Below are 57671 nucleotides of genomic sequence, written 5' to 3'. Positions count from 1 at the left end.
GACCCCGATGCCAAAAAAGCGCAGCCACAGTTCTTTTCGCGCTTTCTGATGGACCCCACCACCGGCATCGCCTACGATGACCCGGCGCCCAACACGTTCAGCTTCAACTCGCCCTACGGTGCTTGCCCCACCTGCAACGGCTTGGGCGAGGTGCAGGAAATTACGGAGGAAAGTGTACTGCCCGACCGCAAGCTGAGCATCGCGCGCGGCGGTATTGCACCCCTGGGCGACTACCGCGACATCTGGATTTTCCAGCAGCTGCAGGTCATCCTCAAAAAGCACAAGGCCACGCTGAACACGCCCATCGACAAGCTGCCGGAGGACCTGCTCAAGCGCCTGCTCCACGGCATTTCGGAGGACGAGGCCGACGATAGCAAAAGCCAGTATACGGAAGCGTTTGAGGGAATAATCCCCTTCCTGAGCCGGCAGATGGACTCTGAGTCGGATAACATCCGCGAGTGGATAGCCCAATATGCGCAGGCCCAAGCCTGCCCGGAGTGCGAAGGCTACCGCCTCAAAAAGGAAAGCCTGCACTTCAAGATGGACGGCAAAAACATCGGTGAGCTGTCGGTGATGGATTTGAACGAGCTGGCCGCTTGGTTCGAGGGCCTGGAAAGCCGCCTCACGGACCGCCAGAACGTCATTGCCCGCGAACTGCTCAAGGAAATTCGCAAGCGTATCGGCTTCCTGCTCGAAGTAGGCCTGGATTACTTGAACTTGCACCGGCCCGTGCGTACGCTGAGCGGCGGCGAAAGCCAGCGCATTCGCCTCGCCACCCAGATTGGCACCCAGCTTGTAGGCGTGCTCTACATCATGGACGAGCCGAGCATTGGCCTGCACCAGCGCGACAACGAGCGGCTCATCAAGGCGCTGCAGCACCTGCGCGACATCGGCAACTCGGTGATTGTGGTGGAGCACGACAAGGACATGATTCTGCATGCCGACCACGTGTTGGATATTGGCCCCGGCGCCGGCATTCACGGCGGCCACATCGTGGCTTCGGGCACGCCGCAGGAAATTCTGAACTCTGGCTCGCTCACCTCCCAGTACCTGAGCGGGCAGAAGCACATCGAAATGCGCAAAAAGAAGCGCAAGGGCGAAGGCGCCGAACTGGTGCTGAAAGGCGCCAAGGGCAACAATCTCAAAAATGTGACCCTAAAAGTGCCGCTCGGCAAGCTGGTGGCTGTCACCGGCGTATCCGGCTCCGGCAAATCCACGCTCATCCACGACACCCTATATCCGATTCTCAACCAACACTTCTTCAACTCCAAGAAGGAGCCGCTGGCTTACAGTGCGATTGAGGGTTTGGATTTGGTGGACAAGGTGATTGAAGTGGACCAGTCGCCCATTGGCCGCACGCCGCGCTCGAACCCGGCTACTTACACGGGCGTGTTCACCGAAATCCGCCAATTATTTGGCGAGATGGCGGAGGCGAAAATCCGCGGCTATGGCCCGGGCCGCTTCTCTTTCAATGTGAAGGGCGGGCGCTGCGAAACCTGCGAAGGTGCCGGTATTCGCACCATCGAGATGAACTTCTTGCCCGACGTGCACGTGCCCTGCGAAACCTGCAAAGGCCGCCGCTACAACCGCGAAACGCTGGAAGTGCGCTTCAAAGGCAAGTCCATCACCGACATCCTGGACATGACCGTGGAAAAGGCCGTGGAGTTCTTTGAATTCCAGCCCCGCATCCTGCGCAAAATCAAGACGCTGAACGAAGTCGGTCTGGGCTACCTCACCTTGGGCCAACAAGCCACCACGCTCTCGGGCGGCGAGGCCCAGCGCGTGAAGCTGGCCACCGAGCTCAGCAAAAAAGACACCGGCAAAACGTTCTATATCCTCGACGAGCCGACTACTGGCCTGCACTTCGAGGATATCAACCACCTCGCCGACGTGCTCCAGAAGCTGGCCGACAAGGGCAATACCGTTCTCATCATCGAGCATAACCTCGACCTGATTAAAGTAGCCGACCACGTCATCGACATTGGCCCCGAAGGCGGTGCGGGCGGCGGCACCATCGTCGCCCAAGGCACTCCAGAGCAGGTAGCCAAGTCAGATAAAGGGCACACGGCGCGTTTCCTGGCCGAAGAACTTAAAGTCAGCAAGTACAGCGAAGCCAAAGTCGAGAAAGTTTAAATACTTGGGATAGTCAATTTGTTGATTGTTAATCTGCACCGCCCGGAATCCAGCTATCAGTGGGTTTCGGGCGGTGTTTTTGTTGGTGGGAGGTTAGAATACTGCTAGCTTCGCCGCTCTTTTTCCCACCTTTCTTTTATGCTCAAATCCATACTCTTCTCCTCTTTGCTCATCGGTGCCATCGCTACGGCTCCTCCCAAGAGCACTCGCTGGACGGGCACCGTCAGCAACGGCATGAAGGGCGACAAAATCACTTTTGTGGTGTCGCCCGATGGTAAAACCCTTTCTGAGCTAACCTTTGATGGTTATTGGAGGTGCAGTGGCCGACTTGAGCGGCAGGTAGTGGGCCCGAAAGACAAGTTCAACATCGTAAAAGGCAAAGTGAGTGGCGTGGTACTTGACCCACCCACAGGCGGCTCGTGGCGCTTTGAGTTGCAGGGCAACTTTACTGGTAAAACCGCTGCGGCGGGTACTTTTCGCATGAACATCACCGGTTTGGGCTGCGATACTTACAAGCTTAAGTGGACTGCTGCGCCCATTGCCAAGTAAGACGCCGAATCCAATAATTGTATTAGTGCCACACCAAAAAAGCCTCTGCAATTAGTTGCAGAGGCTTTTTTGGTGTGGCACTTCCGGCACGGCGGCGTGGCTGCTAATGAGCAGCCAGTCCGACTACATTTTCATGTTGTTGTTTTGCTGGGCCATGCTCAGGTGTTGCTCTACTACCGGCACCGTTTTGCTGATGAAAGCTTTAAGGTCGGCGTCTTTGGTCATTTGCTCGTGGGCGCGCATGGTGTTGGCCGTCTTTTGGTGGTCGGCCAGCATCTGGGCCATGTATTTCTGCTCGAACTCTTTGCCCGAAAGCTTTTGCATGGCAGGGGCCATGGCCTTGTGCTCGGCGTCCATGTCGGTGGGCAGGGTTACGCCTTTTTTGGCGGCAATGACCTTCAACTCCGCGGTCGATTTGGTGTGGTCAGCAATCATTTTGTTGGCCATGTCGCGCGCCATGCCGGTCACTCCTTTGGCCAAGGCCATTTTGCTTTGCTGAATCTCGTTTTGGTCGCTATGCGCCGCCGATTTCATGAACTCCGCGTCGTCTTTGTGGGGCGCGGTCGGACCATTAGGGTCGCCTTTGGCCATGCCGGCGATTCCTTTGGCAGAACCAGCGTTTTGCGGTTGATTCTCGGGGTTTTCAGCGCCTGCGGGCATGGTTGTCGACACCGTATCGCCGCCGGTGGCCGAACTTGTCATGGTGTTGTCGCTGGCGTTGCCGCCCTCGGCAGAAGTAGATTTATTGGCGTCGCCGCAGGAGGCCAGAGCCAGCAGGCCAGTTGCCACCAAGGGAAAGAAAGCACGTTTCATAAAGGAATGAGTTTGTGGGAAAGGATTGAAAAAACCATCACCACACACCGGCTTTGCCACAGGCCAAGCCGCTGGTAGTACCAATACTACGGCCAGGCAAGGGCAAGATGTTACGTACTTTGCTGTATTTTATTATTCAAAAATGTATAAGCGGAACGGTTGATTACCAACATGGTTAGCAGTTAGTGGCAACCCAGGTAATAGCCGAAATACAGCTTTTGAGTTGGTGGCTGCAAGGTGCGTCACTACGCATATGCTGGGACTCAACAAGCCGCAGACTTTTCTCCAGCGGCAATGCCACGACAACACCAGCAAGGATGCCCGCTGCGCTACGGCAGGTCTTCGATGGCATCGGCTACTTCTTCGGCGCCGGCTAGCTCCTCCTGCACGGGAGGGTGGTATTTGGCCGCAAATCCCCGAATGTCGCCATCGTACGCATCGTCTTTCATGTCGTCGAAGGCGTCCTCATCCTGCCCCTGAACTTTGACGATGAGCTTCATCAGGCTCTTGTCTAACTGCGAGCCGGTGGCGGTGCTCACCTCGTGGTAGGCCGCCTGCTCGTCGCCGCCGAGGGCCGGGGGGATGGTTAGCTGCTTGGCGGCGGCCAACGTGCGCAGGGCACTGAGCAGCCCCAGCCGGTGCTGCACTAAGCGGGTGCCGTAGGCGCGCACGGTGGGAGTGGTGGCTCGGGCCTGTGCCAGCTTGCCCAATTCCACGGCCAGCAGGGCGTTGCTGGTGGCTTTCACCAGGAAGTCAGCATCGTCCTCCTGCTTTTCGGTAACATCGGCCGCACTGATTTTATCCCGATTTTCCGCGTTGGCCGCGTCCACGGCATCGTTACCACTGCCGCCCGATGAACACGCCGAGAGCAGCGGCAGCGCCACGGCTAACCGAAAAATTAACGGGCGCACAGCGACGGAAGGCAACTGGAAAAGGAACATAAAAAATGGATTGGTGAAAGGGCTGAGGTATAGTTGTCACGCTATACGACGGGGCCGGAGCCGGGTTCCTGACGGGCTGGTTGAATATTTTTGGCAGGTGCTTTAAACCCATACGGTTTGCTCGCTTCCAACCGGCCACAAACACTGTTCATTTCACCCTTTTTTCACCGTTCATTATGCGTACTATTTCTCTTCGCGTCCTCGCTTTTGCCAGCCTCGCCAGCGGGTTGCTGCTCACCAGCAGTTGCCAACGTGACGCCGACCAAGTTGCGCCCGATGATGTCGTTTCGGCCGAAGACCACGGCAGCGGCGACGAAGAAACCGCGCTAAGCAGCGACCTGCTCACGGCTGCCGCCCCCCAAGACGAAGCCGTGACCGGCAGCCCCGCTGTGGCCGGCTCCGCCGAACTGGGCCGCCTGCTGGGCACTTGCGCCACGCGCACCTACACCGCCGAAACCCGCACTCTAGTCATCGACTTTGGCCCCACCAATTGCCTGTGCCCCGACGGGCGCTACCGCCGTGGCAAAATCGTGGTCGTTTTCACCGGCCCGAACCTGCGTCGGCATTCCGAGGCCATCGTCACCCGCGTTGAGTATTTTGTGAACGACAACCAGCACACTGCCACCCGCATTTTTACGGACCTGGGCAGTGGCTCCTTTAGTGTAAATGTGCCCAGTGCCAGCATCATTCTGGCCAATAACGGCGGCACGCATTCTTGGACGGCCAACCGAGTATTTACCCGCACGGCGGGTTTCGGCACGCCCCAGTTGGCCGACGACGAATACAGCATCACCGGTGCCACCAGCGGCACCAACCGCCGGGGCGTGGAATACACGGCCACCATTGGCCAGCCGCTTATCAAGCGCTTCACTGTGGGCTGCTTCCGGCATTTCGTGGCGGGCACCGTCAAAATCGAAAACTCTAAGGGCAACAGCCTGCTGCTGAACTACGACCCCACGGGCGCCGGCGTGTGCGATAATATTGCTTCGGTCACCATCAATGGCAAACGCACGCGCACCATCACCCTGCGCTAGTTTGCCTCTGCTGCAGAAAAGAAAGGCCCTCTCGTTTACGAGAGGGCCTTTCTTTTCTATGGTAATACCGCTGCGTTGAAAGCACTGCTTAAGCAGCGTAGCAAAATGTGGTAGCGAATGCTAAGCACCTTTGAAAACAGGCTTGCGCTTCTCGCTGAATGCTTTCACTCCTTCCGCATAATCCTCGGTTTCCCCGGCAATTTGCTGGCAGTGGGCTTCGTAGTCCAACATCTCGTCGAGCGTGGCCGCGCCGGCTTTGTTCAGCATTTGCTTAAGCAGGCCAATGGATTTGGTGGGCGAGGCCGCGTAGCGGGCAGCCAGGGCATAAGTGGCTTCGTCCAATTGCTCTGGGGCCACTACCTGATTCACCAAGCCGAGGCGCAACGCTTCTTCGGCGGGTACTTTGGAGCCGAGGCTGCACAGTTCGAAGGCTTTGAGCGTGCCCACCAACCGAGGCAAGAACCACGAAGACCCCGAATCCGGCACCAAGCCAATGTTGATGAATACCTCAATCAAAGAAGCTTCGGTGCTGGCCACCAGCGCATCGCAGGCCAGCGCCAGCGAGCAGCCCGCGCCCGCCGCCACGCCGTTGATGCGGCCAATAATAGGCTTAGGCAGCGCCCGCATGGCCCGAATGATGGGGTTGTAGCGCTTGTGCAGCGAATCGTAGAAAGAGCGTTTCTCAGCGCCCTGCGCCGCCTTCAAGTCCTGACCGGAGCAGAAAGCCCGGCCCGCGCCGGTGAGCACCACCACGCGCACCGCGGCATCGCGCGCCACTTGCTTCAGGGCGTCCTGTAGCTCGTAGCTCAGCGGGTCGTTGAAGGCATTGAAGACATCCGGACGATTCAGGGTGATGGTGGCCACGCCATCGGGGCGCACGTCGTAGAGCAGGCTGGTATATTCCATGAGGGGGGAAGCACGGGTTGGAGCCCGTGTCGGGTGTGGTAAAACAGAAGTGAAAGGAGTTTCACAAAGAACGCACAAGCTCACGCATGCGCTACTGCGCCAGCAGAGCTTCCGCCACCATCAGGTCTTCCGGGGTAGTGATTTTTATGTTTCGGTAGTCGCCGTCCACCAACTGCACCCGGCACAAATCGTCCACCACCGTGGCGTCGTCGGTGAAGGAGGCCAGCTCGGGCATAGCGTAGGCGCGGCGCAGCAAGTCAATTTCAAAAGTCTGAGGCGTTTGCATGAGGCGCAGGCGGCTCCGGTTCTGCGCCGAAGAGCCGTGCTGCGACACCAGCCGCACCGAGTCTTTGGGCATAACGGCCGCTGCCGCCGCCGCGTGCGTGGCTGCCGCCACGTAAGTGCGCTCCACCACTAGGCGCGACACCAGCGGCCGCACGCCGTCGTGCACGGCCACCAGGCCTTCCTGGTGGTTGTTCAACGCCGCCAAGCCGGCTTTCACCGAAGCCCAGCGGCTGGCGCCGCCCGCCACCAGCGTGTGCGGAATGCTCACGTGGTGCTGTTCGCACAGGGCTGCCCAGGTGCCTAATTGGTCGGCGGGCAGTACCACCACTATTTCCGCCACGTTCAGCGCGGGTTCGGCAAAGCGGCGCAGCGTGTGGAGCAGCACGGGTTCGCCGCGCAACAGCAGGAACTGTTTGGGACGGTCGGCCGCCATGCGGCTGCCATTGCCGCCTGCCACCAGCACCGCGAAGCGCTGGGGATGATGGGACGATGGCGCTACGGAACGATTCTGAGAAGACAACATGGTATAAAAGTATCAGGCTCCCATCGAAGCAAGCGCGACGAACCAGCCCAAAAAGCACGAAAGCCCGGCTGCCGCATTGGCAACCGGGCTTTCGTGCTTTGTCAATTCTTAGAGAATCAGCATGGCATCGCCGTAGCTGAAAAACTTATATTTCTCTTTGATGGCTTCCTTGTACGCCTCCATCAGCAGGGGGTAGCCGGCAAAAGCGGCGGCCAACATAATGAGCGTGCTCTCCGGCATGTGGAAGTTGGTGAGCAAGCAGTTGGCGATTTTGAAATCGTGGGGCGGGAAGATAAACCGGTCAATCCAGCCCTGGGTGGGCTTCATGCGGGCATTGGCCGACACCGACGCCTCCATGGCGCGGATGGTGGTGGTGCCCACGGCGCACACTTTTTTCTTGGCGTCGAGGGCCTTGTTCACGATTTCGCAGGCCGGGGCCGTCACGATAAAGTTCTCCGAGTCCATCTTGTGCTTGGTCAGGTCTTCCACGTCCACGGTGCGGAAGGTGCCCAAGCCCACGTGCAGGGTCACAAAAGCCGGCTCTACGCCTTTGATTTCCATGCGCTTCATCACCTCGCGGGTGAAGTGCAGGCCGGCCGAGGGAGCGGCCACAGCGCCGATGTTCTCGGCGTAGATGGTCTGGTACCGCTCTTTGTCGGCGGGCTCGGTTTCGCGGTTCAGGACTTCTTTGGGAATGGGGGTTTCGCCCAGCTCGTACAGCGCCTTGCGGAATTCCTCGTCGGTGCCATCAAACAAAAACTTGATGGTGCGGCCGCGCGAGGTGGTGTTGTCGATGACCTCGGCCACCATATCGGATTCGCCGAAATACAGCTTGTTGCCCACCCGAATTTTGCGAGCGGGGTCCACCAGCACGTCCCACAGGCGGAGTTCCTTGTTGAGTTCGCGCAGCAGGAAAACTTCGATTTTGGCGCCGGTTTTCTCTTTGTTGCCGTACAGGCGGGCCGGAAATACCTTGGTGTCATTCAGCACCATGACGTCGCCTTCGACGAAATAATCCAGAATATCCTTGAAGGTGCGGTGCTCAATTTGGCCGGTTGCGCGGTGCAGCACCATCAGGCGGCTTTCGTCGCGGTTGCGGGCCGGATGCAGAGCCACCAGTTCTTCGGGGAGTTCGAACTTGAACTCATGCAATTTCATCGCCATGGGGCAGTATTTGGGGGAATATACGGAAATTTGGGGAGGCAAAAGTACGGCTTTTTCTTAGAATATCCGTTTTCGCGCCCGGCGATGTGCGGCGTGCAAGTTTAGACCTCAGCAACTTCCCGCCGGTTTTACGTCTTTTGACTCCGGATACTGAACATTACGTGTGCCCCCTGCCTCATGCTAGCCCTCCGCCTCACCTTTGAAAGTTTCCGGTTTGCCTGGGACGCCCTCAAATCCAACTTATTACGCACCATTCTGTCGCTGCTGGGCGTCACGGTCGGTATTTTTTCCATCATCGCCGTTTTCACCATCGTCGATTCGCTGGAAGCCAATATTCGCAGCAGCATGAATTTTGTGGGCGACAAAGTGATTTACGTCGAGAAATGGCCGTGGACGTTTGGGCCTGATTATCCCTGGTGGAAATATTTCAACCGGCCCGTGCCCTCGGTGCGCGAGTTTCAGGAGTTGCGCCAGCAGCTCAGCGGTAACAACAACGGCATTGCCATTTTTGCGGCCAAAAACGGCAACACGCTCAAAGCGGGCTCCAATTCCATGTCGGACTGCGCGGTTCTGGGCGTGAGCTACGACTACCGCGTGGTTAGCAGCGTGCCGCTGGCCACGGGCCGCTACTTCACCAACCAGGAAATGGAGTCAACCCGGCCGGTGGCCATCATCGGCGCCACGGTTGCCGAGAATTTGTTTCCGCAGGGCGAACCGCTGGGCCGCGAGTTCAAGCTGCGCGGGCTGAGCTTTGTCATCATTGGCGTGATGGAGAAGGAGGGGAAAAAACTGCTGGATACGCCCAGCAACGACACCAACGTGCTGGTACCCTTCGGCGCGTTCGTCAAATTATACGGGCTAAGCACCACCGGCCTGGGCGACGGCCCTTCGCCTCGCATCGGCGTGAAGGGCCGCAACGAGGACGCGGGCCTGCTGGACCTTGAGTACGAAATGCGCGGTGTCATGCGCAACATTCGGGGCCTCAAGCCCCGGCAGGAGGACAACTTTGCCCTGAACCGGCCCGAAATGATAGCCGGCCAAATCTCGAAGTTATTCGCGGTAATCGGCATTGTGGGGGGGATTATCGGCTCCTTTGCCATTTTGGTGGGCGGTTTCGGCATTGCCAACATCATGTTCGTGTCGGTGCGCGAACGAACGAATATCATCGGCATCCAGAAATCCTTGGGGGCGAAGAATTTCTTCATTCTGTTTCAATTTTTGTTCGAAGCCATCTGCCTGTGCCTCATCGGCGGGCTGGCGGGCATCATGCTGGTATGGCTCGTGACCCTGATTCCGCAGGATGCCCTGCCGCTGGCCATGTCGGCTTCGCGCATCATTCTGGGCCTGCTGATTTCGGTGGGCATCGGGGTGATTGCCGGCATCGTGCCCGCCGTGCTGGCGGCCAACCTGGACCCGGTAATTGCCATCCGCGCCAAGTAGCGCTGCCGCGCAGCGGGCTGCACCGGTAGCGCTATGCGCTGTATTTTCTTACTCTTTCCCCCTCTACCAAGTCGCAGCTTGGTGTTCTGGTATGACCCTTCCTTCCTTTTTTTACTACGAATTCCAGGGCAACACGGTGGGCCAGTACGTGGGAGCCGTACTCATCCTGCTCGTGGGCAGTGCATTTCGCCGGATTTTTTCGCGGCTGCTTAGCAAGCTGCTCTTTTCGCTCACCAAGCGCTACACGGGCGGCGTGAGCGAGGAAGAACTGCACGGCTTGCTCATTCAGCCGCTTTCCCTGCTACTGCTGGTGATAACGCTGCAACTGGCCGGGGCCACCCTCACGTACCCGCACGGCCCCAACGCCTCGCCCACGGCGCTGCCCTGGCACGAGGTGCTGTTGCTACGCCTGCTCAGCCTGGCCTTCATCGTGGCCGCGGTGCGGGTGGTGCTGCGCCTCATCGACTTTGCGTTGCTGGTCACCTCACGTCGGGCGGCGCTGCGCGATGCCACCGGCATCACCCGGCTCGACAACCAGTTTTTGCCCTTTGCCAAGGATTTGCTGAAGGTGTTTTTTATCCTGATTGCCGTGTTGGTGGCTTTGGGCCACGTATTCGGCGTCAACGTCACGGCCCTGGTGGGCGGCCTAGGCATTGGCGGTTTGGCCGTGGCTTTTGCCGCCAAGGAGAGCCTCGAAAACCTCATTGCTTCCTTCACGATTTTCCTCGACCAACCCTTCGGCGTTGGCGATTTGGTGAAAGCCGGCGAAGTGAACGGCACCGTGGAGAAAATTGGCTTCCGCAGCACCCGCCTGCGCACCGCCGAGAAAAGCTACCTCACTGTGCCCAACAAAAGCATGATTGACAAGCCTCTCGACAACCTCTCGCTGCGCACCTCGCGCCGCGTGGGCTTCACGCTCACCTTCGACCAGAAAACCACCAGCGCGCAACTGCACGCCATTATCGCCGAATCCATCCAGGCCATGCAGGACCACCCGCTGGTGACGCAGGAAGTGCAGATGAAATTCAACGCCCTGACCCCTGCGGGCAAGGAAGTGACAGTGCAGTATTTTGTGGATACCACCAGCTACGACGACTACCTCAACGTGAAAGAAGACCTCAACTACCGGCTGGTAGAAGTAGTGGAGCAGCACGGCGGCTCCTTCGCCGGCGCTCCCGCTGTCGCCACGCCCCAGGTTTAAAAGTTGGTGCTTTCGGGGGCGCTAAAAGCTCCGTGGGCGGAGTTTCATAATAGCCAAAACGCGAAAGAGGCAACCTGAATAGGTTGCCTCTTTGCATAAAAAGCTATTCAGTCAATAACAGGCGAGTCAGGGTTGCCGGTTAGCGGCCGCCGAACAAGCCGCCGAGCAACGAGCCCATGCCGCCACCGCCGCCAAGCAGGCTGCCTAGCCCACCGCCACCGGCGCTGGCCGGTTGCGTGTTGGGCCGCCCGCCCAGGCCACCGAGAATGGACATCATCGAGCCCAGGCCGCCCTGGCCGATGCCCGAACCGCTCTGGGGCAAGCCTGCCGACGAGTTGCCACCGCCCATTAGGCCGCCCAGCATGCCGCCGCCGAGCAGGCCGCCCAGCATACCGCCCAAGCCACTTTGCGCAGCGCCCCCAAGCAGGCCGCCCAGGCTACCGCTGCCCATATTGCCCATCATGCCGCCACCCATGCCTTGGCTCCGACTGCCGCCCATTACCCGGGAAATAACCATCGGGGCCACCACGCCCAGCAAACCCGCCATCAGAGCCTGCTTGGGAATGCCGGCACTGGACAGTTTGTCGCCGATGCTGCTGAAGAAGCCCTGTTTGGCGGGGTCCTGGGGGTTGTGGGCCACGGTTTCGGCTTGGTCCACCACGGTTTCCAGAGTGTGTTGCTGTTGCGAGTTGATGCCGAGGTATTGCGACATCTTGGTAATCATTGCTTCCTCGTCGTTGGCATACGAGCCGTCGGCGCGGGCAAAGCTGATGAGGTCGGTAACGAGCGAGAAGCGCAGGTCACTGTTTTTGAGGACATCAAGGCTTTGCTGAATGCTTTGATTGGTGGCATCTTGGGCAGCCGCCAGCACTTGCTGAGTCGAGCCACCCGACAGTCCGGCTTGTTGGGCCAGGGCCTGCAAAAACTCAATTTCGGCACCCGAGGCTTGGCGGTCGGCACTGGCTAGGCTGGCAATTGCGCTCAGGTAAGCCGTTTTTTCGGCTTCAGAATAGTTTTGAAGGAGGGTGGTTTCCATGAGAAAGAAAGGAAATGAGAAAGAAAGGGACCTGCCGTGCTTAACGCAGGCCATAGAAATACGTTGCTTGTGGTCCTGTACACCCTGGTTTGCATTTTTTTTGCAGTCAGTCAAGATGATTTCTCTCCCTGAAAATGAAATTGTTGCTGCGAAATCAGGCGCCTCCGCCCATTATTCGCGTCGATAAAAACAGAAAATTATTTGGCGCTTCCGAAAACACCTCCCATCTTTGCAATCCCAAACGGAAACACCCACGGGGGATTAGCTCAGCTGGTTCAGAGCATCTGCCTTACAAGCAGAGGGTCGTAGGTTCGAACCCTACATCCCCCACATTGATTGACAGCCACTTAGCCGGCAGGCCGAGTGGCTGTTTATTTTCCGGTTCACACAGGTACGTTAGGTGCCTATGTTCATACCCTTGGGAGGTTAGCTCAGTTGGTTTAGAGCGCTTGCTTCACACGCAAGAGGTCGAAGGTTCGAATCCTTTACTTCCCACACAAAACAACAGCCATCTAGCACCATAGCTGGGGGGCAGCTTTGTTTCTGCTCCAACTCCTTAATACGGCCGCAAAAAAGGCACTCTGCACTGCACTGTGGGCTTTTTTTATGCTTGGGGCATAACCTGGGTACAATACCGGAATTGAGGTTGTCTAGGTAAGCCGGACAGGAGGAGAACGTATATCTCTTCTGCCATGGTAACCAAAATCAGCGGGTCGTCGCCCGACCAACGGCGTAAATACGACGAGGCCTTCAAGGCCGAAGTCCTGCGCTTGGCCTACTCTTGGTCTGCGAAAGCAACAGCACGCAGGCCGCAGCGCGGCAACTAGGCATCAACCCCAAACTGCTCGACCGCGGGCAGCAAGCGCAGGTGGTGGCCGAAGTGGGCAGCGAAGAGCTGGCACTTGACCCAGAAATACGCGCCCTGTACGCCGCGAATAAGTGGCTGGCGCAGGAGTTCGATGTCTTAAAAACAGCCTTGGTCTTTTTTGGCCAGCTGACCCGGTGAGCGTGTGCCAGCACATTGTCTGGCAGCAGGCCTAAGTACCAGTGCGCCAACTCTACTAAGTCCTGCAGGTGGTGACTAGTGCGTTCCATGCTTGGCGGCGGCAGAGGGACCGGGTAGTGCCCGAGCCCGCTTGGCAAGTGGTCGTGCGCGAAGCTCTTAGTCGCTGCATAGTCAGAGCAATGGTACGCGCCGGTTACGGGCCGAAGTGTAGGCCAAAGGTCATCAGGTGGATTGTTGGTGCATCCACCGCAGGCTAGAGCGCACGACTTGGGGGGCCAGCCGCCGCGCTCGGTGCCCCACACCACCGAATCCGACCCCGCCGTGCGCGCGGCCCCAACCGCCTGCTCTGTCAACGGGCCCCCACCGCCCCCAACCGAGTGTGGGTCGGCGACGTCACATAACCTGCCCCGCCAGGGGGGACTGGCTCTACCTGGTCGGGTGGCTCGACAGCTGTTCGCGCAAAACCGTCGGCCGGGGCGTGCGTGACACCGTGTTCAAAGAACTCGTGAGCAAGGCTTTGTGTTGCATTCTGGTCGTGCGCCGGCCCTCGGCCGGGCTCCGCGTGCACTCTGACCGGGGCCGCCAGTTCACGGCCACCCGCTTCAAAGAATTACTTACAAAACACGGCGCACCGCAAAGCATGAGCCGACGCGGCAACTGCTCCGACGCCGCCGAATCGTTTTGGAGCCGCTTTAAAGCCGAACTGCTCGGCTACTACTTCCCGGGCTTAGCCCAAGCCCGGCTCGAAATCAGCCACGACGTCGCCTGTTACAATGCCAAACGCCGGCCCTGGGCCCTCGGCTACCACGCCCCTAACAACTTCAAAACCCATTTTCAAACCACGTCCCAACGCTGTAAGGATTACCTAGACCACCTCAATTAAGAAGAGTGGAGTAATAGGAGAGGGCATCGCGCAAGTTAAAAACAGCGAAGTTCACGGAAAGGGTCGTAGCAGCGCCTGTTGGTTTTCAGCCACACGGACCGCTCGTAACTAGGCCACAGCATCTTACTGCTAGCCAAAAAAAACCTCGGCAGTAAGACCGAGGGTTTTTTGTTTGTAAAATGACTTACTGTTAACTGGTTGTGGTCTTAATGAGCTACCGTCAGGCGCAAGGTCTTGGTACCCACGCGCACGACGTACACACCCGCCGGTAGTCCGTCCGGCATGGTGAGCGCCGCGGTGCCCGAAGCATCGGCTTTAGCGGCCAGCACCTGCCGGCCCAGCGCGTCATACATCGCTACCACAGCACCGGGCCGCGCGCCTGTGAGGGTAGCCGCCCCGGTCGTCGGGTTCGGGTACAGGGCCAGAGTGGGCTGGCTGCCCACTAGCCCCGCGCCCACTTTCACCGTGCGCACAGGCGAGTAGCTGAAGGTGCCGTCGCGGTCTACCTGCCGCAGGCGGTAGTAGATAAGGCCTTGGGAGCTTGCAGTTTTAGGTGCTTGGCTATCCTCAAAGCCATAGCTCTGGATGCTGCTGCTACTGCCGACGGCGGCCACCTGGCCGATACGTTCGAATGCGTGGCCGTCGCGGCTGCGCTCCACTTCGAACCGGTCGCTGTTTTTCTCCGAAGCCGTGGCCCAGGCCAGGGCTACCGTGGTGCCGCGCTGCTCGGCCGTGAAGCTGAGCAACTCTACGGGCAGCGGGGTGTCGCTGCCAGTAAGGTAGAACTCGGAGAAATGGTCGGTCACGTCCAGTTCGGCCCTAAAGTAGACCGTACCGGCCGGTGAGCTGGCCGGGGCGGCCAGGGTGCGGTGCTCGGCACTGGCCACGTTGTTGGCCAGCTGGCAGTCCTCGTTGGGGCCGCTGTACTGGGTGGCTTTCAGGTTGGCCAGCGTGGCGGTAGGGTCGGCCACTTGCAGGCGGGCCTGCTCGCTGTTGAGCCCGTAGAGGCGCAGGCCCACGGTGCGGCCGTCGAAGCGCCCGCCGCTGGCTCTGAGGTGCCAGTTGCGGCCCAGGTAATGGTGCTGGCGCGGGTCTTGGCGCACGGGCTGGGCGGGGTCGGCGCGTAGCACGTCCACGGCCAGGTTGCCCAGCGAGGCACCTGTGTAGTTATAAGCGGCTACCACTTGGCCGTTTCCGGCCAGCAGGTAGTGCCAGGACCCGTCGTTCAGGCTGGCTGTGGGCGGCACGGCGGCGGTGCAGGCATCTAGGGTACCGCCATCATACACGGCCAGCACCGTAAATAGTGGGCTGCTGATGCTGCTGCCAGTGGCGTTGGTGACCACCACGGCGTTGCTGCCGGTACCGGCACCGGCCGGCACTACCACCGTGAGGGAGGTGGGTGAAACGTAGGTGACGCTGCCAGAAGCTACCCCACCAAAGCTGACCGTGGTGCCCACTGTGAAGCCCGTGCCCGTAAGGGTAATGGGCATGCCCGGCAGCTCGGCCGGAGCACTCAGAACCGTGACGGTGGGCAGCGGCGCGGCGCACGCCGTGAGGGTGACGGTGTTCGACGCAGCCGAGGTTTCGCCATTCAGGTTGGCCACCACCGAATAGGCGCCGGGCGTGGTGGTTACAAGTGGGTTGGTAGTCGTATTGCCCGGCGAGAAGGTGAACGTGGCCCCGCTCACCGACGTGGGCGCCGTGTTCGGGCTGCCATCGGGCAGGAGGCGGATGAGGTGGCCCGCCGCCACGCCCCGGTACAGGGTGTAGATGCCGCCCACTACCGCGCTGCCGTCAGGCTGGACCACTAGGCGGCGCACGCCCGCCTCGAAGCCCGAGCCGATATTGAACGTGGCGTCGAGGGTGCCGTCGGTAGTAAGCCGGGCCAGTCGGCTTTGAGGCTGGCCTTTGTAATTGACGAACTGCCCACCAACCAGTATGTTGCCATCGGGGTGCAGGGTCACCACGTTTACCTGCGCGTTGCCGCCGCTGATGTTCGTGAAGCCGATACCGGTCGCAAAGCCAGTGTCGCGGGTACCGTCGGCGGCGTTTAGGCGGATAATTCCGCCCAGGCCCGTAGCGCCGTTGTAGCTGTTGAATGCCCCGCCCACCAGCACTTTGCCATCGGCCTGCACGGCCAGGGTGGACACGCTGGAACTGAAGCCCGAGCCCGTCGCGAAGGAGGCGTCGCGGGTGCCGTTGGTGGTGAGGCGGACAAGGTAATTGACATTAGAAGTGCCGTTGAAGCTCAAGAACGCCCCGCCCACCAGCACTTTGCCATCGGCCTGCACGGCCAGGGTGGACACGCTGGAACTAAAGCCCGAACCCGTCGCGAAGGAGGCGTCTCGGGTGCCGTCGGGGTTAAGGCGAATAATTCCGCCCAGGCCCGTAGCGCCGTTGTAGCTGCTGAATCCCCCGCCCACAAGTAGCTGGCCATCGGCCTGCAGGGCCAGAATGCCCACGCTACCAACGAAGCCCGAACCCGTCGCGAAGGAGGCGTCTCGGGTGCCGTCGGGGTTGAGGCGGATAATTCCGCCCAGGCCCGTAGCGCCTTTGTACGTCGTGAAGTCACCGACTACCACCACCTTGCCATCGGCCTGCAGGGCCACGCTCTGTACGATGTTATCGAAGCCCGTGCCGGTGCTGAAGGTAGCATCGAGCGAGCCGTCCGGGTTGAGCTGCACGATGCGGCTTGCCGGGGTCTCATCGTAGCTGACAAAGGCCCCGCCCAGCAGCAGCTTGCCATTAGGGCGCAGGATAACGCCGTTCACATTGGTAGTAGTCAGGTTCGGCAGGCTACTCAGGCCCGTGCCGGTTGTGAAAGCCGGATTGGTGGCCGTGGCCGTGAGCGTGAGCGGGGCGCAAATCTCCAGCGGCCCGGCCGGGCTAAGCGTGGCCAGCAGCCCGGCTTGGCGCGGCGTGTAGGTGAAGGCCGTAGCCGTGGTGAGTACCACGCCCTTCGAGGTGGTAAGGGTGAGGGGCCCGGTGGCCGCGCCCACCGGCACCAGCACCGTGAGGCTCGTATGCGACTGCGCCGTGATGGGGGCCAGCTCGCTGCTGCCGCCGAAGCGCACGCCGCGCACCGTGGTCAGGTTGGTACCCGTGATGGTAACGAGCGTACCCGCCGGCCCGCTCTGGGGCGAGAAGCCCGCGAGGGTGGGTGGCAGGGCCGTATTGAAGCGGATAAATAACTGGGAGTAGTTATAAGTCATGTCGCCAAGGCTACCACCACCAGAGCCGTTGGAGTTACCCTCGTGAGAGGTGAGCAGGTCCAGCGTGCCGTCGCCGTCCATATCGCCCAGCGCCACGAACGGCTTACTTCCCCCGGTGCCTACGTTGGAGCCGCCATTGAACGCACCGCTGCCGTTGTTAAGCCGCACCACCGCCTGACCTACGGCGGCACCACTCAGGCTCGGGTTGTCGCCGGCCGTCACCAGGTCCAGGTCGCCGTCGCCGTCCACGTCGCCCAGGGCCAGGGTTTTCGGGGCGAAAGCCAGGGTGTAGTCGGCGCCGCCACCGAAGGTGCCGTTGCCGTAGTTGAGCCGCACACTCACCGTGCTGGTAATGGAGCTGCTCGTGGCCAGGTCCAGGTCGCCGTCGCCGTCCACGTCGCCCACCACCAGCTTGGTCATAGCCCTGCCCATCGGCACATCGTAAATGCCGCTAAACGTACCGAGGCCGTTATTGAGCCGCACGCTAACGATGCTGCCGTTGGCTATTAACGCATCCAGGTCGCCGTCCCCGTCCACGTCGCCTAGGGCCACATCCACCGCAACAGGTACAGGAAAGCCCGTGGTCGTGCGGATGTAATTGGCGTTTTGGGAGAAGGTGCCATTGGCATAGAAGCTCAACGTTGCCTGGTCGGCAGCCGTGAGCATGTCCAGGTCGCCGTCGCCGTCCAGGTCGCCCAGCACCGTATGGGTAGGGCGGGTGTTGACTTGCGTAGCCTGGGAATTCCCAAAGCTACCGCTGCCGTTGTTCAGCCGCCTGTACACCTGATTCTGCACTGTACCGTTGGAGTTCGTTGCCCCGCTCGTCACCAGGTCCAGGTCGCCGTCGCCGTCCACGTCGGCCAGGGTAATGGCCGTGGGGTAGGTGGCATTATATTCGATGGAGGGACCCAGTTGGCCGTTACCCAAGCCGAACCGCACCACCGTCGAGCCAAATGCAGGGTCATTGGTGCCTCCGTAATAATCGCCCGTCACCACGTCCAGCACGCCGTCGCCGTTCAGGTCGCCCACCGCCACGCTCCGCGACTGCGCCTGCATGGCGTAGGACGTGGCGGGGTCCAGGAACGTGGCGGGAGCCGGGGCCGTCTCCGCCGTAAATTCATGCACCCGGGCGACGGTGCTGTAGCCGTCTGTGCTCTGCACCGTGGCCGGCACTGTCACCATCACCCGTTCGCCAGGCGCAAACGGGCGGGCCGGGTCTACGGTGATGGTGTTGCCGCTGGCCGTGGCATTGCCGCCGCCCACCAGCTGCCCGCCGCGTTGCGAGCCAAACACGCGCACGTTGCCCGCCGTGCTGGCGGCTATTGGCTGCGAGAAGGTGAGCACCACGTTGGCGCCCAGCGAAGCCGTGGGCAGGTTGCGCGCCGGCGACACCGACGTGAGCAAGGGGGCCTGGCTCTCGCCGGTGACGAAATTGCTGGCGCTGGTGCCCGTGCCGACGCCGTTGGTGACGGTGATGAAGCCGCTGATGGTGCCAGCCGACACGCTGGCCGTAATCTGGGTATCAGAGTCGACCACGAAACTGGCCGCCGCCGTGCCGTTGAAAGCCACGGCCATGATGCCGGTGAAATTGGCGCCCGTAATCACCACACTCGTGCCACCCGTGCCGCTGCTAGGCGTGAAGCTGCTGATGGTGGGCGCCAGCACCGTAAAGCTGCTGGCGCTGGTGCCCGTGCCGACGCCGTTGGTGACGGCGATGGGGCCGCTAATAGCGCCAGTCGACACGATGGCCGTAATCTGGGTATCAGAGTCGACCACGAAGCCCGGGGCCAGTGCACCGTTGAAGGCCACGGCCGTGGTGCCGGTGAAGTTGGTGCCTGTAATCGTAACCGATACACCCTGCCCCCCGCTGGTGGGCGTGAAGCTGCTGATGGCGGGCGCCAGCACCGCAAAGCTGGTGGCGCTGGTGCCCGTGCCGATGCCGTTGGTGACGGCGATGGGGCCGCTGGTGGCCCCGGCCGGTACCGGCACCGTAATCTGGGTATCAGAATCAACCACGAAGCCCGACGCTAGGGCACCATTAAAGCGCACCGCTGTAGTGCCGGTGAAGTTGGTGCCCGTAATCGTAACTGACACGCTCTGCCCCCCGCTGGTGGGCGTGAAGCTGCTGATGATGGGCACCCCAACTACGCAGGAAATAGTGGCGGCAAAGCCGGGCTGGCCAGCGGTGGGGTTACCCGACACGAGGCGTAGCGTAAGCTGGCCGGTGGCGTTGGTGGCCGTCACGATACCGGGATTAGTAACCGCGTTGTATTGCCCGAGGAGCGGGGCGTTAGCACTTGGCCCATCGTAGATGTACAAGGTGCCGGTAGAAGGGTCCAGACGAAACTGGGTAAAGTTGAGCCGCACCATCGCCCCGGCCGTGGCGGGGCTGAGCGTAGTCGTATTGTCCTGGGCGGTCACGTTGTTCGGCCCGTTGGCATCGTAGAGCGTGCCCGAGCAGGCGGTAATGGCCGCCGGAGACAGCCAGTAGTTATCAGTCACGAAGCTGGTGGCGCTGGTGGCCGTGGTGCCCGTGGTTACCGTGATGGGGCCGGTGGTGGCCCCGGTCGGCACGTTCACGGTGAGTTGGGTGTCCGAATTAACCACGAAGCCAGTAGCCGCCGTGCTATTGAAGCGCACCGCTGTAGTGCCGGTAAAGTTGGTGCCCGTGATGACGACGCTCGTGCCCGAAGTGCCGCTGGTGGGCGAAAAGCTGCTGATGGTGGGCTCCGGCACCGTGAAGCTGGTGGTGCTGGTGCCCGTGCCGGTGGGGGTCGTCACGCTGATGGGGCCGGTGGTGGCCCCGGCCGGCACGCTCACGGTGAGTTGGGTGCCGTCCGCGTTCACGATGTAGCCCGCCGCCGCTAGCCCATTGAAGCGCACCGCTGTAGTACCGCTGAAGTTGGTGCCCGTGATGACCACGCTCGTGCCCGTCAGCCCGCTGGTGGGCGTGAAGCTGCTGATGACGGGCGCCAGCACCGTAAAGCTGCTGGCGCTGGTGCCTATGCCGCTAGGGGTCGTCACGCTGATGGGGCCGCTGGTAGCGCCGGCCGGCACGCTCACGGTGATTTGGGTGCTGGAATTAACCACGAAGCCCGAAGCTGCCAGCCCATTGAAGCGCACCGCCGATGCCTGCAAGAAGCTAGTGCCCGTGATAACCACGCTGGCCCCTACCAGCCCGTTAGCGGGCGTGAAGCTGCTGATGACGGGCGGCGCCAGTATAAAGCTGGTGGCGCTGGTGCCCGTGCCGAGGGCGTTGGTCACACTAATCGGGCCGGTGGTGGCCCCGGCCGGCACGCTCACGGTGATTTGGGTGGCGTCCGCGTTCACGCTGTAGCCCGCCGCCGCTAGCCCATTGAAGCGCACCGCTGTAGTGCCGCTGAAGTTGGTGCCCGTGATGACCACGCTCGTGCCCGTCAGCCCGCTGGTGGGCGTGAAGCTGCTGATGAAGAGCGGCAGCACCGTGAAGCTAATGGTGCTAGCGCCCGTGCCGCTAGGGGTCGTCACGCTGATGGGGCCGCTGGTATTGCCGGTCGGCACCTGCACCGTGAGTTGAGTGTCGGAATCAACGGTAAAGCTCGGCGCTAGGGTGCCATTAAAGCGCACGGCCGAGGCACCGGTAAAGTGCAGGCCCGTGATGACCACGCTCGTGCCCCCCGTGCCGCTGGTGGGCGTGAAGCCGCTGATGGTGAGCGGCTGCAAGATGAAGCTACTAGCGCTGCGCCCCGTACCAATGGCATTGGTTACGGTGATGGGGCCGCTGGTGGCCCCGGCTGGCACCGGCACCGTAATCTGGGTGCTGGAATTCACCACTACTCCCGACGCCGCCGTGCCGTTGAAGCGCACGGCCGTGGTACCGCTGAAGTTAACGCCCGTAATCACCACGCTGGTGCCCGCCGCCCCGTTGGTGGGCGTGAAGCTGCTGATGGTGGGCACCCCGGCTACGCAGGAAATAGTGGCGGCAAAGCCGGGTCGGGAGGTGGAATATAGGCCATAGGAACTTGCGTAGCGTATCGTAAGCTGGCCGGTGGGGTTGGTAGCCGCCACAGCACTGGGACCGTTGAGCCCAGCATACTGACCAATCAGCGGGGCATTGAAATCCGGCCCGTCGTAGATGTACAAGCGGGCATCAACGGGGTCTATGTCAAATTCGTTGAAAAAGAGTTTTATTTTGTTTCCAGCCGTGGCGGGGCTGATGGTAGTCGAAAATTCACGCTGCCAGGTGGGGTTGGAGGTTGCCCCGCCGTCGTCGTAGATTTTGCCCGAGCAGACGGTAAGGTCCCCCGTGCCAATGAGGTAGTTATCGGTCTCGAAGCTGGTGACGCTGGTGGCCGCGAAGTTGCCGGCGTTGAGGACGGTGATGGGCCCGGAGAGGGCCCCGACCGGCACTTGCACGGTAATTTGGTTAGCGGAATTGACCACAAAGCTTGACGCATACACCCGAGAACCCCACGCGCCAGGGAACCCCACGGCAAAGGTGCCCGTGCTCGTGAAGCCCGAGCCCGTGATGACTAGGCTCGTGCCGCTACTCCCGCTAGTAGGGGAGAAGTTGCTTATAGAAGGATATTGCCCCCAGCTTAGCAGCGGCACCACCAGCAGGAGTAGCATGACAGCCCAGCGGACGGTTAATTTGGCGGTAGCGAACCCGATTGCTGGCAGAAACAGAGAGAAAAAGTGCTTCATAACATGGCGTAGCCGGGGGAAGGGCCCAGCTGGTGTTATGAAGGTCGGTGGATGGCGCCTCAGTCCAACATCGGCCGGCGCGCTTTGTGCACGAACGGCAGCACAGTGAGCACGAACGACAGAATCGGCCCTTTGCTGCCATTTCTACCCCGCCATTATACTCATAGCCCGCCGCCCAGCGGGCGAAGGCGGGCTGTGAGGGCCTCGCGGTAGCTGCGGCCCACGGGCACGGTGTGCTCGCCTAGCCGCACGGTGTGGGTGCGGGAGTCGAGAGCGTCGATAGCGGCCAGCTGCACGGCATAGCCGCGGTGCACCTGGCAGTACTGGCCGGCGGGCAGGTGTTCCAGTAGCTTGCACAGGTTCAGGCGCAGGGTAAACTTGCGGGTGGCGGTGCGCAAGTGGGTGTGGCCGCCGTCGGCTTCGAGCAACAGTACTTGGGCCAGCGGCAGCTTCACAAAGCGGTGCTGCTCGCGCACAAAAATGCCACCGAGCATTACCGTGCCCTCAGCCGGCTCACTGGGGTCATCGCCGGTCAGCAGGCCCTGGGCTCCGGCAAAGTGCTGCAGGGCCAGCTCGATGCTGTGGCCCAGCAGCGGCCCGTTGTAGGGCTTGCCCAGAAATGCAAACGGCCCCACCTGCCGGGCGCGGGCAAAGGTGGGGCTGTCGGGAAACGCCGTGATGAAAATGAGCGGCACCCGACGGCGGGCCACCAGGGCCGCCGCCGTTTCGATGCCGTCGCGAGGGCCGTCCAGGTGCACGTCGAGCAGCACCAGGTCGGGCTGGAGGGTGTCGAAGAGGGCTTCTGCCTCGTCGGCGGTGCGCGCCGTGCCGGCCAGCTCGTAACCCAGTTGCAGCAACTCGTGCTGCAGAATACGGGCCTGCATCCGGTCATTCTCAACAGCCAGTAGGGTAATGTCAGCGGTAGGCACAGAACTACAAGGATTAAATGGTCAGCTGCTTGGCGGTGGTTCTGCGAAACAGCTTGTCAGCACTAACCCTACTGTCACTATCGGTTAAACGACGACTTAGGAAATGGGTTCGTGAGCTGCGACGGCCGGCAAAGTAGGCAACTCAAACCAGAACTGCAGGCCGGGACCCTGGTCGTTGGGTTCGCCGTGCAGCTCGCCGCCCAGCAGCGCCACAAAATGCCGGCACAAGGGCAGCCCCAGGCCGGTGCCCGGCTCGCCGGCCGTGCCGGGCTGCGAGGCCGCATTTTCTGCCCCCATCGCCAGAGCCAGCGCGGCGGCCGGCATGCCGCGGCCGGTGTCCTGCACGCCGAAGCGCACACCAGTGGCCGTGGCCTGCGCCGTTACTGCCACCGCGCCGCCCGTCGGCGTGAACTTAATGGCATTGGCCAGCAGGTTGCGCAGCACAGTCGTGAGCAGGGTCAGGTCGGCCCACACCCACGCCTCGGCCGCGACGTCGATGCCGACGGCAATGCCCTTGTGCTGCGCCACCGGCGCGTACAGTTGCACCACGCTCTGCACGGCTGTGGTCGCTCGCAGCCGCACGGGGTGGCTGCTCACCAGGCCTCCTTGCAGCCGGGCCCAGTCAAGCAGATTGTCCACCAACGCTCCCACGTGCTGGGCGGTGCCGTCGAGTTCCTCCACCAGTTCCACCGCGTCGCGGGGCGCTTCGTCCCCCAGCGCCGCCCGTAGCAACGGCGTCACCTGCTGAAACATAGCCACCGGCCCGCGCAAATCGTGGCCGATGATGCGCATCAGCTTTTGCTGGGTTTTGTTGGCCTGGCGCAGGGCGGTTTCCGAGGCTTGCAGCCGATGCCGCGAGCGCTGCAGTGCCATGAGCAGCGCCCCGCCGCCCAGCAGCAGCAGCAGCAACGCGCCGGCCAGCAGCCCATACTGCCGGGCGCGGGCGGTTTGCTGCTCGGCCCGCAGCTGGCTGATGCGCCGCTGCTGGCTCAGGGCCCGAATGCGGGCTTGCTGCTCGGCCACGCCGAACAGCGTTTGCTGGCGCACGATTTCTTGGTTGCGGGCCCGGCTCTTCAACTCATCGTGCAGCTTCGTGTAGCGCAGCAACGTGTCGAAGGCTTCGGGGCGGCGCAGGGCGCCCAGCACTCGGGCCAGCACCAGGGTGTATTCATCCACCTGTGATTGGTCGCCGGTTAGGCGGGCCAGCCGCAGCGCTTGCTGCGCGTAAGGCAGGGCCGCTGCCGGCTGGCCCAGCGCCAGGCGAGTGGAAGCTAAGTTGCCCACAGCATAGGTTTCGAAGCGGCGCTCGTGGGCCGCGCGGGCCAGCCGCAGCTCACGCCCGAAAGTGGCAGCGGCCGAGTCGGGGTGGTGCTGGGCCAACTGGAGCAGCCCGATGAGGTCGAGCAGGTTGAGCAGGTCGGGAGCGGTGGTGCTGGGCCGCACCAGGGCTAAGGCTTGCCGCAGGGGGCGGTCGGCCCGGTCGTATTGCCCCACCTGCAGGTAGGTGTTGCCGATGTTGGTGAGCACGCCTACTTCCCGGTCGGGAATGGCGGGCCGGCAGGTGGCGTACACGGCTCGCGCCTGCTCGAAATACGCCACGGCCCCTGGCACGTTATTCATGGCATCGGCCACGACGCCCAGCCCCGAGTAGGCGAGGCCGGTCAGCGGGCAGAGATTGGCGCGGCGGGCGGCGGCTAGGGTAGCCTCGTAGGCGTGCTGGGCGGCGGGGTAGTCGCCCCGGTGGTACTCGCTGCTGGCCAAAGCATTGAGTGAATAGGCCAGCCCCGGGGCGTCTTGGATGCGCCGGGCCAGCGTCACGCCTTGCTGGGCATATTGGCGGGCGCTGTCGAGCTGCACGTTGCGCAGCGCCCGCGCCAGCAACCAGTAGGTGCGCACCCGTGCCGTGTCGGGCTGGCCGGGGCGGTGCAGTCGGGCCTTCAGGCTGTCGGCATTCAGGGGTGGAGCGGCTAGCACCTGGGTTATGCTACTCCAGCAGCCTACCAGCACCAGCGCCCGCAGTAGCAACCCAAAGCAGCGTTTCTGCCAACCATCAGAAGCGTCGGCAAGGCGCGGGAATAAACGGAACGGGTGGCGCATGGTGGGGCTAAGCTGGATTTAATGAGCAAATCCATTCCAACAGAAAAGGCTGCTGCGCGTCTCCCATTACTTCGCAGTCGTACAAGGCCGGTAGGTTGGGCGCCGGGGCAAGCTGGTCGTAGGCAAAGAGCAGGCGACGCGTCACTTGTTTGGGATAGTAGGGCTTTGAGGTCAGAGCCTTGGCCTCGCGGCATTTCTGCAATAGGGCGGGCAGTGCCTTTCGCGACAGGGCAATCTGGTTGCTCATGTGGGCGAGGATATGCAGACACAGAGCATCAGTACACGACGCAGCGAGATACGGCGCATCCCTGTAGCGGAAAACGAAGCGCCCGGCCCGTACTCGGCAATTTGTTGCAGATTGGCCGGGGGCCGGCTGCCCCAGCAGTACAAACAGTAAGAAGCGTTCCAGCCCTGGCAAGGAATCGGCAGTCAAAATAGAGAGAATACTGGACATAGCTGCTTAAGAACGAAGAAACTGCCCTGGTGCAGTGGCGGTCGAAAGCAGACGCAACCACCGAGCTTTACCCACATTTATATAAGAATATTACCGAAATGTACTCAAAACAGATACAGTAATCTGAAAAACGGAGTAAGGTCTGGTAGGTCAGGAGGAATAAACGGAGACAAACCACCTCTTTAGAAGATAAATTTGGCTTGCCATCTCCTAGAGAAGCCACATTTTACGCTCCACTCGCGGCGCAGGGCCGGTTTTGCGTGCACCTGCCCGCCGCGCCGCCGGCGACCCTGCGCCTCTGCTTGGTGAATGCAACCCTCGCCCAAGCGCTGCTCCCAGCGCGAGCGATATTTCTATAGACGTTGGCCTGCATCCCGCGGAACTCTACCTCGTGAGCCGTAGCTGCCAGTCTGTTGCTCACGCAGCGGCTCATGCTACAGTAAGTGCCGCAACACCGCGCAAAGCGCCGCAACATCGCGCAGCAGGTTTCCTTTCTAGTTAAGCGCAACAGTCCGAAAAGCAAAACGAGTGTGGCTGTTGCAGAACACTGCGCTAAGCCTTAAAAAGCGGTTTGCCGAACTCACAACTACCCGAAAACACTGCTTTTCAAGCAGTCTTAGATTGTTTTTTGCCCGCTCAGGCAATTTGAGGCACTTTGCTTATTTCTGCAACAGCTACGGTCCGCTACGCTAAATGAGCCTTTCGCGTAGCGGACGTTAAGCCGGTACCTTTAGGGGCAGGCACACGCGAAAGGTTGTGCCTTGGCCTTCCTGACTTTCCACATAGAGGGTGCCACCGTGGCCTTGGGTGACGATGTCGTAGCTTAATGACAGGCCCAGGCCCGTGCCCTCGTGGGTGGGCTTGGTGGTGAAAAATGGTTGAAATATCTTGTCCACGATGTGGGCCGGGATGCCCGTGCCATTGTCTTGCACCCGGATTTCGATGTGCCCGGATGGCAGTTGCTGCGTGGTCACGCTCACTTGCGCCACGTAGCTGGCTTCGTCGAATTTCTGGCGCTGCTGCACGGCGTAAAAAGCATTGGTGAACAGGTTGAGCAGCACCCGACCCAGGTCGGCTGCCACGGCCGGTACCAGGCACAGGCTGGCATCCAAGTGCTTAACGCGGGCGACGTGGAAGGCAGGATGCTTGGCGCGCAGGCCTTGGTAGGCTAGGCGCAGGTATTCTTCTACCAGGTTGTTGATGTCGGTGGGCGTGTGCGGCGCGCTGCCGTGGCGCGAGCGGGCCAGCATGCCGGTAATGATGGTGGTGGCGCGCTGGCCGTGCTCGCTGATTTCCCGCAGGTTTTGCTTGAGGCCCGCCAGCAGCAAATCGTGGTTGGCGTCGCGGGTGCGCGGGTGGACGCCGTCATCGGCCATGTCGTCGACCAGCACGGCACTGACCTCCGCAAAGTTTTTCACGAACGCCAGCGGGTTTTGCAGCTCGTGGGCAATTCCGGCCGTTAGCTCGCCCAAAAAAGCCATTTTCTCGCTTTGCACCAGCTGCGCCTGGGTTTCCTGCAGCTGCGTAATGGTGTTGCTTAAGGCGTCGCGCTGGCAGGCAATTTTCGCGTTTTGGGCGTTGAGTTGCCGGTTGGCCCGCTGCTTGTGGCGGTTGTTACGCCAGAGCAGGAACAGCGCCGGCACCGTGCTGGCCAGGGCCGCTAGCAGCCAGTAGTAGCGGCGCTCATCGGCCGCGGCCTCTTCCCGGTCGGCCAGTTCCTGCCGCCGGAGCCGCTCGCTCACATCCAAGGCTTGTATCTGGGCCATTTTGGTGCGGCTAAACAGGCTGTCGCGGGTGGTGCTGGCCAGGGTGAGGTACCGAAACGCCGCCGCCGTGTCGCGGCGGGCCGCGTGGGCCGCCGCCAGAAACTGGCTGGCTTCCAGAATGCCTTTGGGGTATTGCCCCAATTGCCCCGCCGCCAAGGCCTGCCGCCCAAAATAAAGGACGGAATCCGTCACCGCTGCGGCTTGGCGTTCCAAAAGATGGGCTTGCCCAAGGTAGGCCCGGCACAGGGCAAACGTAATGCGCGGGCCCGTGGCGCGCCGGATGCTGCTGCGGTAGTAACGGCTTGCCAGCCGGTAGTTGCCCAGCCCGGTGTGAATGTTGCCCAGCATGGCCGCGTCGCCCACTTCGCTGGTCAGGTCGCGCTGGCTCAAGTCCAGGGCGTAGCCGCGCTGGGAGTAGAGCCGCGCCGAGTCGAGGCGGTTTAGCTGAACGTACACGTTGCCGATGTTGCCCATCACGCGGGTGAGCAGCTTGATGTTTTGGTGCTTTTCGGCCACGGCTTTGGCCCGGAAAAAATAGGCGAGGGCCGGCCGGCTGTTGCCTTGCTCCCAGTTTAGGTAGCCCAGGGCGTTGAGGGCGCGGGCCGTCATTTCCGAATCGTGCAGTCCCTCCGCAAGCCGCAAGCCTTGCAGGCCCACTTGCAGGGCGGCGGGGTAGTTGCCGGCTTCCCGAAAGCCGGACCCCAGCCGGACCAACGCCCAGCCCTCGCCCCGCTTGAACTGCAGCTTCTGGGCCAGTTGCAGCGCCTGTTTGCCGTATGCAATGGTGAAAAGGGGCGCGGTTTGGGTGTACTCGTAGGCCATTTGGGCCAGCCGCAACACCCGGTTCGAGTCGGGGGGCGCAGTAGCCAGCAGCTTTTGAAGGCTGTCGGTGCGCGCATCGTGGTGCGGAACGGCGGCGGCGGCCGTTCCGCACCACCACAGTAGCAGCAGTAAAATTCGTTTCATAGCAGCAGAAAGAAGGGTAGGGGCAAGCCCATGCGCCGAGGTAAACCCAAGGGCAAAAAAAAGGACTCAGCTTGCGCGTATTCCAGCCGGCGCGCTAAGAGAAATGGGGTTCTGTGGGCTTGCTTCTGCAAGCGGGGTATTTCAGTATCACCTTTATAACGAAAGGTGTACCTGCTGTCAGCCAAGCGGCAACAGTTGGCCCGGTAGAGCTGCCAATGTAATGATATTATTTAATATGGGAGAAGTGCCGCTCCATGAATTTGTCGTTTTGATGTGGAGGCGCCGCATCTTTGCAGGGCGTTTCCTTTCTCGTCTTTCGTGCCCCTCCCCACCACTCCCTTGCTCACTGTCTCGCGCCGCTGGGTGGGGGTGTTTTTGGGGTTGCTGGTGCTGCTGGGCGTGGCCCTGCACCGCGATTACGGCATGAGCTGGGACGAGCCCGCCGACCGCCTCAACGCCTTTGTGAGTGCCAAATACGTTGCCCTGAAACTGGCGCCCCGCCTCGCCCAGGGCCAACCGCGTTTGGCCGACATTCCCGACCTGCGCCAGCACCGCGACGCTGACCACGGCGTGCTTTTTATGCTGCCGCTGGTAGTGCTAGAGGCCCTCTGGCCGGGCCCCGACCCCGCTGCCTGGGCTTACCGGCGGCATTTGCTGGGGTTTTTCCTATTTGTGGCGGGTACGTGGGCCGTGTTTCGACTGGGGAAAGCCCGGCTGGGCAGTTGGCGGTGGGGACTGGTGGGGGCGGGGCTGCTGGTGCTCTCGCCTCGCATTTTCGCGGAGGCGTTTTATAACTACAAGGACATTGTTTTTCTGAGCTTGTTTGCCCTGGCCATGCTCACGCTCCGCCAGCTGTTGCGGTGGCCCACGGCGGGGCGGGCGCTGCTACACGCGGTGGCCACGGCAGCGGCCATCGATGTGCGAACGATGGGCGTGCTGGTACCGCTGCTCACCCTGGGTTTCGGAGCATTGGAGCTGCTATATCGGCCGGAGCGGCGGCGCGGACTGGCCGGGGCGCTGGGCCTGTATTTGCCTGCGATGACGGTGGGAGTGGTACTGGGCTGGCCGTATTTGTGGGAAAACCCGGTGGGCAATTTCCTGGCTGCACTGCACAGCTTCAGCCAGTACGCCAAGCCGCTGGAGGTTTTCTACTGGGGCGAATTTGTGTCCATTCAGGCGCTGCCGTGGCACTATGCGCCGGTGTGGCTGCTCATTACCACGCCGGTGCCCTACACCGTGCTTTTTGGGCTGGGCATAGCCGGCGTGGTGAGTAGCGCCTGGGCACTGGGCCTCAGGCGCTGGCTGCGGCAGGCCAGCGCGCGGCACGACTTGCTGCTGCTGGCGTGGTTTTTTGGCCCGCTGCTGGGCATCATTCTATTGAATTCCTCCATTTACGACGGGTGGCGCCATCTCTACTTCATTTACCCGGCCTTTGTGCTGCTGGCCGCGCGGGGCCTGCGGGCACTGTGGCAGGCCTGGGGGGGCTGGTGGCCGGGGCCGAAACGCGGGCCGTTGCAGACCTGGGGCGCCGGCGCAGTATTGGGACTGGTGGCGGTGGGCACTGCCCGCACCGCGTGGCGCATGGTGGCCGAGCACCCGTATCAATACGCCTATTTCAGCTTCTTGCCGGGCGCGGCCATTGAGCGGAATTTCGAGCGCGACTACTGGGGCCTCTCCACGCGGCAAGGCTTGGAATGGGTGCTGACCCACGACGCCCGCCCGGTCCTCACTGTGGGCATGGACGAACGCACGGCCCTCACCCTGCTCATCAACCTGAAAATGCTGCTGCCAGCCGACCGCGCCCGGCTCCGCATCGTCGCCCCCGCCGAAGCGGAGTACTTTTTCACCACCTACCGCTGGCATCCCGGCCCGTACCCGGCCAGCATGGGCCGGCCGGTGCACACCATTCGGGTGGGCGGCGCGGCCGTTCTTACGGTGCTGCACCGGCCCTGAGCGGCCGGTGAGGTGTTTCTTTGTGGCCTGAATCTCTTTTCTGCTTCGTTGCCGAAGCCCTGTTTTTCTTTCGTTGTTTATGCCGCTGCTTGAAGTTACGGATGCCCGCCTGGCGCGGCAGTTTATCGCCTTGCCCGCCCGCCTGCACGGCGCCGTGCCGCAGTACATCGGCCCGCTGGAAAACGAGGTAGAGGTGGTGTTCGACCCCGCCAAAAATCCCAAATTCGCCAACGGCGAGGCTACGCGCTGGGTCCTGACGGATGCCACGGGCACGGTTATCGGCCGCGTCGCGGCCTTCCTGAACCGCGACGCGGTGGACGTGCAGAACGCCGACTTGCCCACCGGCGGGCTGGGTTTCTTTGAATGCATCGACGACCAAGCCGCGGCCAACCAACTCTTCGACGCGGGTCGGCAGTGGCTGGCGGCCCGCGGCATGCAGGCCATGGACGGTCCCATCAATTTCGGCGAGCGGGACCGGTTTTGGGGCCTGCTGATTGACGGCTTCGACCGCCCGCCGAACTACGGCATGTTCTGGCACCCGCCGTACTATCAGGCGCTGTTCGAGCAGTACGGGTTTCAGCTTTACTTCAAGCAGTACACCTGCTACCGCACCACGGCCGCGCCGCTACACGCCAGCTTTGCGAAAAAGGCCGAGGACAATGCCGCCGAGTTCCACTTTGCGCACGCCCGCAAGCAGGACGCCGAAAAGCTGGCGCAGGATTTTCATCACGTCTATAATTTGGCCTGGGCCAAGCATACTGGCGTGAAACCCATGACCCTGGAACAGGCTCGCAACATTGTGCGCGAGATGAAGCCGGTGGTGGACGAACGTTTGCTGTGGTTTGCGTACCGCGGTACCGAGCCCGTGGCCTTCTTTATCAGTCTGCCCGAGTTGAACCAGATTTTCCGGCACGTGGGCCGGCGCCTGAACTTGGCGGGCAAGCTGCGTTTTTTGTGGGAGCAGTGGCGCTTCATGCGGCGCTCCGACAAACGCTTGTTCGGTATCATTTACGGCGTGGTGCCCGAATACCAGGGCAAGGGCGTGGATGCCGCCATGCTGGTGTATGCCCGCCAAGCGTTTATTGACGCCGGCTATGCCGACATCGAAATGAACTGGATTGGCGACTTCAACCCGCGCATGCTGGTCACGACCCGCTCCATTGGGGCCACCATCGTGAAAACCCACGCCACGTACCGGTACCAATTTGACCGGGAACGGCCGTTTGAGCGCAGCCCGATAATTAGATAATTCGCGGCCGACCGGCTCGGCGTACTACGCGTTAGAAGGGATAGCCGATGGCCAAATTGAGCCGGAAGGCATCGCTGGCAGGCGTGCCGTACGGCGCGGACAACGGCTTGGCGAAATCAAAGCGGATAACGAAGAACTGCACGTCGAGGCGCAGGCCGACGCCCGCTCCGATGGCCATCTGTCTGAGAAAGGTGCTGGGCTTGAACTCGCCACCCGGACGGTCGGGGTCGGGGTTGGCCAGCCAAATATTGCCGGCATCCACAAACACGGCGCCTTTGAGGTAGGGCACCAGGTCCTGGCGGTATTCTATATTGCCCTCAAGGCGAATGTCGCCCACTTGGTCGTAGTAGCTGATGGCGTTTTCCAGGCTTTGGTCGGGCCGGTAAATGCCCGGCCCAATCTCGCGGGCCGCATACGCCCGCACCGAGTTGGGGCCGCCGATGCCGTACTGGCGCAGGTAGGGCAGCGACCGTTGGCGGGAGTTGCCATACGGCAGGCCGATGCCGGCCTGCAAGCGGGCCACAATGCGGTTGCCGGACGATGGATTGGCCGAAATGCGGTAGTACTCACGGATTTCGAAGTCGAATTTGGTGTACTGCGAAAACTCCTGGTTGAAAAGCGTATACCGGTCTTCGGCGTTTTTGGGCAGGCCCACCACGTTGCCGAGGGCAGCGGCCAGGTTGCCGCTTACTTCCACTTGGCCCTGGAAGAAGATTTGCTGGCGCCGCTGCTCCAGCACCTGCTGGTTGTAGGTGTAACGGTAGCTACTGCCCAGAATAAACTGCTGCCGAAACGAATTCTGGAGAAAGGGCCGCTGCTCCAGAATGCGCTGAAACGTGTCGGTGGTCGAGACCAGGCTGTACTGCAAGTCAATGGGGCGCAACTCCTGCTCGTTGGTAATTTTGGTTTTCCAGCTGTAGCCGTAGTTCAGGTTGAAATTGCTGGTGCTGAAGAAGCCCGTTCGGGTGATGAAGCGGGCGCCGGCCCCAAAGTTGGTGCGCGGCTGAAAGTCGGAGTTGGGCAAGCGAATGTCCAAAATGGGCAGGTTGGGCGCCACCAGCCGGGGCACGCTGAGCTGGGCGCTGACGCCAAATTCGGTCGAGGTCAGGCCGGTGTTGTTGCGCGATTCCGCGCCGGCCGGGGCCCGCGTCTGAGTTTCGGCAATGGCCGTGCCGTTGATAAGCAGCTGCTCGCCGCCGCGCAGCGCCGAGCGGTTGCGGTACGACACCACCAGGCCCGGACCGGTAAAGCCGGTGTTTTTCGTCACCATTTGAAGGTCGGCGCGCAGGCTTTTCTTCTTGAGCTGGGTCATCAGCACGTCCACGTCCAGCCGGCCGCGGCCGGCCGAGTCTCCAGCTACGGCCGGCTTCATCCGAATTTCCACGAACTTGAACACGTTCAGGCTCATCAAGCGGCTGATGGTCTGGTCGCGCCGTTTGCGCCGGTATAGGCTATCGGGGTAAAGAAAGGTAGCGTTGGTGATGGCCTTGGCCTTGAACACTTCCTCATCGGGGAAGTACTGATAGCCACGGAACAGTATCGGCTTCCGCGTGACCGTATCAGTCAACACGTAATTGGTGTTCAGCTTAATAACATCGAGCCAATACGGCTGCGTGGCCTTTTCGGGAGCCGTGGCCTTCACCCGCAGGTACACGTTTATTTTGTTATTCAGCGTGCTATCAACCTGAAAGAGAATGTAGTCGGGATTAAAATAGAAGTAGCCCTTATTTTTCAGGATGTTGTCAATGCGCACCCGCTCGGCGGTGAAGGTGTTCAGGTTGTACGCGTCGCCCACTTTGAGCAGCGTGCCACTTTGGGTGGCCCGGATGTCGCCGTCAATCAGCGTGTCGCGGTCGGGAAAGTGGATTTCCTGAATGGTGTACACCCGACCCACCGTGGCGGTGTAGTCCACCTGCGCCGTTTTACCCTTGGTTTTTACCTCGTGGGTCACGGCGTTCTTAAACAAGCCGTTGTTGTAGAGCCGGTTGGTAATTAGACCGGTGGTAGCGCTGATTTTCACATCCTTCAGCAGCACCGGCGGCTCGCCAAACTTGGTGGCCAGGAATTTCCCCAGGCCCTTTTCCTTGCCCTGGCCCAGGCCCCAGAAGTACAGCTTGGGACGCAGCCCAAAGAAGGACGAATTGGGCTTGGGCTGAATCACCGACTCCAACTCGGTTTGCAGCGCCGCTTCGTTTTTGAGCTTTTCGGGGCTTTTGAGGATGACCTCGCTGCCGGTGTATAGTTGCTGGCCCTCGGGGATATGGCGCAAGCCCGAACAAGCCGCAAACAGCAATGGAAACAGAACCAACGCGAAAGCCCGCACCAGCCGGCTGGTTGCAGGCTTGCCCTCGCTTCGGGAAAAGCGTTGGGCCCGATAGGTAGCAGAGGATAAGACTATGGTACGGCGTAAGTAATCGAACATATTAAAAATCAGTCAGTATCGTCCAGCAATAGCTTAGCGCCCCCGCGTGGTATCGGCCCGCGCGGTGGGCTGGCTCTGGATGGAATCTTTCTCGGCTTTTTTCTCGGCCTTCTCGACTTTGCGATTGGCTTTCCGCTCCTCTTTGACGGACGCCGGTACTTTCGAGAACAGCTCCTGCAGGTCGCGGTAATCGCGCTGGAACACCAAGCCCGCCCCCGTGCGAATGATTTGGCCGTCGATGTCTTCGTAGCCGTTTTGGCGGAAAACCCGCAACCGCAAGCGGCCGTCGGCGAGCAGGGTGTACTCGATGCTCACGTCGCCGGTCAGGTTGCTGGCGGTGTTCTGGCCCTTGGTAGCCTGGGCGCCCGCGCTGGAGGTGCCGCTCAGGGCAATGTCGGTGCCCACGCGCACGGTCAGGCGGTTATTGAACAGCTGGCGGCGCATGGCCACGTTCAGGTCGGTGCGGCTGCGGGCTTCGCCGGAGCTATAGTCGGCTTGGTTGGTCACGCCCAGGTCCAGCCCAAGGCCCGAGAGGTACTTATCGGTCAGGCTGCTGAGCTGGTCGGTGAGCACGGCGCTGGCACTGCCGCGCAGCTGGCTGGCTACCAATCCTTCGCCGCTGCTGGTTTCGAAGGGCTTTTGGGCTACAAACCGGCCCAGAATCAGCAGCGAGAACACCTGCTTGCTCAATTCCGACGTCTGGTTGGGCTGGCGCAATTGGCCTAATTTGGCTTCTACCTGGCCGCCCAATGCCCCGCGCTGGTTTTCGGGCAAGGTGATATCGAAGCCGATGGAGGGCTTGCTCAGCTGCTCGGTCACGTTCAGCAGCACGTTGAACGGAAGGCGGTTGCGGGCGGCCGTGTTGGTGGTGCCGTCGTCCTCGCCCTGGCTGGCCAGCAGCTCGGCGGGTGCTGCCTTCACCTTATAAATGGCCGTGAGGTTGAGGTTGGCATTATACGGGTCGCCGTCCCAGGTGATGGTTGAGCCGCGCTGGAGGATAAAATCTCGCGAAGCCAGGTTGTAGAGCGACATGTGGTACTGGCCGCGCGCCACTTCCAGCCGGCCGCTGAGCGTGATGGTGCCGTCCGGTGCAATGTTGGTGTTGAGCGTGCCGTCGGCCCGCACGCGCAGGTTGTCGCCGCTGGCCGGGTCGATGACGATGGTGAAGGGCGTGCGCGGCGTAACGGTGACCACGGCCGTGATATCGTAGCCGGTGGCGGCCACTTTTACGGTGTCCACGGCCAGATTGCGGGCCAGCATGGTATCGATGGGGGCACTCACGTCGATGAATTCCACAATGCCTTCGCGCTCCACGGTAGTGGGCGTGGCGCTGGGCGACTCCACGGTCAGGTTAGAACCTTCCACGACGGTCACCCGGGTATCTATTTTAATGAGTTCCAGCGGGCCGGTCAGGCGCGTTTCCGAGTCCAGAACAAGGCGGCCGTAGAACAGCTCGTTGTTTTCCCTGGTGCTGCGCACGGCCATAAAATCCTTGGTCGTGGCCCGCATGTCGAAGGCGTAATCGATGAAATTGGTGGTGAGCAAATAACCATTGGCCACCGCTTTGTTCGATGCCGAATCCAGCACGGTAAAGTCGTTGAAAGCAATGCCGCGGTCGTCAAACGTCAGGCTTTGGTTGGGCATCCGGAACGGCGAGCCCAACTGCGGCACAATGAACCCGGCATCGGCAGACGTTGTGAGCGCGCCCCGTACCTGCGGGGCCGCCGTGGCACCGGTCACGGTGAGCTGGCCGCTCAGGTAACCGCTAGCGCTGCGCACCTGGCCCACCGAGAACGGCTCGACAATTTTGAGGTTGAGCCGCGTCGCGTTCACGGTGAAGTTGAGCGGCGTGGCACTGGAGGTGAGGTAGGTGCCGTTCACGCGCACATCGTTGCCGCTGCCACCCACGCTGCCCGCGGCGCCGCCCGTCAGGCGGGCGTCCACGTCGTAGCGATTGGGGGCAGGGTTGGTGGCATTCAGGGCAATGTCGCCGATGAGGGCTTTCTGGAAAACCAGGTTGCTGACCGTGGCATTGGCCGTGAAGGCCTGGCGCGGGGTGCCCAGGTTGTCAATTCGGGCCGTGCCATTGAGCGTGCCGGCCACCAGCGAATCCTGCTGCTGCACGATGCGGGCCAGCTCGGCCAGCTCAAAGTTGTTGAACGTGACGCCCAGCGGCGATGTGGGCACGGCCGGGTTCTGGCTTTGCAGGGCGAGGCTGCTGCGGCCGTTGGTCAGGTTCAGGCCATTGGCCGCCACGGCGCCGGAAGGGTAGTAGCGCACGTAGTTGTTGGCGCCCGCGGTCCAGGCCTGGTAGTTAATCACCTGTTCGGGCGCCGCCACAAACTGGTACACCACTTGGTCGTTGCGGTCGCGCGGGGTTAGCTCCTGCAAGGTGCCAGCCAAGGCCAGCCGCTCGCGGTTGGCCGAGTCACCCAGAATGGCCGCACGGGTGAAAATCTTGTTGTCGGCCACGTTGCCGATGATGCTGGGGCGCCGCAAGCGCAGCGTGGTATCCTGCGCGGCCTGGGCCATGCGCAAGCCGTAGTCCAGCTTGCTCGCATCCGAATCTACGTTCAGGCGCAGCGAGTCGATGCGGTAGTTTTCGTAGCGGATAACCGGAATGCTGGCGTTGGCGGTGAGCTTGGCGGCCTGGCGGCTGTAGTCGCCGGCCAGCGTGAAGGGCGAAATCTCCTTCAGGCCCGGCACCAGCTTGGTGGCCAGCTTGGCGTCTTTCAACTGCAGCTCGTACGTGAAGCGGCGGTCGGCGGAGCTGGCCACGTAGCGCACGCCGGGCAGGTCAAAATACCGGTCAATGTGCTGTTGCAACTCGGGCGCCAGATTGCCAAGCAGCACGTTGCCATCCAATTTGGCGGCCACGATACTGGAGTTGAAATCAACAGTTGCCCGGGAAGCGGTTTGGGTGATTTTGGCCCGTACCGTATCAAACGCGAAGGGCTGGTTGTCCTTCACCACCACGATGTTGGTGCCACTGAAGGTGCCGTTGAGGGTGTTGAGGCTGCTGCCGGTGATGTTGGCGTTCAGCTTGCCCTGCACCCGCAGGTCGCCGCCGGTGTAGAAGCCCAGCGCCGTGAGGTTGGCGCCGCGCAGATTGAGCGACGTTACCTCGTAGGTGGGATTGTTGGCGTCACGCAGATTTACCACGGCCCGTAGGTCAAGGTCGAGGTTGGGGTCGTTTTTGCTCTGGGCGTTGATGACGTAGCGGTTGCGGTCGAGGTCGACGGTAGCGGCCACGCCGCGATAGGTGTAGCCGTTGTACACGGCGCTTTGCACATTGGCTTTCACCTGCCCGACTAGGGTAGCGGGGTCCTGCACGTCGCCGCTGGCGTTGATGCGTCCGGTCGCCGTGACGCGTCCAATGGTGGGGTCTTTCAGCAGCTTACCAAAGTCGAACCCGCCCACTGCGAAACTGCCCACCACCGGCTGGCGGCCATTGGCCTGCTTGGCGCCCAGGTTGCCATTAAAAGCCAAGTTGCCGTAGCTGGAGCGCAACTGAAGGTTGGTGTCAAACTGCAAAACGGTGGGCCGCCCGCGGAACGTGCCACTCACCGACAGCGAAGACGGAATGCTGATATTAGCTGGAATACTGCCCTTGGGCGCCAAACTGCGGATATCCGCTTCGGTGGTGCTGAACTGCTGAATGTCCAAGTCGGCATACAGCCGCGAATCCACTTCGGGCAGGCCCTGAATGCGGCCGCGCCGGGCCCGCAGCACCGTGTTGCGCAGCCCCACAAACTCCAGGTTGCGCACCGTGAAGTCGCCCACGCGGCCGGCAATCTGCCCGTTGAGCAAGACCGATTGGTTGGGGCCGGTGTTGAAGGGCGCGGTCCCCGCGAGGTCGGGTGCCAGGTACAGAATGTCGCGGAAACCGAGGCGCACATTGCGCAGGTCGCCTTCAATCTTCAGGTTGGGCAAGTTCTTGGTCTCGCCCAGCGCCGCCAGGCTTTCGTAGCCAATGGCCAGCGTGCGCCGAATACGGGTGTGCGGCGTCACCAAATCCAGGCTGTCGAGGCGGATTTGCACCGAGTCGTACACCACATTAGCCCGCCACTTATCGATGCGGAAGCCGCTTTGCTCGCGGCCCGCCAGGTTGTCAACCTTGGCCGTGGTGCGGTTTTCGGAGTACGACAAATCGCGCGTATTCAGCACGAGGTCGGTGAAGTGCAGGTGGTTGTAGTCGAGCGCCGGGATGCGCGTGCGCTGCTTGGGCTGGTTGAAATTGTCAAAATTCACGGCCAAGCCGCTGATGTCGGACTGGTCGAGTGCCACCCGCCAGCCCGGCGAAGAGGTAGCCTGCCCGGTGGCCGCTTTAGCCTGGTCCGTGGCCTCATCGAGCTTGCGCACTGCTTCGGCGGGGTTCACCACGCGTTGCTCCACGGGCACTTGCTCGTTTTGAGCGTAGGCAAACGTGGTGTTTTTAAGCGTCAGCTTGCCCAGGTTTACGCGCTGGCGCTGCAAATCAATGTCCTTAGCGGTGATGTCGGCCAACCCAATGTTGGTGCTGATGAACTGCGCCGCCGGGTCGTTCTTGTACACAAACTGCACGCTGTCGAGCGTGGCCCGGTTCAGGCCGAACTGCAGCGTGAGCGGTTCGGTGGGCGCGGGGTTGTCCACTTCCGGGGCCGTTTTAGTTTGCACAATGCTGATGGATGCGCGCCGCAATGCCGCGTTATCCACCTTGTAGATGGAGTTGTCCACATCTACCTCGTCCATGTTGGCGGTGAACTCTCCGATACGGGCCCGGATGTCGGAGCCCGTCACTTCGTCGCTTTGGGTAAAGTAGATGTTTGTGAGCCGAGCTTTCCCAATGTCGTACTTCAGCGCCGAGGCCGTGGTGTCCACCGGTGCGTTCGGGTCGGTGAAGGCGGCGAGGATGAAGTCGTAGTTGTTCACCGAATCGGGCTCGGTGCGGGTCAGGCGCACGCGGCCATCGTTCAGCTCGATGTTGGAAACGTTGATTTCACTTCGCATCAGCGCCCAAATGTCCAAGTCCACTCCCAGGTGACCAACCGAAAGCAAAGTATCGCGCTGCTGGTCGGCCAAGTACACGCCGTCGAGGTTGATGGCGTGGCGGAAGTCGGTGCGAAACTTGGCGATGCGAACCTCCGTCTTGAGCTTGTCGCGCAGGTAATTTTCGGCGCGTCGGGCCACAAAATCCTGGCCAGCGGGAAATTGTAACACCGCCACTGCCACCACAATAATGAGGAGCACGAAGGCCAAAAGCCCCAGCAAACCGTAAAGGGCACGACGCAGAAAAATGGACAAAGCAGAAGGGGGTAAGCGGCAAACACAACAGGACGCATGAACCAAACGCAAAATGCCCGGCCGGGGTTGGCAATCCTTCGTATCCAAGCTTATATAACACTGCTTGATGCGGGCTGCCCAGCACCTGCCTTATCTTGCACCCCCCAAACTCACCGATTGCATGATACTACGTTTTTCCTTACCCTACCGCACCGTCTTCGGGCAGCGTTTGGCCGTGTGCGGTTCGCACCCCGACCTCGGCAACTGGCAACTGGCCACCGCGGCCCCGATGCACTACAACGAAGCCACCACTTGCTGGCAATACGAGCTGACTGTGGCCGATGCGGCCGGCGAGCAGTCGCTTACTTATAAGTACATCTTGCTTGACGCCAACACCGGCGGCGAACATTGGGAGTTCGGCCCCAACCGCGAGGTGGCCTTCAATGCCTCCCAGGCGCAGCGCCTGCACCTGGCCGACTATTGGCGCGCCCCCGCCCAGCCCGAAAACGAACTGTTTACCGCCGCTTTCACCAAAGCGCTGTTCCGGCGCCCGGCGCAATCAGCTCCCAGCGCTCCGGCAACTCCAGCGGGAAAGGGCAAAAAGGCGAAAGCCGCTTCCACTGGTCCCGCAACCAGCGCGGGTGCTCCCGCCGCAGGCGAAACCGTATTTCGTATTCTGGCCCCGCGCGTTGAGCCCCAGCACCAGCTGTGCATCCTCGGCTCCGACCCAGCGCTCGGCGCTTGGGACAACACCAAAGCCCTCGTGCTATCGGACAGGGAGTACCCCACCTGGGCCGCCGCCGTCAAGCTCGCCAACCCCGGCGACGACTGCCTCTATAAATACGCCATCTGGGATGCGCAGGCCGGCCATGCGCTCGACATGGAAGGTGGCGAAAACCGCATGGTGCCCGCTACCGCCGACCAGACGGCCGCCCGCGTTTTCAACGACGAAGCGTATCAGTACCCCGATACCTGGCGCGGTGCCGGCGTGGCGCTGCCCGTTTTTGCCATGCGCAGTGAGCAGGGCCTCGGGGTAGGGGAGTTCTCCGACCTGAAGCTGCTGACCGATTGGGCCGTGCAAACCGGGCTGAAACTGGTGCAGATTCTGCCCATCAACGACACCACGGCTACCCACACTTGGGTTGATTCGTACCCATATGCCGCAATTTCGGTGTTTGCGCTGCACCCGCAGTTTATCCACCTCGAAGGCATTGCGGCGCTCAAAGACAAGAAAGCGGCCCAGGAACTGGCCCGCCTCAAGCTGGAGTTGAACGCCAAGGATTTCGTGGATTACGAGCCGGTGATGACCGCCAAGTGGAAGTTTCTCAAGCTGCTGTATCAGCAGCAGAAAAAAGCTTTCCTGGCCGACCCGGAGTACCGCGCATTCTACGCCAGCCAGTCCGAGTGGCTGGTGCCCTACGCGGCCTTCTCGGCCCTGCGCGACCGGTTCGGCACCGCCGATTTCCAGCTGTGGCCCGCCGAGTTCCAGACCCCGCCCAACTTGGCCGAGCTGACCGCCGAAACCGCGGCCGACTACGACGAATTCGGTCTGTTTTTCTTCGTGCAGTTCCACCTCGACAAGCAATTGCTTGCCGCCGTGGACTACGCCCGGAGCCGCGGCGTGGTGCTGAAAGGCGACCTGCCCATCGGTATTTATCGCCACTCGGTAGATGCCTGGACCCAGCCCGAACTCTACCACATGGACCGCCAGGCCGGCGCCCCACCGGACGATTTCTCCACCACCGGCCAGAACTGGCGCTTCCCCACCTACAACTGGGAGCGCATGGCCGAGGACGATTATAAGTGGTGGAAGCAGCGCATGGGCCACCTCGCCCGCTATTTCGACACGCTGCGCATCGACCACATTCTGGGCTTCTTCCGCATCTGGGAAATGCCAATTGAGTCGGTAGAAGGCCTGCTGGGGCACTTTTCGCCCGCGTTGCCGCTGCACCGGCACGAGATTGAGCGCCGCCTGGGCTGGTTCGATTACAGCCGCTTGTGCGAACCGTATATCCGCTGGCACATGCTTCAGGACATCTTCCAGGGCGAGGCGCAGGCCGTGTTCGATGAGTACATGTACGACGCCAGCTACGGCCGCATTCACCTAAAAGAGCCAGTTGATAACCAGCGCAAAATTGAGGAATACGTTGCCGCGAAAATAGCCGAGATACCCGAGCACGCTGACTATTTTGCCTGGTTGCAGAAGGGCTTGTTCCAACTGGTGAACGAGGTGCTGTTCGTGCCCGCCGGCGACGACTTTTACCACCCGCGCATTACCCTGAACAAGAGTTATTCGTTCCGGGAGCTGGATTCGGACGAAGACCGCCGCCGTCTCTACGACGACATTTACGTGGACTTTTTCTTCCGCCGCCACGAGGAATTCTGGCGTCAGCAGGGCCTCGTGAAACTGCCGCCCGTGCGCTACGCCACCGACATGCTCATCTGCGGCGAGGACCTGGGCATGGTGCCCGCCTCTGTGCCCGGCGTGATGAAGGAATTGGGCATTCTGGGCCTGAACATCCAGCGCATGCCCGCCAATCCCGAAACCGAATTTGGCCACCCCGACACCGCGCCCTACCTGAGCGTGGTGACCACCAGCAGCCACGACATGAGCACCGTCCGGGGCTGGTGGGAAGAAGACCGGGTGCGCACCCAGCGCTTCTTCGAAACCATTCTCGGCCATTGGCGCGAAGTAGCGCCGTTCTACTGCGAGCCCTGGGTGGCGCGCGAAATCCTGGTGCAGCACCTGCACTCGCCCGCCATGTGGGCCATCTTCCCGCTGCAAGACCTGCTGGCCATGGACACCGGCCTGCGTCGCGCCAATCCGCACGACGAGCAAATCAACGTGCCCAGCAACCCCACGCACTTCTGGAAATACCGCCTGCATTTGCCCCTGGAAGAACTGGTGGAAGCTGTGGGCTTCAACGAGCCGCTACGGGCACTGGTGGAAGCCAGCGGCCGGGCGTGAAACCGCCAAAGGGCCGGTGCCATCTGATTATTTAAATTGGGTAACAACGCTATAAGTAACTGCGCAACCATGTAAAAACAGGATTTAGCACGTGGGAAATCTGTCCATGTGTTTGCCACGATTAGCAGCCAGCAGCGCCCAGGCACAGCAACGGCTTCCCCAATTGGGGAAGCCGTTGCTGTGCCTGGGCGCTGCTGGTTTAAGGCTGTTTTCTGCCTGTATTAAAAATGGTATTATGAGTAAGTATGGATATGATAAATAAAGGTAATTAACAAATTTATAGCATGTTATAAATCCGATTGCTGAGTCAATTTCGTACGCATAATTTTATCTCGGAAGGAATATTTACTTATAGAGTATCGAGCGAGGTCCTTATAAAATAAGTGGTTACATACTTTTTTATAGTTGATTATTCAAGTATTAACGTCCTGTTGCATGGTGGCATTAGGGCGAAGTGCCAACTCCGTTGGCATATGCCAAAGACCTGATTCATTTTCTACGAGGCTACCCAGTCGTCAGCAAGGCCGGTGCATTCACCGAGGCAAATCCATTGTTCAGCTAAAATCCGCACTTCTGGGATTGTGCCAAAAGTAGTTTTGTAGCTGCTCTATAAAGCACCTAATACCCTAGCTGTCTTTTCGACAACCCAAAATCCTTTCCATGAATGCAACCCTACAATTACCAACCCGGCTGCTGGCTTGGTTGAGGCGCAGGCGAACCCTTGCTTGGTTAACCGGCTCCGCGGTGGCAGCTACAATGCTCCATATCCCGCTATTCGCTTGGCAAAAACTACTGTTCGGCCAGAAGTGGCCTTTTACGAAGGGGGGTGAAAATAGTTTTACACTGTCTTACGACATCCCCTTACCTGCGTCTTTATCAATCAATAACTTTTTTTCAATGAAACCATTCTTACGTTTCGCCTTGCTTTTGGTGGGGTGGCTATTTTTAGCCAGCGGTGATACCTGGGGCCAAACTGCCGTGAACAGGGCAGCACCAATTATCCCAAAATCATTTGGGGCCACCCTGCTCAAGCCGTTGCAATCAACGGCGGCTACCACTGCTTCAGGAGCCTTGCAGCAGTACCGCATAATGTCGGTGCCTGCTTCCGGGTCTTTGCGAATCGGTGCGGGAGGGGCGAGCTTAGCCGCAAATGCCGTTGTCTCAATCGCAAACGCAAGTAATCTATACTATGTCCCCAGTGCTGGCGGAGCAGCGGGCAACTTCTCATTTACCTATCGGGCAGAATTCAGCGCAGGTGTTACGGGTAATGCCACGTACTCGCTGCCAGTGAGTAATGCGGTTTGCAGCCAGAACAGCGCCATTGACTTTTCTGAGCGAAACGTTGGGGAAAACTGGAAAGCGCAGGGTGGAATCACCGTAACCAACACAACGGTGTCCACACGGGCCTATGCTTCTAGCGTACCAGCCGGGCAAACGAATATTCTTGAAATTAGTGACCAGCCGGCTCGTTTATCCACCAAAGGCTTGGTGTGGCAGCTGGACAACGAAGGAGTGAATGGCGGGAACGTTTCTACCGTAGAAATGAATTTCAGCCGCCCGATTCGTAACCTGGCTTTTGCCATGGAAGACATCGATATCAGCACGCTAGCTACTGGCGGCAGCGACTTTGTCGATGAAGTAACTTTTAACGCATACACGCTTGGCAGCACTACTCCCTACACACTGACTGCCGCTGATATTGCACTTGGCTCAAACGGTTCAAATACCTTCGTAACGGGCACCAATACCATTAAGGGTCTTACCGTGAACGGTGGCCCGGCGGGCACTGTGGTGCTGACCTACCCAGCCGGAATAGCTATTTCCCGTCTGGAAATAATCTACCGCAATACCCAAACTTTTACGACAGGCAATCTGCGCTTGCAGACCATTGGCATCCCGTCGATGGTGTGGTGCGCCGAAATAGACCTGGCTACTACCCTTACCGGACCTGGCTATGTTCAAGCCGGTCAGCCAGTAGCCTATACTGCCGTAACCAAAAACCAGGGTGACCTATCGGCAGCGGGTGTAGTGACCAGCGTGCAGCTAACTGCTGGACTCACTAACGTAACCGTCAATAACCTTACTACGGGCTTTACTTATAATTCTACTAGTGGTCTGCTCACATACACCATTGGTAGCTTGGCCGTAGGGATAAGTGATACGCGCACTATCCGATTTACCATGCCAGCTACCGGCTCCGTAACGGGCAAGGCAAGTAGCACAACTGCCGGGCTGGACATCGAGCCCGTGAACAACAACGGCTCGCTGGCCAACGCCAACGTTACCACGGTGCAAAACCAGCCACCCGTAGTGGAGGACGTAGCTGCCACGCCCATGCCCAACACCAATGGCGCCACGGCAATCCCAGCGCTGGTAGGTACTGACCCCAATGGCAACAACACTATCGTATCGTATCTGCTCACCAACCTGCCTCTTACCACCCAAGGGGTTGTAACTTTTACTCGTGGGGGGGCTACGGTAACTCTTTTGCCTGGTAATACTTCCAGCCTTGCCAACCGTACGCTGACTCCGGCCGAAATGGCAACCCTGCGGTTCGACCCAACCGCAGGTTTTTTAGGCAATGCAATTTTTAACTACACCGCTACCGATGACTTTGCAGTTGTATCGAATACAGCTACTTATACCATTCCGGTAGGCCCAGTAGGCGACGTGTACGCCGTGTTCACGGCGCCGGCCACGACGCCCACCACAGGCCTAGCCGGCAGCACGCAGAGCTTTACCGTGCAGTTTGGCAACAACGGCCCCAACTCGGCCCTCGTGACCTCGCGCGTGGTGACCATCCCGGCCGGCGTGTCGGGCGTGACGCAGACCGGCGGCGTACTGACCGGCAGCGCGGCTCTGGGCTGGACCATCACCTACCCCGTGGGCACGTTTGCCACCGGCACCTCGAGCAACTTCACCTTTAGCTTTGTGACTCCGGCCTCGGGCTCAGTAGACCTCGTAGCCACCACCACGACCACTTCAAACCAAGGCGCCAACACTGCTCCCGACTCGGACACGCAAGTGCTGAACGTAACGCCGTTGGCCAACGTGGCGACGACGGTAACGGCCACGCCGGCCGCAACGGTGAACGCCGGCGCGCCCCTGAGCTTCGCCGTGACGTACACCAACGCCGGCCCGAGCACGGCGGCGGGCTACGCCCAGACCCTGCAGCTGACGGCCGGCCTCGGCCTCGCCAACGTGACGTTTGCCAACGTGCCCGCCGGCGTCACGCCGGTCTACAACAACACGACCGGTGCGGTGACTTTCACCGGCGCGCCGACGAGCCTGGCCAGCGGGGCCAACCAGAACCTGACGGTCAACATCGCCGCCGTGCCGGCGGCGCTCGCCAGCGTAACGGCCACTTCGACCGTAGCCACGACCACGTCGGAGAACGGCGCCGTGGCCAACAACACGGATTTCAAAACCGTGACCGTAACGCCCATCGCCAATGTGGCGACGACGGTGACGGCCACGCCGGCCGCGACGGTGAACGCCGGCGCGCCGCTGAGCTTCGCCGTGACCTACACCAACGCCGGCCCGAGCACGGCGGCGGGCTATGCCCAAACCCTGACGCTGACGGCCGGCCTGGGCACCGTGACGTTCGCCAACACGCCTGCCGGCGTGACGGCGGTGTACAACAACGCTAATGGCGTGGTGACCTTCACCGGCGCGCCGACGAGCCTGGCCAGCGGGGCCAACCAGAACCTGACGGTCAACATCGCCGCCGTGCCGGCGGCGCTCGCCAGCGTAACGGCCACCTCGACCGTGGCCACGACCACCAGCGAGAACGGCGCCGTGGCCAACAACTCGGCTTCTGCCACCGTCAACGTAACGCCAGTGGCCGACGTGTACGCCGTGTTCACGGCGCCGGCCGCCTCGCCCACCACGGGCCTGGCGGGCAGCGTGCAGAACTTTACGGTGCAGTTCGGCAACAACGGCCCCTCTTCGGCCGTGGTGACCTCGCGGGTCGTGACCATCCCGGCCGGCGTGCCGAGCGTTACGCAGACCGGCGGCACGCTCAGCGGCAACGCCACCACGGGCTGGACCATCACCTACCCCGTGGGCACGGTTGCCACTGGCACGTCCACGGATTACAGCTTCAGCATCGTGGCTCCAGCCACCGGCCCGGTGAACTTGGTGGCCACCACCGCCACGACCACCAGCCAGAACGGCGCCACGGCCAACGACACCGACACCCAAGTCCTCAACGTGACCCCTGTCGCCGACGTGGCGACGACGGTGACGGCCACGCCGGCCACGACGGTGAACGCCGGCGCGCCGCTGAGCTTCGCCGTGACCTACACCAACGCCGGCCCGAGCACGGCGGCGGGCTACACCCAAACGCTGACGCTGACGGCCGGCCTCGGCGCCGCTAACGTGACGTTTGCCAACACGCCCGCCGGCGTCACGCCGGTCTACAACAACACCACTGGTAATGTGACCTTCACCGGTAGGCCGACGAGCCTGGCCAGCGGGGCCAACCAGAACCTGACGGTCAACATCGCCGCCGTGCCGGCGGCGCTCGCCAGCGTGACGGCCACTTCGGTTACGAACACGACCACGTCGGAGAACGGGGCCACGGCCAACAACTCGGACACCAAAACCGTCAACGTCACGCCGATTGCCGACGTGTACGCTGTGTTCACGGCGCCGGCCGCCTCGCCCACCACGGGCCTAGCGGGCAGCACGCAGACCTTCACGGTGCAGTTCGGCAACAACGGCCCCTCCCCGGCCGTGGTGACCTCGCGGGTGGTAACCATCCCGGCCGGCGTGTCGGGCGTGACGCAGACCGGCGGCACGCTCAGCGGCAGCGCCGCCTTGGGCTGGACCATTACCTACCCCGTGGGCACGTTCGCCACCGGCACCTCAAGCAACTTCACTTTTGGCTTTGTAACTCCAGCCACGGGCTCAGTAGACCTGGTGGCCACCACCGCCACCACCACCAGCCAGAACGGGGCCACGGCCAACGACTCGGACACCCAAGTCTTGAACGTGACCCCCGTCGCCGACGTGGCCACGACCATCACGGGCCCGAGCAGCATTTTGCAAGGCCTGCCCACAGGCAACTTCACGGCGGTATTCACCAACAACGGCCCGAGCACGGCCGCTACGGTAACCCGCACCGTGACCCTGCCCACCGGCGCTTCGCTCACTAATGACCAGCGGAACACCATCACGGCGGCCTATCCGGGCACCACGTTCACCACGGTGGGCATCGGTGCGACGGAGGTAACGACCATCAACTTCGGTACCCTGCCCACGGAAGTGGTGGGCGGCACGGCTTCGTTCGTGTTTGCCTTCACGGCACCAGCTGCTACCACCAACGTGACGATAACCAGCAACACCAGCACTGTTACTTCCCAGAACGGCGCTACTGCCAACGACCAGTCGCAGCTTCCGCTGACGGTGACGCCGGTGGCCGACGTGTACGCCGTGTTCACGGCGCCGGCCACGACGCCCACCACGGGCCTGGCCGGCAGCACGCAGACCTTCACGGTGGAGTTCGGCAACAACGGCCCCTCGTCCGCCGCGGGCGTGACGCGGGTAGTAACCATCCCGGCCGGCGTGCCGAGCGTGACGCAGACCGGCGGTACGCTTACTGGTAGCGCCACCTTGGGCTGGACCATCACGTATCCCGGTGGCACCTTCGCCACCGGCACGTCGACTAACTACAGCTTCAGCATTGTGGCCCCGGCCACTGGCCCGGTGAGCTTGGTGGCTACGACTACCACCACCACCAACCAGAACGGTGCCACAGCCAACGACGCCGACACGCAAGTACTCGACGTGACGCCAGTAGCCGACGTGACCACGACGATAGCCGGCCCATTGAATCTGGTGCCTAATTCGCCCTCAGGGATTTACACTGCAGTTTTCACCAACAACGGCCCGAGCACTGCCATTGATGTAACTCAGCAGGTGACCTTGCCGGCCGGCGTAACTACCGTCTTCGTTAATGGAGTGGCTTATACGCCAACCAATAACGTAATTGACTTTGGCCCAGCCGCAACCTTGGCTGCCGGCGCTTCCAACACGTTCGAATTCAGCTTCACGGCACCTGCCACGGCCGGTTCCGTAGCCCTTGTTAGCAGCGTAAGCAGCGCCACGAACGAAGGCGCAAACGTGGCTCCTAATACCGCGACCCTCAACGTTACGGTGTTGAACACGGCCGATGTAGTGGCCACCATTGCGCCCGCCGCTGCTACGGTTACCGCCGGGCAAACGGGTACATTCAACGTCACCTTCCAAAACAATGGTCCTGCTGACGCTGCTGGCGTAATTGCTCACGTGCAGCTGCCCATCGGCTTGGTGGGTGTAACGGTATCGGGCAACGGTACCTACAACAGTGCAACTGGCTTGGTGACGTATGCTGCCATCACGTCTTTGGCAAGCAATGCCAGCACTGCTTCGGTTATCACCTTCACTGTACCAGCTGTCAGCCCCGTAACGGCTACTGCCAGCATCAGCACCACCACCAGCGAAGGCGGCCAGAAGGCCAACAACGTGGCTAATGCTTCGATTAACATCACCCCGACGTTCGATGTGACGACGCTCATCACGGGCCCGGCCATCACGGCAGTGGGCGTGCAAACCACTTTCAGCATTGCCACCATCAACAACGGCCCTTCGGCTGCACCCAATGTGGTGCAGACGGTAACGGGTTTGCCCATCAACCTGACGAATGTGTACGTATCGAACGATGGTATCTATGATGCTGCAGCCGGCACCGTCACCTTCCCAAGCCTGGGCACGCTAGCCGATGACGCCCACGTGAACAACACCATCAGCTTCACCCCGACCACGGCTTCGGCCACTGGTTTCACGGCCACGGCCACGGCGACGTCCAATGGTACCAACGCGAACGATTTCAATACCGCCAACAACTCGGCACTCGCCGCGACGATGGTAGTGAATCCCGCTCCCGCGCCCTCGACCAACGCTAACCTGTACACGCTGATTTCGACTCCGGCCGCCAACGTGCTGCCAGGTGCCGTAACCACGTTCACCGTAACCTCCGGCAATAACGGCCCGGGTACTGCCACCACGGTAGCCCAACTCGTGACCTTGCCCGCCGGCCTCACCGGTGTGGTGGTGAAAGACAACCTTGGTGCTGTGCTCGCGGGTGCTTACAACCCAACGACGGGCGTTGTTACGTTCCCAACGGTAGCCAGCCTGCTGAGCAGCAACAGTGTTCAATACACTATTGGCCTCGTTGCTCCGGCCACAGGCGTTATCGCAGCGGTAGCCACTGTTTCGGCCGCCACTGCCGACATCATGCCCTCGAACAACATTGCCACGGCCGACGTGACCGTGACACCGGTAACCGACGTGACCGTGCGCCTGACTGGCCCGAACCAAGCGCCTGCTGGCTCGCCTGCTACCTACACCGTGACCACGACCAACAACGGCCCCGCCACGGCAACCAACGTAGCCACGGCCGTATCCATCCCCGCCGGCCTGACCGGTGTGGTGGTCTCGGGCGGTGGTACGTATGACGCCATCAGCGGCCTCGTAACCTTCCCGGCCAGCGCCACTTTGCTCAACGGAATCAGCGTGGCCAATACGATTGAGTACATCACTCCCAACATCGCTACGTTCACCAACATTGCTTCGGTGACTTCGACGACCATCGACAATGTGGTAGCCAACAACACCGCCAAGGTGACGACGGCCGCCGCTGGAGTTGCCGACGTCGTGGTAGCCATCAACGGCCCCGCCACGGTTGTGCAAGGCAACGAAGCAGTGTACTACGTGTCTTCGATTAACAATGGCACAGTTACCGCCATTGCTTCCCAGGTTCGGGTGCAGCTGCCCACCGGACTCACCGGAGTATCGGCCACGAACGGCACCTACAACGCCGCCACGGGTATCGTCACCTTTGACGCTGATGACCAGGAGATTGGTGCCAACGGCGCCATTAGCAACCAGATTCGCTTCGTGGTACCGGCTTCTTTCACAACCTTGTACGCCGTAGCAACGGCCAGCACGACTTCGGAAGAAAGCAGCTACGCCAATAACAGCGCCGGCGTGGTGACCACTGTGCTGCCAGCCACCACCGGCTTGGCCAACTTGAGAATGGTGATTGACACCAGCCCCAATACCGTTGCCGGTGGCGAAGCGCTGACTATCACCGTTACGTCCACCAACTTGGTTACCAGTACAGTTGATGCTATCAACGTCGTGCAGCGTGTTGCGCTGCAGCCGGGCCTCATCGTTGGGAATATCACCAACGGCGGTACGTACGATGCCGTTACCGGAGTGGTGACCTTCCCAACGCTGGCAGTACTCGCGGATGGTGCTTCAGTTGTTAACTCCTTCGTAATTACCGCTCCTGGCGTGGCTGTTTCCACCCGCGGTGTAGTATCCGGAGACCAGTCGGACCCCACTGACGCTAACAACGTGGACACCAACGGGACAACAGTAAATGTGCGTACCGACGTAACCACTAGCGTGACCGGTCCCGCGGCTGCTCAGCCCGGCGAATTGGTTACCTACTCGGTAGTAGCGTTGAACAATGGCCCGAACTCGGCGCTCAATGCAGTGCAGAAGGTGACCCTGCCCGCAGGTGCTACTAATATTGTGGCCCCGAATGGCACCATCTCTGGTACTACGATTACCTACTCGTTGGGAACCTTGGGCGCTGGCGTAAACAGCCAGGAAATCAACACCATCACTTTCAACGCTCCTGCAGGCTTCGCAACTTCCTACGATGTGACGTCCAGCATCACGACGACGCGCGCCCAGACCGCTACTGGCTTGACCAACGACCAAGCCACGTTCACTACGTACAACGGCAACATTGCTCCCGTAGCCAATGCTGTCACCAACGTGCTGTTCGGGCCCGAGGGCAACACCGCCATCGCGCAGGCCATCTCCTCGCTGAGTGGCACCGATGCTGATGGCAACGCAACCATTGCCTCCTACGCCATCACGACCATCCCCACCGCCGCTCAAGGCGTGCTGAGCCTGAACGGTACTCCCGTATCGGTGAACCAAGTGATTGCAGTTGGTGACATAGCCAAGCTGGAGTTCAATCCAGCCAGTGGCTTCGTTGGCAATGCCTTCTTTACCTACACGGTGCTGGATAACGCTGGCGCCACCTCGGCCCCGGCCATCTACACCATCCCTGTAGGTCAGGACCTGAACTCCGTCTACACGGCCACTCCGATGAAGGGCGGCAATGCCAACCCGTACCAGAACGGTGACGTTGTTGCCTACGGCATCGACCCGAATACGGCGACGTACAACACGGCCGGCCTCATCTACAAGGCTGACGGCACGCTCGCCGCTGGCTTGGTAGAAAATGGCATCCGCTTTGGCAAGTTGAGCGAGGCCGATTCGACCCTGCTGGCCACGGTGGGCATCCGCTACACCTCGGAGACGGGGCTGTTCACGGTGGTTGACCGCAACCTGCTGCCCATTGCCGGCCGCACCATTCCGGTCTCCATCACAACGGTAGACTTGTTCGGTGGCATCAACGTGGTACCGTTCAACATCGCCCTTGGGGTTACCCCCCTGCCGGTGGAGCTGACGGTGTTCACAGCGCAAGCGGTGAAGAACGTGGACGCGCAGCTGACCTGGCGCACGGCCTCGGAGAAGAACAACGACTTCTTTGATGTAGAGCGCAGCCTCAATGGGAAGGACTTCATCACGATTGGCCAGGTCCAAGGCCAGGGCAGCACCTCCAGCGCCACGGCGTATGCGCTGACCGACGCGGGCATCGGCCCGAAAGCCGCGGGCCTGGTGTACTACCGCCTGCGCCAGGTGGACTTCGACGGCACGGCCACGTACTCGCCCGTCCGCACGGTGACCTTCACCAAAGCGCTGGCGTCGACCCCAGCCATTAGCGTGTTCCCGAACCCGGCCACCGCCGCGACCACGCTGGACCTGAGCCAGCTGCCCGCGGGCACCTACCAGGTGAGCCTGCTCGACGCCACGGGCCGGGTGGTGCTGGGCGCCACGCTCAACGCGGGCCTGGCCCACGCCCTGGAGCTGCAGACCCTCGCCAGCGGCACCTACACGGTGCTGGTGCGCGGCCAGCACGGCGGGCAGATGATTAACCTGACCAAGCGCCTGATTAAAGAATAAGGCCCACGCCGACGAACCGGCGCCTACAAAAAAGCCCTTCCCCCTCCGGGAAGGGCTTTTTTGTGCCTGTATGCGCACGGGCAACGTTGCCATTGCTTGTATGAAATAGCGTTCTAAACTGAAGAGCCGTAATCCTATTGTCGAGGTCTAAATCCACGCATTCTGCTGAGGGTATGCGGTTGGATTTTTAGCACCAAAACGGAAGGTTGATGCTGGTTTGTATGTAACGCTTATAGGGCTAAAGACTTTTGATTTCTTATTCACACAGCAAAAAGCTCGTCCTGTTTGGGACGAGCTTTTTGCTGTGAAATATAGCTCATTACAAAGGATTGGTAAATGATGTAGTTGAGGTTTTTACTGGATGGGTTTAATGTTAAATATGCTTTTAGAATAAAGAATGTATGTTTAGTATGTAAATAGTTAAAATATATTTAGTATCATGCGGTGTAATTCTATGAATTTTACTTCTTCAGATAATTAATGAGTTGGATTAATGATTTCATTGTATTTAAATAGTCACATTATTAATATTTTTTATACCACATATTTTTCTTACTGAATCAAGGATTTTTTAAAAGATAAAAGGTTGTTAATCAATAAACTGGATGTTATAAAACAACCTGTTAGAAGTAGTGGGTTGCTTTTTCGCTTCAAAGAAATAGTGCGCTTTTAATTGCTTTTTTAATATAAACAACTTTGCCTTCTTCCATATGAGACCATCACTACGCTGTTTCGTCGCCTTACTAGCAGTGCTACTCATGCATAGTAACTGGGTTTGGGCTTTACCAGTCGTTCCATCGGCTCAAGTGAAGTCAGTGGCTTACAACCTGAGGACTAATGTGACGCCGGCGGCGACTACGAACCGCTCTAATCTAAGATTTACAATAACAGGATACACGCGTGATGCCACAAAGGGAGAACTGTACATCGGGGTCAGCAACACCACCAGCCCCGTTACAAGCGTTCCGGCTACTATTCCGACTGGTAGCCAGCTCTTTTTTAGGGCTGCTGCTAGTGCGCCAATTGGAACTACAGTTGTATTCACCTTTACAGCTACTGATACTAACGGCGGAGGGAATGCTCCTGAGACCTCTAGCCCAACAACCTATACCATTACAGTAACCAACACGGCGCCGGTGGCCGTGGCCGACAACGGCTACACCACGGCCAATACGGTTGACCTTAATAACGTCCCCGTGGCGGCCAACGACACGGACGCGGAAGGCAACGCTACCATCGTGGCCAGCACGGTGGCGCTGGTGGGCACGCAGGTGGGCGGCGCTTTTGCCGTCAATGCAAACGGCACAGTTAATTTCACACCCACGCCCGGGTTCTTTGGTACTGCTAGCGTTGGCTACACCGTACAGGATGAGAAAGGAGCCACTTCCAATCAAGCCACGCTCAGCGTGGCGGTAACAGCTCCGCCCACGGCTTATAACGATGCTTTTTCGCGGTCTTATACTTCCACGGCAACCCTCAACGTGCTGGCCAACGACGTGGCCAATACTGGCACGCTAAATAGTGCAACGGTATTCTTGGGAGACCCGAGCGGAGTACCGGCACCTGCCAGCCGCACGTATACCGATGTGGCGAGTGGCGTAGTATTCACTGCTAATGCAACTACCGGAGCAATTACTTTCGCCAATCCCGCAAAATTTGAAGGCATTGCCACCGTAGGCTACACCGTTAAAAACACGGCCAATCCTGCTGCGTCCAACACAGCAGTGCTCACCCTGACGTTGACCAATACGGCGCCGGTTGCGGTGGCCGACAACGGCTACACCACGGCCAATACCGTGGCACTGAACAATATTCCAGTGGCCGCCAACGACACGGATGTGGACGGCACTTCTACCATCGTAGCCACTACCGTGGCGCTGGTGGCCGGTACGGAAGTGGGGGGAGGGTTCGCCGTCAACGCCGATGGCACAGTCAACTTCACGCCCACGTCCGGGTTCTTTGGCACCGCCAGCGTTGGCTACATCGTGCAGGATGAGAAGGGCGTCACTTCAAACCAAGCCACGCTCAGCGTAGCGGTAACCCAGGTTGCCGACATCACAACGAGTATTTCGGCCTCGGCCGACCCTGTGGATGCGGGAGCGCCGCTCGCCTTCACCGTTGATTTTGGGAACAACGGTCCTGGCTCCGCGAGCGGGGTAACCCGCCAGGTGCAATTACCCGTTGGGTTAGGTACGGTCACCGTCACGGCCTCCAGTGGTACCGGGGCCTACGCGACGGGTTCGGGACTTGTGACATTCACGCCTTCGGCAATCACCCTCGCCACTGGACAACACCTCACCGCGACCATCACCATTGCGAGTGTTCCGGGCACGTTTACTTCGGTTACAGCTACTTCTACTATCACAACCACTACGGTGCAGGGCGGCTCGACGGCGGATAACACGGCCACTGTAGCGGTGGTAGTACGGCCCGTGGCTGATGTGACGACGACCTTAACCGGGCCGACTACGATAGCGGCGGGTCAGCCATCCGGCAATTACACCGTCACGTTTAAAAACAACGGCCCCAATGCGGCAACCGGGGTAACGCGCACCGTCACCCTGCCCAGTGGCGTGACTGGCGTTGTAAGACCCGGCGGCACGCTCAGTGGCAGTACCATTACCTACGCGCCGGTAGGCGGCACGATGGCCAGTGGGCAAGTCGAATCGTTTACGTTCAGCTTCACCGCGCCGGCTACCACCGGTTCCGGCTTGGAGTTAACCAGTAGTATTGCCACCACCAGCAGCCAAGGCACCGCGGGCGCCCCCGATGAAGCCAAACTTATCCTAACGGTGGGGCAGGCCCTGACCGGATACGTGTACGAAGACCCAAACTACGGCGGGGGCCTCGGCCGGCCGCGTTCGGCGTCGGGCACCAGAGTACGTCCGGATGCCATCGTGCAGCTTTATAATGCCAGCGGCAACTTCGTGGCCTCAACCCTAACGAATGCAAACGGCCTATATGCTTTCGCCGTTGCGAGCGGTGATTATACAGTGCGGGTTGTGAATGCTTCGGTGACTTCGTGGCGGCCCGGGGCAGTAAGCACGCTGATTCCCGTTCAGACCTATAATGGTGCGGACGACCGGGTGGGGGGCGAAGACCCAACGAAGGTGGATGCGGGCGCTACGGCCACCACGTTATCGGCGCTGCGCACGGCTACTACCACCGCCCAAAGTATTGCGGCAGTTACGGTGAGCGGTGACATCACCGTCGGCCCGGATTTTGGATTTAATTTTTCTACCATCGTCAATACCAAAGACAGCGGCCAAGGTTCCTTGCGCCAGTTTATCATCAATAGCAACCAACTGACCAATGTTGGCCTCGACCAAGTAGCCTCCTCCAATGGCGGGGCCAGCCCCTCGGCAGGTAGAGAGACAAGTATTTTCATGATTTCGGACGGACAGGCGCATGCGGGCCTGCGCAGTGGGCTGCCCAATCAGCTGACGGAAGCCAACGGGGTTTCCCGGGCCGTCATCAGACTGCTGAGCACGGTGACCATCTCCGATGCGTACACCTCACTCGATGCCACTACCCAAACCCTGAACGTGGGCGATACCAACCCGGGCACCATCGGGACCACCGAAAAGGTAGGCACCAGCGCCACCACCCTGACTGCCCTGAACCGGCCCGAAGTCGAAATTGCAGGAGTGAGCATTGGCACTGTGCTGGCGGTGACCGGCAGCGCCGGGTTGGTGCGCCAAGTGGCGATTCGCGGAGGCAGCGCCCAAACAATTAGTTTGGGCACCGGCTCAACCGGTTTCTTGATTGATGAAATTCTGGTGGGCACCAGTGCAATTAATTACGCTTGGCCGGGTGACAATACCAACAGCGCCAACTTCGGCATTAACATTACGGGAGCCGGAGTCGTCGGTACGGTAGAAGGCAGCATCGTGTCCTTCACCGGCAACTCTGGCATCGTGGTGAACAACGAGACCAGTGCCGGCCTGCTGACCATCAAGGATTCAGAATTCAACCAAAACGGCTACACCAGCGCGGGTGGCGACGCCATCACGCTGGGTGACGGGGTTGGAAGTGGGCAGATGCTCATCGAAAAGAACATTTTCACGCGCCCTAACTCCAGTGCCGTGCAGTTTGAGATTGGCCAGACCGCCGCTTCCATTGTGCGCAACAACACCATCATCTCGGCGGGCAAAGGCGGGGCCGGCACTTCGGTCGACCAGCTCGAGGGTTCTGCCATTTGCTACCTACAGCGCAATGGCAACCGCCGCGGCGCGCAACTGGATTTGATTACCAACAACGTGATTGTGGATACCCAGGCCAGCGCCATTGTGGTCGGCTATGGGCAGCAAAACGTCACCATTAGCCAAAACTCCATCTTCAATTCGGGCGCAATTGCCATTGACCTCAACACGCAGAGTAATTCGTACGTCGGCGGCCCATCTGTGGGAAGCGAGACCTACGGCTCTGGCGATGGGGTGACCATTAACAATGGTGACCTCACCACCGGAACGGCCTTGCCCAACCGTGGACTGGACTACCCCGTTCTGACGAGCCTCGACGTGGTGGGCTCGGACTTGATTGTGGAAGGTTTCAGCCGCCCCGGCGCCCTGATTGAGTTCTATATTCCGGCCCTCGACCGGACGCGTTTTGGCGAAGGCCACATCTTCCTGGCCGCCGCCACCGAAAACTCCCCCGAAGATGAGGACGCCGGGAGCGGCAGCTACGGGCCAACCGCCGTGAATGGCCTGCTGCAGGGACAAGATGGAACTGCGAGCCGTTTCCGCTTCGTCCTGCCGTTCGGGTCGCTCACCAGTACGAAGCGCACGGATATTCGCAACCTGGGCCTGACGGCTACCGCCACCCTGAACAACAGTACCTCGGAGTTCTCCGGCAACGTGCCTTTTGCCGCCGATGTAGTTGCCAACATTGCTGCCGTAACCTCACCGGTAGCCGCTGGCAGCACCGGCACGTTCAACGTCAGCTTCAGTAACATTGGCGCCAGCGGTGCCAACGGGGTATCCGCCACGGTGCAGCTGCCCGCCCTGCTTCAGAACGTTCAGGTATCGGGCGACGGCAGTGGTACTTATACCTCGAGTACTGGTTTGGTTAGATACACTGGAATTGCATCTATTGCCCGGGGGCAGGTAGTTAATTCGGTAATCACGTTCAGCCAGCCCCTGAGCGGCAGCAGCGTGACCGGCACCGCCGCCCTTGTCACCACCACCAGCCAAAACGGACTCACCGCCAATGACACCCACTCGGCAACCATTCAAACCAGTCCGCAGAATTTCGATATGTACACGACCTTGGCGGGCCCCAGCACCAGCGGCGCCGGTCAGTTCAATACGTATGCCCTCACCACCCAGAACATTGGCCTAGGCGCCGCCGCCAATGTGGTGCAGACGGTGAGCGTGCCCACACCCGTCGCCCTAACGCACGTCTTTGTTTCGAATGGCGGTACTTATTCGTTTGCCGGTGGCACCAGCACATTCACGTTCCCGGTGCCCGCATCCATTGGCGCGGGCCAGTTACTGAATAATACATTTAGCTTCGCGGCGCCCGCCAGCGGCCCCCTCAATTTTACCGCACTAGTAACGCCAAATACCCTTGTGGATGGCGACCAGCAGGCCGGCAACAACACCGCCACGCTGACCACGAGCATTACCGCGGCCCCCGACCCAACCAAGGAGGCCAATCTGTTCACCACCATCAGCTCAAATGCGGTTAATGGCAGTGCGCTGCC

The 57671-nt window shown here is 60.7% G+C and carries 25 protein-coding genes and 2 tRNA genes (2 of these 27 cut by a window edge); 14 read left to right on the top strand and 13 right to left on the bottom strand.

All coding sequences use genetic code 11. The features are described from left to right. On the top strand, positions 1-2133 hold the 3' portion of the coding sequence (gene uvrA, locus I2I05_RS17885) for an excinuclease ABC subunit UvrA (RefSeq protein ID WP_230688403.1). 915 nt of this gene lie to the left of the window's left edge; only the last 2133 of its 3048 coding nucleotides appear in the window; its start codon lies beyond the left edge, outside the window; it ends in the stop codon at positions 2131-2133. Between the two features lie 138 nt (positions 2134-2271). Further along, the gene (locus tag I2I05_RS17880; RefSeq protein WP_196283616.1) at positions 2272-2682 is read left to right on the top strand and encodes a hypothetical protein; all 411 of its coding nucleotides are present in this window, start codon (positions 2272-2274) and stop codon (positions 2680-2682) included. A gap of 123 nt (positions 2683-2805) precedes the next feature. On the opposite strand, the gene I2I05_RS17875 is transcribed toward I2I05_RS17880, so the two are convergent. Continuing rightward, on the bottom strand, positions 2806-3495 hold the full coding sequence (locus tag I2I05_RS17875; RefSeq protein ID WP_196283615.1) for a DUF4142 domain-containing protein: 690 nt from the start codon (positions 3493-3495) through the stop codon (positions 2806-2808). Positions 3496-3824: 329 nt separating this feature from the next. Beyond that, entirely contained in the window at positions 3825-4406 is a 582-nt protein-coding gene (locus tag I2I05_RS17870; protein ID WP_196283614.1) for a DUF4142 domain-containing protein, read from the bottom strand. A gap of 206 nt (positions 4407-4612) precedes the next feature. Between I2I05_RS17870 and I2I05_RS17865 the strand changes: the two genes are divergently transcribed. Then, positions 4613-5470 (top strand): hypothetical protein, encoded by an 858-nt coding sequence (locus tag I2I05_RS17865; RefSeq protein ID WP_196283613.1) that lies wholly within the window; start codon positions 4613-4615, stop codon positions 5468-5470. Between the two features lie 120 nt (positions 5471-5590). Here I2I05_RS17865 and I2I05_RS17860 read toward each other — a convergent pair whose 3' ends face one another. The 3 genes from I2I05_RS17860 to queA all read right to left on the bottom strand — a co-directional run bounded on the left by I2I05_RS17860 (position 5591) and on the right by queA (position 8342). Next, positions 5591-6376, bottom strand: a complete 786-nt coding sequence (locus I2I05_RS17860) for an enoyl-CoA hydratase-related protein (RefSeq protein WP_196283612.1) — start codon at positions 6374-6376, stop codon at positions 5591-5593. 91 nt (positions 6377-6467) lie between these two features. Next, on the bottom strand, positions 6468-7184 hold the full coding sequence (locus I2I05_RS17855) for a 2-C-methyl-D-erythritol 4-phosphate cytidylyltransferase (RefSeq protein WP_196283611.1): 717 nt from the start codon (positions 7182-7184) through the stop codon (positions 6468-6470). A gap of 108 nt (positions 7185-7292) precedes the next feature. Next, positions 7293-8342, bottom strand: a complete 1050-nt coding sequence (gene queA, locus I2I05_RS17850; protein WP_196283620.1) for a tRNA preQ1(34) S-adenosylmethionine ribosyltransferase-isomerase QueA — start codon at positions 8340-8342, stop codon at positions 7293-7295. 183 nt (positions 8343-8525) lie between these two features. Between queA and I2I05_RS17845 the strand changes: the two genes are divergently transcribed. After that, positions 8526-9788: an ABC transporter permease gene (locus tag I2I05_RS17845; RefSeq protein ID WP_196283610.1), complete on the top strand. Its 1263-nt coding sequence runs from the start codon at positions 8526-8528 to the stop codon at positions 9786-9788. Between the two features lie 91 nt (positions 9789-9879). Further along, complete coding sequence (locus tag I2I05_RS17840; RefSeq protein WP_196283609.1) at positions 9880-10989, top strand: mechanosensitive ion channel family protein; 1110 nt, start codon at positions 9880-9882, stop codon at positions 10987-10989. A 139-nt stretch (positions 10990-11128) separates the two neighbouring features. On the opposite strand, the gene I2I05_RS17835 is transcribed toward I2I05_RS17840, so the two are convergent. Further along, positions 11129-12025, bottom strand: a complete 897-nt coding sequence (locus I2I05_RS17835; protein WP_196283608.1) for a TerB family tellurite resistance protein — start codon at positions 12023-12025, stop codon at positions 11129-11131. Positions 12026-12280: 255 nt separating this feature from the next. Here I2I05_RS17835 and I2I05_RS17830 point away from each other — a divergent pair. The 4 genes from I2I05_RS17830 (at position 12281) to I2I05_RS17815 (ending at position 13914) form a co-directional block, all read left to right on the top strand. Next, positions 12281-12355, top strand: a tRNA-Val gene (locus tag I2I05_RS17830). Between the two features lie 90 nt (positions 12356-12445). Further along, positions 12446-12520: transfer RNA gene (locus I2I05_RS17825), tRNA-Val, on the top strand. Positions 12521-12806: 286 nt separating this feature from the next. Next, positions 12807-13031, top strand: coding sequence for a hypothetical protein (locus I2I05_RS17820; RefSeq protein WP_196283607.1), 225 nt, complete (start codon positions 12807-12809; stop codon positions 13029-13031). 226 nt (positions 13032-13257) lie between these two features. Next, positions 13258-13914, top strand: a complete 657-nt coding sequence (locus I2I05_RS17815) for a DDE-type integrase/transposase/recombinase (protein ID WP_317192375.1) — start codon at positions 13258-13260, stop codon at positions 13912-13914. A 206-nt stretch (positions 13915-14120) separates the two neighbouring features. On the opposite strand, the gene I2I05_RS21975 is transcribed toward I2I05_RS17815, so the two are convergent. From I2I05_RS21975 to I2I05_RS17735, 5 genes are all read right to left on the bottom strand, one after another. Then, positions 14121-21734, bottom strand: coding sequence for an IPT/TIG domain-containing protein (locus tag I2I05_RS21975; RefSeq protein ID WP_230688401.1), 7614 nt, complete (start codon positions 21732-21734; stop codon positions 14121-14123). A gap of 236 nt (positions 21735-21970) precedes the next feature. Further along, positions 21971-22738, bottom strand: coding sequence for a LytR/AlgR family response regulator transcription factor (locus I2I05_RS17750; protein WP_196283605.1), 768 nt, complete (start codon positions 22736-22738; stop codon positions 21971-21973). A gap of 96 nt (positions 22739-22834) precedes the next feature. Further along, positions 22835-24835, bottom strand: coding sequence for an ATP-binding protein (locus I2I05_RS17745; protein ID WP_196283604.1), 2001 nt, complete (start codon positions 24833-24835; stop codon positions 22835-22837). Between the two features lie 7 nt (positions 24836-24842). Beyond that, a complete protein-coding gene (locus tag I2I05_RS17740) occupies positions 24843-25289 on the bottom strand; it encodes a hypothetical protein (protein ID WP_196283603.1) in 447 nt (148 codons plus the stop codon). Between the two features lie 716 nt (positions 25290-26005). Continuing rightward, positions 26006-28021: a tetratricopeptide repeat-containing sensor histidine kinase gene (locus I2I05_RS17735; RefSeq protein ID WP_196283602.1), complete on the bottom strand. Its 2016-nt coding sequence runs from the start codon at positions 28019-28021 to the stop codon at positions 26006-26008. A 318-nt stretch (positions 28022-28339) separates the two neighbouring features. Between I2I05_RS17735 and I2I05_RS17730 the strand changes: the two genes are divergently transcribed. Next, positions 28340-29974, top strand: a complete 1635-nt coding sequence (locus I2I05_RS17730; RefSeq protein ID WP_196283601.1) for a hypothetical protein — start codon at positions 28340-28342, stop codon at positions 29972-29974. A 79-nt stretch (positions 29975-30053) separates the two neighbouring features. Continuing rightward, complete coding sequence (locus I2I05_RS17725) at positions 30054-31223, top strand: hypothetical protein (RefSeq protein WP_196283600.1); 1170 nt, start codon at positions 30054-30056, stop codon at positions 31221-31223. 31 nt (positions 31224-31254) lie between these two features. On the opposite strand, the gene tamL is transcribed toward I2I05_RS17725, so the two are convergent. After that, on the bottom strand, positions 31255-33645 hold the full coding sequence (tamL, locus tag I2I05_RS17720; protein WP_196283599.1) for a translocation and assembly module lipoprotein TamL: 2391 nt from the start codon (positions 33643-33645) through the stop codon (positions 31255-31257). A 33-nt stretch (positions 33646-33678) separates the two neighbouring features. Continuing rightward, positions 33679-38928: a translocation/assembly module TamB domain-containing protein gene (locus tag I2I05_RS17715; protein ID WP_196283598.1), complete on the bottom strand. Its 5250-nt coding sequence runs from the start codon at positions 38926-38928 to the stop codon at positions 33679-33681. Positions 38929-39088: 160 nt separating this feature from the next. Between I2I05_RS17715 and I2I05_RS17710 the strand changes: the two genes are divergently transcribed. The 3 genes from I2I05_RS17710 to I2I05_RS17700 form a co-directional block, all read left to right on the top strand. Continuing rightward, positions 39089-41875, top strand: a complete 2787-nt coding sequence (locus I2I05_RS17710; RefSeq protein ID WP_196283597.1) for a 4-alpha-glucanotransferase — start codon at positions 39089-39091, stop codon at positions 41873-41875. 1581 nt (positions 41876-43456) lie between these two features. Further along, entirely contained in the window at positions 43457-51967 is an 8511-nt protein-coding gene (locus I2I05_RS17705) for a T9SS type A sorting domain-containing protein (protein WP_196283596.1), read from the top strand. Positions 51968-53103: 1136 nt separating this feature from the next. Continuing rightward, positions 53104-57671 carry the 5' portion of an Ig-like domain-containing protein gene (locus I2I05_RS17700; protein ID WP_196283595.1) on the top strand. It continues 3421 nt past the right edge of the window, so the window shows 4568 of its 7989 coding nt (coding positions 1-4568); its start codon is at positions 53104-53106; its stop codon lies beyond the right edge, outside the window.

This window comes from Hymenobacter jeongseonensis, from assembly GCF_015694725.1.
Taxonomy (GTDB): Bacteria; Bacteroidota; Bacteroidia; order Cytophagales; family Hymenobacteraceae; genus Hymenobacter; species Hymenobacter jeongseonensis.
The sequence above is the reverse complement of the archived record's forward strand: the minus strand, read 5'-3'. Positions and strand labels throughout refer to the sequence as shown.

Coding starts and splice junctions, on each gene's coding strand:
- I2I05_RS17880 (WP_196283616.1), top strand. CDS start 2,272: ATGCTCAAATCCATACTCTTCTCCTCTTTGCTCATCGGTGCCATCGCT.
- I2I05_RS17875 (WP_196283615.1), bottom strand. CDS start 3,495: ATGAAACGTGCTTTCTTTCCCTTGGTGGCAACTGGCCTGCTGGCTCTG.
- I2I05_RS17865 (WP_196283613.1), top strand. CDS start 4,613: ATGCGTACTATTTCTCTTCGCGTCCTCGCTTTTGCCAGCCTCGCCAGC.
- I2I05_RS17860 (WP_196283612.1), bottom strand. CDS start 6,376: ATGGAATATACCAGCCTGCTCTACGACGTGCGCCCCGATGGCGTGGCC.
- I2I05_RS17855 (WP_196283611.1), bottom strand. CDS start 7,184: ATGTTGTCTTCTCAGAATCGTTCCGTAGCGCCATCGTCCCATCATCCC.
- queA (WP_196283620.1), bottom strand. CDS start 8,342: ATGAAATTGCATGAGTTCAAGTTCGAACTCCCCGAAGAACTGGTGGCT.
- I2I05_RS17845 (WP_196283610.1), top strand. CDS start 8,526: ATGCTAGCCCTCCGCCTCACCTTTGAAAGTTTCCGGTTTGCCTGGGAC.
- I2I05_RS17840 (WP_196283609.1), top strand. CDS start 9,880: ATGACCCTTCCTTCCTTTTTTTACTACGAATTCCAGGGCAACACGGTG.
- I2I05_RS17835 (WP_196283608.1), bottom strand. CDS start 12,025: ATGGAAACCACCCTCCTTCAAAACTATTCTGAAGCCGAAAAAACGGCT.
- I2I05_RS21975 (WP_230688401.1), bottom strand. CDS start 21,734: ATGCTACTCCTGCTGGTGGTGCCGCTGCTAAGCTGGGGGCAATATCCT.
- I2I05_RS17745 (WP_196283604.1), bottom strand. CDS start 24,835: ATGCGCCACCCGTTCCGTTTATTCCCGCGCCTTGCCGACGCTTCTGAT.
- I2I05_RS17740 (WP_196283603.1), bottom strand. CDS start 25,289: ATGTCCAGTATTCTCTCTATTTTGACTGCCGATTCCTTGCCAGGGCTG.
- I2I05_RS17735 (WP_196283602.1), bottom strand. CDS start 28,021: ATGAAACGAATTTTACTGCTGCTACTGTGGTGGTGCGGAACGGCCGCC.
- I2I05_RS17725 (WP_196283600.1), top strand. CDS start 30,054: ATGCCGCTGCTTGAAGTTACGGATGCCCGCCTGGCGCGGCAGTTTATC.
- tamL (WP_196283599.1), bottom strand. CDS start 33,645: ATGTTCGATTACTTACGCCGTACCATAGTCTTATCCTCTGCTACCTAT.
- I2I05_RS17710 (WP_196283597.1), top strand. CDS start 39,089: ATGATACTACGTTTTTCCTTACCCTACCGCACCGTCTTCGGGCAGCGT.
- I2I05_RS17705 (WP_196283596.1), top strand. CDS start 43,457: ATGGAAGACATCGATATCAGCACGCTAGCTACTGGCGGCAGCGACTTT.